We start from the raw sequence: 57,671 nt of genomic DNA, 5'->3' as shown, positions 1-57,671 counted from the left end.
GCGCTTGGCACTGTCCTCGTCTGGGGGATCAGCGGACCGTTATTCGGGTTTTCGGAGGTCTGGCAACTGGTCATCAATACCGGAACGACCATCGTCACCTTTCTCATGATTTTTCTCGTGCAGAACTCACAGAACCGGGATTCCGCGGCGATGGAAGCAAAGCTGGACGAATTGTTGCGGGCGGTGGAGGAGGCGCGGAGTGATTTCATCGGGATCGAGCATCTCACTGAACAGGAAATCGAGGACATCCGCGCACGTCTGGAAAGAGATAGCGGACCGGAAAGTAGCAAGCCTTCCCCGCATCACGCGATGGCTCGATTGCTTTCCCGGCGTTAAGTCGCGATTACTGCCCATCTGACTTCGAACCGGGGATGCTCATTGCCTGTCCGGAACGATGACGACGCGTCCGAGGATGGAATTGCCCTGGGCATAGGTGTGGGCCTCAGCCGCCGCCGTGAGCGGAAACGTCCTGTCCACGATTACCTTGAGAGCACCGGCCGCCGCCCAATCCAGCATCCGGGAAACCGTGCCATAGACGTCCGGCTTTTCCAATTGCGTTCCCATGAAGACGCCGAAAAGCGATTGGTTCGCCTGCAGTGCCGGCCAAAGATCGATACCGAGCTGTGAACCGCCGGCGTTGCCGACGAACACCAGACGACCCTCGGGGCGGAGCGCCGCCAGGGAAACCTGCAGGGTAGTTCCGACTGGGTCTACGACGAGATCCACACCGCGGCCTTCCGTCAGGCCCATGACCGCGTCAGTGACGTCGGTCGAGCGATGGTCGATCGCATGATCGAGACCGAGCCCGACGAGACGTTCGGCCCTCTCGACGCCGGAGACGGTTGCAAGCACCGTCGCACCTGCCCGATGCGCGAGCTGAATGGCGGCGAGCCCGACGCCGCCGGCGCCTGCCTGGATGAGGACGGTTTCGCCCCGCTTCAGGCCACCCCGTGCGAAGAGGCAGTGATGGGCGGTGCCGAATGCGATCGGCAGTGCTGCGGCTGCGGCCATGTCTAACCCTTCCGGCACCGGCCAGGTCCGGTTGGCGGCAACGGCGCGCAATTCCGCATGCGATCCGGCGAGATCGAAGCTCGTCACCTTCTGGCCGAGCTGACGATGTTTCACGTTCTCTCCGACCGCTATGATTTCTCCGGCGGCTGCATAACCGACGACGAAAGCTGGATGGGGTGGAGGCGTGGACGCGCGATTGATCAGGTCGCCTCCCTCGATGGCGGCGGCTTCCATGCGGATCAGGACACTGTCGCTTGGGCAGACCGGATCGGCCACGTCCGTGTAGTAAAGCACATCCGGCGGACCGGGTTGATCATAGACTGCTGCTTTCATGGTTCTCTTGCTCCATTATCACTCGCATGGGGGCAAGCGGCATGAAGGTGGCGAGGGCCGATAAATGGTCGTTTCGGCCCTCACCGAAATGCGCGCCACGCTGGCTGGGATCAGCCAGCGACTGGTGTGTTGAGAAGCTGCTGCTCCCAAAGATAGGCGATGCCACTGCCGCCGAAGTGCTGAATGAGAATCTCTGTCAGCGCCTCGACATGCTCGGTGCGCGCCCAATCCCGTTGCCATTCGCCGGCGAGTGCCATGACGGTCATCACATTCGCGCCAGCCGCGATCATTCGCTGGATGGCCACTTCATGGGACTCCTTCGAAATCCCGCCCGACGCGTCGGTGATTACGGTCACGTCCCAGCCTTCGCCGGCGGCCTGGATCACAGGCATCGCGACGCAAACCTCGGTCCACAGGCCGGCGATGATCAGCTGCTTGCGACCAGTCGCCTTGACGGCGTTCACCACATTCTCGTCCTGCCAGGTGTTCACCCAGGTGCGATCGATGACGTCCTGATCCGGAAATACGTCGGTGATATGCTTGAAGAGAAGTCCACCGCGCGCCGAGATCACGCTGGTGAGAATGGTCGGAACATCGAAGGCTTTTGCCAGCTTCGCCAGCGCGGTCGTGTTGTTGACCACCGTGTGCGGATCGTGGCTGTTGAGATTTGCGAGCTGGTAGGGCTGATGGTCGATCAGAACGAGGACCGAATCTTCGGGACGAAGAAGAGAATCGAGGCCGTTACGAAGGGTCATCAAGACTTCCTTTCTCTGCCGCCATGGACGGCGATGGGTTCGAGAGAGACACGCGCCAGCGGGCAACGTTGCCTGGAAGCATTTTGCTGTTCCTTTCAACGGTGAGATAGTGCCATAACCTGGCAAGCTGTGTCGCGAAACGAGGAACGCGGAATGGACATCGAAGATCTACGGACATTTGTCGCAGTCGCCGATGCCGGCGGCGTCTCGGCCGCAGCGCGCCGGCTTGGCGTCTCCAAGTCAATCGTCAGCCGTCGGCTCTTTCGGATCGAGGCGGAGCTTGGCGTCCAGCTTCTTGCGCGGACAACGCGCGGTGCCGCGCTCACGGAGGCGGGTATCACTTTCAGGTACCATGCCGCTCGGGCCAGCGCCGAGATCGATACGGCCCGGGAAACGATCCTCCCCGCCGGCGAGCTGCACGGCCGTTTGAGGGTCGCAATGCCACTTACTTTCGGCCCCACCCACTTCGCTCCCGTGCTTGCGGAAATGGCGCGTCAGAACCCGCAGCTTCACATCCATACCTCCTACAGCGACCGTTTCGTCGATCTCATCGCAGAGGGTTTCGATTGCGCGATTCGGGGTGCCTACCTTCAGGACTCGAACCTGATCGCGAAGCGCGTCGGGCCGATTCATGGAAAGCTTGTCGCCAGCCCGACTTACATCAAAGCGCACGGTTCCCCTGAGGCGGTTGAACAGCTCGTCAACCATCAGGCTCTCATGCAGGGAACGGAAGCCTGGCAGTTCATGGACGGTGACAGGATCGTCACGGTTCAGCCGCAGGGCAAGTTCAAGGCCGACAGCGCCACGGCGCTTGCCGCAGCGGCGGCTGCAGGTCTCGGCATCGCCTGGCTCCCAGATTGCATAACACATGCATATCTGGCCTCCGGCGCGTTGGTTCCGATCATGACGCGCTATCCGGTCCCTGCGGGCGCCGTCTATGTGGTACGCCCACCGAGCCAGCATCCCGCGCGCAAAGTGCGGGTGCTCACCGAAATGCTGACTGAGTATTTTAAACGGACGCCGGAACTTGGGGTGTAGACGGCTAAAACGCGACCGGAGTCGGCTTGAGGGCCAACTCCGGTCGCAGTGTCAGATGCTCTTTTCCCGAAACTGTGGAGATTTCATCCGCCGATCGCCGCAAGAGCGGTCATGGCACTGTCCGGAAGATCAAGAGATGCGGCTGCAAGGTTCTGGCGCAGATGTGCGCGCGAAGACGTTCCGGGAATAACCAGAATATTGTTTGATCGCTTCAAGAGCCAGGCGAGAGCCACCTGCAGCGGCGAGGCGTCCAGTTGCGTAGCGACGTCTGAGAGCACTGTCGATTGCAGCGGAGAAAAGCCACCGAGGGGAAAGAATGGAACGTAAGCGATGCCCTGTGCTGCGAGCGTGTCTATCAGGGCATCGTCTTGTCGATGCGCCAGATTATATTGGTTCTGCACGCAGACGATCTCCACCATTTTACCGGCTTCCGTGATCTGCCGCGGCGTTACGTTCGATACGCCGATATGCCGGATCAATCCCTGCCGTTGCAAATCTGCCAGAACTTCAAGCGGTGCCGCGAGCGATCCCTCGGCGGGGCCGTGAACATCGAACATGGCCCGGAGATTGACGACATCAAGTACCTCCTTACCCAGATTGCGAAGATTGTCGTGAACTGCCCGGGTCAGCTCTTCCTTCGAGAAAGCCGCATTCCAGGAGGCGTCATCACCGCGAGTCGCACCGACCTTTGTGACGATAACGAGGTCGTCCTGATAGGGATGCAGGGCCTCACGAATAATCTGATTGGTAATGTGGGGTCCGTAGAAATCGCTGGTATCGATATGATTGACGCCGCTCTCCACGGCTTCTCGCAGTACCGCGATCGCTTCCTCGCGATCTTTCGGAGGGCCGAAGACGCCTTTACCGGCTAACTGCATCGCTCCATAGCCAAGCCGCCTGATATTGCGGCCTGCAAGACGAAAAGTTCCAGACTGGTCGAGTGTCGACATTTGAGGTTTCTCCGCTGTGTCTTTCCCCACTATAGAGGTGATGGCATTGGAGTCACAATTCGCTATAGTCAGGACAGCCTGTCCGCCATGACGGACAATATAGATACCTCGGAGGGGTATAGTCATGCTGGACTTCAACGATATCGGCGCATTCCTGCTGGTCGCCCGTGCCCGTGGTTTCCGCCAGGCTGCCCGTGCGAGTGGTATGAGTTCGTCGGCGCTGAGCGATGCAATTAAGCGTCTTGAAAACGAACTCGGGGTACGCCTCCTCAACCGCACGACCCGCAGCGTTCTGCCAACTGAAGCCGGCGCGGAACTGCTTCGCCGGGTCGATCCCGCCTTTGCCGAAATCCGCTCGGCGCTTGACCAGATAAGTAGCGACCGGGACCAGGTGTCAGGCTCGCTGAAGCTCAATGTTCCCGTCAGTGCGGCCCGGCTGGTTTTGCCTGACATCGTCCCGCCTTTTCTGGCAGCCTATCCGGATATTCGCCTGGAAATCGTCACCGACGAAAATTTTGTCGACATCATTTCCGCCGGCTGCGACGCAGGTATCCGCTATGATGAGCGGCTTGAGCAGGACATGATTGCCGTGCCGATCGGTCCGCGCACGCAGCGCTTCGCGCTTGCCGCAGCACCGGGCTATATCGCGGCGCGAGGGTGCCCCACTCATCCGCGGGAACTCCTTGAACATGCGTGCATCCGGGGGCGCTTCGCCGGCCGGGCCATTCCTCCCTGGGAATTCGAGTGCAACGGCGAGACGATGATTATCGATCCGCCGGGCCAGCTTCTCGTGCAATCGGGCGGAGGCACGGATCTCGGCGTCAGCGCCGCCATTGCCGGCCTGGGTGTCATCTATCTCTTCGAGGATTGGCTGGAACCGCATCTCGCGAGCGGCGCACTTGAGCCATTGCTGGAGCCGTGGTGGCTGAACTTTCCGGGTCCCTATCTCTATTACCCCGGTCGCCGCCTGGTGCCCGCACCTCTTCGCGCCTTCATTGATTTCGTCAAGAGCGCAAGAAAGGTAGAGTAAGGTTCGGTTCGACAGTTCCGATTTCCACGTTTCCCGTTGGCCGAGCCGGAATGCCGGGGCCAAAGTCAGATGCGACGCGCCTTGATGGTGTTCATCACGAAGCTGGTCTCAATGGTATCGACGCATTTCAGCTTTGCGATCTTTTCCTTGATGAAACGCTCGTAATCATCCAGCCCGCCGCACATGATCTTGAGCATGTAGTCCCTCGAACCTGTGACCAGATGACATTCGAGAACCTCCGCCCAGTCAAGAACGGCCGCCTCAAACATCCGGATTTCGTCATCGTGCTGGCGGCTGAGGCGGACGGACGCAAGGGCCGTCATGGTCCATCCCTCGAACGCCGGATCGATGATGGCGGAATAACCCTTGATAATCCCCAGTTCCTCCAGTCGCCGAAGCCGCCGCAAACATGCCGATGCTGACAGCCCGACCCGCTCGGCGAGTTCGTTGTTCGTGATTCTCGCGTCAGCTGACAATTCCGTGAGTATCCTCCTGTCGATCGGATCTGCAATTTTCTGCGACATAAACGTTTATTCTCCGCAATATCTTGCTTCAAGAGACATTTCCACGCTCCAGAATGCAAGATATTTTGGTTCTATCGCGTGTAACCTGCAAACAGTTCAACGCCAGCTGAGGGATCATCGGAAATGACCGCGCCGCATCCGTCCAAAACCCATATCGGCAACCACGCCCTCCATCCTGAAACCCAGATGCTCAATTACGGTTATGATCCGGAACTATCGGAGGGTGCCGTGAAGCCCCCGGTATTCCTGACATCGACCTTCGTCTTCAAATCGGCGGAGGACGGCCGTGACTTCTTCGACTACGTTTCCGGCCGCAAGGAGCCGCCGGCGGGCAAGGGTGCAGGTCTCGTCTACTCGCGTTTCAACCATCCCAATAGCGAGATCGTTGAGGATCGCCTTGCCGTTTACGAACGCACGGAGAGTTGTGCGCTTTTTTCATCCGGCATGTCCGCCATTTCCACGACGCTTTTCGCCTTCGTCCGGCCCGGCGACACCGTGCTCCATTCCCAGCCGCTGTATGGTGGCACTGAGACGCTGCTGGCAAAGACCTTCCATAATTTTGGTGTCTCGGCGGTGGGTTTTGCTGACGGTGTCAGCGAGACATCGGTGATGGCTGCCGCAGAGACCGCGATGGCGAAAGGCAGGGTATCGGTCATCCTGATCGAGACTCCGGCCAACCCGACAAACAGCATTGTCGATGTTGCGATGATGAGCCGTGTCGCTGACGTGATCGGCGAAAAGCAAGGGCACAGGCCAATCATCGCCTGCGACAACACCCTTCTCGGCCCGGTTTTCCAGCAGCCCATCGAGCACGGCGCCGATATTTCGCTCTATTCGCTCACGAAATACGTCGGCGGTCATTCCGACCTTATCGCCGGGGCGGCGCTTGGGCGGAAGGAAATCATGAAGCAGGTGAAGGCGCTGCGCGGAGCGATCGGCACGCAGCTCGATCCGCACTCCTGCTGGATGCTCGGGCGTTCCCTCGAGACGCTGCAAATCCGGATGGAACGGGCAAACAGCAACGCGAAAGTCGTGGCGGAATTCCTGAACGCGCATCCAAAGGTCGAGAAAATTCATTATCTGCCGTTCAGTGATCCGGCATCCGCGGTCGGCAAGGTGTTTGCCGCTCAATGCTCGGGTGCGGGATCGACCTTCTCGTTCGACATCGTCGGCGGGCAGCCGGCGTCTTTCAAATTCCTCAACGCGCTGAACATATTCAAACTTGCCGTAAGCTTGGGCGGTACGGAATCTCTTGCCTCTCACCCCGCAACGATGACGCATTCGGGCGTTCCCGCCGATGTTCGCCAGCGCATTGGTGTGCTCGATTCCACGATCCGGCTGTCAATCGGCATCGAACATCCCGACGATCTTATCGCCGACCTGACCCTCGCTTTGGACATGTCCTGACTGCGGCCTTGAGCGCGCCGGCCATTACGGTCTGGAAAGGGTTGCCATCCGCCTGAAAAAATCGGACGGCAACCGTTTAGCTTGTGCAATTTGTTATTGCTTTGCCGCTGTCGTCTGCTGGGAGGCGATAGCCTCTTTCAGCGCCAGTTCCGCCATGGCTAAAATCGCCTCACGGGTTTTGGCGGCGGCGATAAAGCGACCGTTGTGGCAGAAGCTCGCGCCTTCGACGCCACAAACCGCTTCCAGCTCTTTGCCCGTGAGGCCAGCCCAGGCCGCTGGCAGGTCGGCGCGCAGTTCAAAACCTTCATCCGCGCGGCGGATGCCGGTAAGGCACCAGTCGTTGTCCCGTGGATGGACGACAAAGAGCAGGTGGTCGGCGCCGGCTTTTACGATGGCGGACCGAAATGGCATGCCCATCGGCAGTTCAAGGATATGCCCTTCGCCAGTATCGGCGATGGCCTTTTGCACCAGCGCTTCGGCGCGCAGTTTGGCAGCCCCTGTGGCCAGTTTTGCTTCGACAAAGCTGCGGGCAACGGCCAGCGCTGCCATAAAACTGCGATCATCCGCTTCGGGATCGGTGTCGTCAAAGACAGGCTTCAAAGTCTCCAGCAGGACAGGCAGCGTGAGCCCGGCAAGGGGTCCGGCAATGGCGGGACTAAGAGCGCCGTTGTCGACCAGATCCACCGGCAATACAAACCCGGCATCAAAAGACGCGTGCAGAGTTTCGACATGGTCTTCAGGAACGCCTGATGCGGCAAGGTAGTCCCGTCCGAAATGCTTCCAGATCAGACCGAACGAACTATAGGGCTGACCGTCTTCGCGCAGTGGCGCACCACGCTGATGGTGATCGAAAATGCCCTTTGACGCGTCATAAGCGCCGCCCACGTCATAGATGATGCGGTCTGCACCGGGTGTTACCCATTCAGCTGCTCTGCTGCGGACGAGCCGGGCCTGCGGAAAAAGCCGTGTCAACACGACGCTGGACAGCAGTTCGTCGGCGTGGAAGCCGCCAGAATGGGTGACGAGGAAGTCGGGGGTCATGTCAGGATGTACCTTGTTGTTTGCCGAAGGTCCGGCGAGGACCCGGAGCACCTGATACCCTCTGCTGTACACCATCTCAAGCCGGCAGTGCCGCCCCGGCATGCTTGCGGGAGAAAAAAGCATCGGCTGGGCGATGGAATGTCGAACGCCTGCCGTGATGCCGCGAGAATATATTGAACTCTCACGGCATCACGGGCAGGCGTTCGACGCCGTTCATTGCATTGGCGATCATCGCCGGGAGATCAGCGACGCGGCTGCACCAATGCCAGAGCAAGCGTTGCTGCAGCCAGAACCGCGGTCAGGGACAACGGGGCGGTGGCGCCGTAATAATCAACAATGTAACCACCAAAAACTGCACCGATACTGATAGCTACCTGAAAAGACACCACCATCAGGCTGCCTGCCGCTTCAAGAGCATCGGGCGCACCGCGGGACAGGTTCGTCGGCAGGACCACCGGCGCCATGCCGAAGGCAAAACCCCAGAGTGCGACGAGCGCAAAAGCAGCACTGGTATGCGCGCCCCAGAAAACTAGGAAGAGCGCCGCAAATCCCATCAGAGCGGCAGTGACCGCGAGTGCCAGGCGAATGCTGTTATCGGCCATCCGGCCGCCGGCGACATTGCCGAGCACGGAGGCCACGCCGAAGCCGAGCAGGGCGAGTGCGATCGGCTTGGTATCGAGATGTGTGACCTGTTCAAGGAAAGGACGAACATAGACAGAGCAGGCGAAATGGCCCGTCATCAACAGCAGGATGGCAAGCATCCCAAGCTGAACGCTCGGCCGCCGCGTCAGCCGGAAAACATCGGCAAGACTGTTGCTGGTGCTTGCCGGCAGCGTCGGCAGGCTCAGGATCTGCAAGAGCATGGCAATGGCGGCAAGTCCCGCCGTCATCGACATGGCGACACGCCATCCCACCCAGTCGCTGATCAACGCTCCCATGGAAGGCGCCGCTATCGTGGCGAGCGAGACGCCGAGGGTGACGATGGCCATGCCGCGCCCGGTCGCATTCGCGCCGACGAGCCTTGCCACAACGGCAACCGAGAGCGCCCAGAAACCGCTCAGCGCGATTCCAAGCCCTGCCCGGCCGACCAGCAATAGCCAGAAATCGGTGGCGAATGATGCAAGGACATTGGAGGCAATTGCCAGCGCGCTAAGACCGACAAGCACGGTTTTGCGGTTCAGTTTGCCGATGAGAACGTTGCTGAACAGGGCCGTAACGGCGCCCACCGAGGCCGTGGCCGTGACGACCTGCCCCGCTGTACCCTCGGTAATTCCGAGATCGCGTGCCATGGGCGTCAGAAGGCCCGCCGGCAGGAATTCCGCCGATACGAGTGCAAAGCTGGTGGCCGCCATCGAGAGGACCGCGAACCATGTCGCTGCGGTCCATGCCGGCTGCTCGGCGGCCTCCAGCGCGATCTCTGTCCCGTCGAACTGTGATGTTGTGTCCGTCATGGTGTCTCTCCTTGAGTTGGGAGAGTTTTAGACGAATTTATCTGGATGATATGTATCTAAAAGTCCGAATTTCATGCCTATTCCTCCGAAATTTGTGCGGTGCACATTTTTCGCTAGGCGCATAAGGTGCCTTTCGCGGCGTGAAGACTGTTTTGGAAAGCGACCGTTACACTGCCATGGCACGCCCGTTGTCGGGAAGCCTCGAGAGGAATTCGGGGTGTGCCGGTGCTGTATTCAGCGAAAGATTGAGGATGCGGTGGTCGCCTTCAGGGAAAGCTTTCAATAGCATCCGCTCTTTGAAGCATTTCCTGCACTGCTGCCACCATATCGTTGAGTGGGCGATCGTCGCGGTAAAACGGTGCCGTCGTCCGTACATGCTGGTAGAGCGTATCGGTGCCGGGCGCACGGCCGCTCTGGTCAGGCTGCATGTCGTAAGCCTGTGCCGCACACATGATCTCGATTGCCAGAATGGTTTCGAGATTGCCGATAATCGAAAGTGCCTTGTCGGCAGCCGCGGTGGCATGTGTCAGTATGTCCTCCTGCAATGCGGAGGTGATGCCGCCATCGAGGCTGGCGGGGGCGGCGAGGCGGCGGTTTTCGGCCGCAAGCGCTGCGGCCGTGTATTGAATGATCATGAAACCGGAGCAGACGCCGTCACCATCCGCGAGAAAAGCGGGCAGTTTGCTGACAAGCGGATTGACGAGGCGGTCGATGCGACGCTCGGAAATCGCGGCTAGTTCGGCGGCCGCCGTTGCCAACCCATCCATGGCGAGCCCAAGTGCTGCGCCGACGGCATGGGCCTGGGAATGGACCTCGGGTGAATGCGGTGTCCCGGCGACGACCGGGTTGTCGGTGACGCTTGCGAGCTCGCGGTTCACGACATCAGCACTCTGCGCCACGCTATCGCGCACGGCGCCATGCACTTGCGGCACGGCGCGCAGGCTGAGCGGGTCCTGTGTGCGGGACCCGGCCGACCGGGCGAGAAGCGGGCTTGCCGCCAAAAGGCGACGCAGGTTTTCGCCGACGGTCTGGATACCGGGCGAGACGCGCAGCGCCAGCGGTCCTGCGGCGAAGGGGTCTGCCTGTGCGCCAAGATTTTCATAGCTCATGGCCGCTGCCGCATCGGCCCAGTCAAGCAGGCGGGTCGTTCGGGCAAGCGCGAGGCTGGCAAGGCCGGTGGCGCAGGGTGTGCCGTTAACGAGGCTCAGCCCTTCTTTCGCCTGCAGAACCATGGGTTCAAGGCCGAGTGCTTGGAGCCCCTGCCGCCCGCTGATCAATTCGCCGCGGTGGCGAACCCGGCCTTCGCCGATCAGCACAAGGCCTATAGCCGCGGCATGGGTGAGATAACCCACCGAACCCTTCGAGGGAATGACGGGAAGAATATCGCCATTCAGCAGGGCCAGCAGCGTTTTCACCGTCTCCACCTGCACGCCGGAATAACCATGTGCGAAGTTGTTGATCTGGGCGGCCATGATGGCGCGTGTTTCTTCGCGTCCCAGCGGTTCGCCGACGCCGCAGGAATGGCTGAGCAGAATGTTGCGGGAGAGGGCCTGCTGCTGGGGAATATCCACGATCACATCGCAGAGCGCACCCACACCGGTATTGATGCCATAACCGCGCACGCGCTTTTCGACGAGCGCATCGACGATGGCGCGCGCGCGGGCAATGCGTTGCCAGGCATCATCCGACAGGCAAAGCGTCGCACCCTTTGCGACAGCGGCGATCTGCTGCCAGCTGAAGGGGCGATCAATGGTGACCGTATCAGCCATGCTGGCTTTCTCCCGCCGCACCCGCACGGCGTTCCACGAAACGGGCGACATAATCGTTTGCGGGGCTGTTAAGGATCTGGTCCGGGGTCCCGACCTGAACCAGCTTGCCATCCTTCAGGATCGCGATCTGCGCACCGATGCGAAGCGCCTCGTCGAGATCGTGGGTAATGAAGACGATGGTCTTGTGCAGGTTCTTTTCAAGCTGCAGCAACTGGTCCTGCATGTCGGCGCGGATCAACGGGTCGAGTGCCGAAAAGGCCTCGTCCATCAGAATGACGTCGGTATCGGCCGCGAGCGCCCGGGCGAGACCGACACGCTGTTTCATGCCGCCTGAAAGCTGGTGTGGAAACTTGTCCTCATAGCCGGAAAGTCCAACGGTCTCTATCCATTTCATGCCGATCGGTCGCGCGTCCGCCTTGGTCAGTCCGCGCACGCGCTGGCCATAAACCACGTTCTGCAACACGGTGCGGTGCGGCATCAGGCCGAAATTCTGGAACACCATGCTGACGCGACGGTTGCGGAAATCCCGCAGCTCCTTCGCTTTGAGGGCGAGAACATTGTCTCCGCCGACGAGAATCTCGCCGCTTGTCGGTTCGATCAGGCGATTGATGTGACGAACCAGCGTCGACTTGCCGGAGCCGGAAAGACCCATGATAACGAAAATGCGGCCGGCTTCGATGTCGAGGCTGACATTGTCGAGGCCGACACTGCATCCCGTCTTTGCCAGGATCGCGCTTTTCTCAGCGCCCTGCTGGGCCATGCTCAGCGCAGCCTTCCAGTTGCCGCCGAATATCTTGGACACGTTGCGGATATGGATATCAGTCATTGCCCATTTCCTTCCGGCTGGATCGGCCAAAACCCTGGGTGATGCGATCGAGCACGATTGCGAGAATAACGATGCCGAGGCCGGCTTCGAGGCCCTTGCCGACATCAAGCGTCTGGATGCCGTTCAGCACCTGCTCGCCAAGGCCGCGCGCACCGATCATCGAGGCGACGACGACCATGGAAAGCGCCATCATGATCGTCTGGTTGAGACCGGCCATGATGGTTGGTGTGGCAAGCGGCAATTCGACGCCGAAGAGGATTTGTCTCGGGCTGCCGCCAAAGGCGGTCGCCGCCTCCACCACTTCCCGGTCCACCTGCCGGATGCCGAGATCGGTCAGGCGGATCAGCGGCGGCACGGCATAAATGATGGTGGCAAGCACGGCCGGAACCTTGCCGAGGCCGAACAGCATGATGGCGGGGATGAGATAAACGAAGCTCGGCATGGTCTGCATGACATCGAGGATCGGCAGCGTGATGCGCCGCGCCCATTCGCTTTTCGCAAGCAGGATGCCCATGGGCACGCCGATGACGATGGAGATGAGGCTGGCAATCAGCATCAGCGCCAGTGTCTGCATCGTCAGGTCCCAGAGACCGAGCGCGCCGACGATGAACAGCATGACGGCGACCATGATGACCAGCGAAATCTTTTTCGCCGCGAACCAGGCGAGCACCAGAAAGACCAGAAAAATGGCCCACCACGGCAGTCCGCGCAGGGCCCATTCCACGAAGAGGATCGCCTGCAGGATCGTCTGCGAGATCGCCTTGAAAACGTAGCCGTAGTTCACCACCAGCGAGCGCACGATTTCATTGATCGGGCCGCGGATGGAAATATGGAAAACTTCAGGAAACATCGGTGTAGTCCTCGCGCATGCCGGTCCCTGCTCCGGGAGCTGGCCCCTGTCCTGACGGGAAAATGCGCGCCGGAAGCCCGGCGCGCCTGCCATCCTTACTTGACGGCGGCTTCGATACGCGCCTTGGCGTCGGCCGAAACCCAGTTGCCCCAGATATCGGCCTTGGTCTGGAGGAAGGTCTTGGCGGCGGCTGTCGCATCGACCTGCTTGTCCGTCATATAGGCGAGGCTGGCGTTGATTTCCGCCAGCGGGAAGGTCGCCTTTTCAAGGATTGCCATGATTTCCGGGGCGTCCTTCGCAAAGGTGCTGTTCACGCCATAGGCCACCTCGACGGAAGGGAAGGCGCAGCCGGCATCACGCTTTCCATCCGCGCTTGTCAGCTCCTTCCAGCAGGCCTCGCTATAGGCGGGCTCCTGCAGCTGAATGAGCTTGTATTTGCCCATGATCGCCGTCGGGCTCCAGTAATAGAACAGCATCGGCTCGCCCTGGAGGTAACCGGCGGCGATTGCGGCATCGAGCGCGGTGCCGGTGCCGGGGCGGAAGTTCACATAATTGCCATCGAGCTTGTAGGCCTGAAGCTTGGCGGTGTTGACGCCTTCGCAGGTCCAGCCCGACGGGCAATTGAGGAAGCGGCCCTTGGTCGGCTCTTCCGGGTCCTTGAATAATTCGACGATCTTCGGATCGGAAAGCTGGTCGACGCTCTTCAGATCAGGGGCCTTCGCTTCGATACCTTTGGTGGGGTCGCCCTTGACCAGATATTCCGGCACGAACCAGCCTTCGGCGGCGCCGACGAAGGTCTTGCCGACCGATTTCACCTGACCGGCTTCGGCGGCCTTGTTCCAGACATCGGAGCGGCCGATCCACTCTTCGGCGAAGATCTGCACGTCGTTATTGGCGGTCGCCTGTTCAAGCGTCACGGAATTGCCGGGAATGGAATCGACCTTGCAATCATAGCCCTTGGACAGGATTTCCTTCATGACCTCGGTTATGAAGGCGCCGCTTTCCCAGTCGATGCCGGCGAAGGTGACGGTCTTTCCGGCGCTGCAATAGCCTTCCGCCCTGGCGGCGCCGGCATATGCTCCCATGACAAGCGAGGTCGTGGCCAGCGCGATTCTCAGTTTTGAATTCAGCATTGCATTCCCCTTTTGGTTTGATGATTGGCAAATTGCTGGCATGCGTCTTTGAGGTTTAACCGGGCGCTCCGATTAGACGATTGTCGCGGAGGCCGGTCGTCATCGAATCAATGTGGAATTCGATGCTTGCGTTGATGCGGTTTGTTGAAAGTTCACTATACAACTTTGCGGTATTCGCTTGGCGCCGGCGTTTTGGAAAAGTTGTATCTGCGGCGCATGCGGTGGGACGGCTTGGGAGAGAACGATCTTTTGGCGAGCGTGGACCCTGCTCCCCTTCCTGCATTGCGCCGGCCTTGCCAGGAAAGCGCCTGCCACCGCGCTGGACGGGAGCGCGGCTATCGCCCCGACCGTCGGCGACTGACTTGCGGCTGCTAGAGATCGAGGCCTCGCTCGCCATTATTTTCCCCTCAAGTTGTATATGTAACTTCACACATTTGCGAAAGACAAGCAAGATAGGATGTGATAATTTTGTGCTTGTGCGGATTCTGACTGCGTTTTGTGCAGTCGCCCGATTTTTAGGAGTTTCAATGCTGCCCGTCATCGAAAGCGAGTTTCCTGTCTCGGGCGATCGCTCCTCCCTGCCGCTGTACGAGCGCGTGAAAGAACAGATCAAGGAAAAGATCGCCAGCGGAGAGTGGTTGACGAACCACAGGATACCCTCGGAAAACGAGATGGTCGACATGCTGGGTGTCAGCCGCATGACGGCAAACCGCGCTTTGCGGGAGCTGGCGACCGAGGGGGTGATCGTCCGCGTGCAGGGGCGCGGGTCCTTCGTCGCCCCCAAAAAGCGAAGCGCCGGGATGATGGGCGTGCGCAACATTGCCGACGAGATCAAGGAGCGCGGTTCGGCGCACCGGCCGAGCCTTATACTCGCGCAGACGGAGGTCTGCGGTCCGGATCTCGCAACGGCGCTGGAGATCGCAGTAGGGGCGAAGGTCTTTCACTCCATCATCGTCCACCACGAGGACGACGTGCCGATCCAGTTGGAGGACCGCTTCGTTAATGCCGAGATTGCCCCGGATTATCTGCTGCAGGATTTCACGACGCTCACGCCTAATGCTTATCTGACGGCGGCGGCACCCATTTCCCGGGCGGAGCAATTCATCGAGGCGGCATCACCCCAGCCCTGGGAGTGCAAATTGATGGCCATCAGCCGAAACGAACCTTGCCTTCTCGTGCGCCGCCGAACCTGGTCGTCGAGCCGCGCGGTGACGTCGGTCAGGTTACTGTATCCCGGCTCGCGATACCGGCTCGAAAGCCAGGAATAGCCCTCGGTTACTAAATGCCGCGGCGACTTTGATGATCAGGCCAGCAGCCCGCGCATGATCAGATCGAGGTGAATCGACAGGACGGCCTGCCTGTCCAGACTGCGCCGGTCATCGAAGATCAGCCGGAACACCAATGTTCCCACCATGGGTGACATAACCACCTTGGCGAGTTCGGGCGGATTGGCCCTGAATCTCTTTTTCGCCACGCCTTCCTCAAGGATCGTATTGATGCGCGCAAAGACCGGCGTCATCATCGTATCATGGTGCTGATCGATGAGATCGGGGAATTTTGCGCCCTCCGCGACGATCAAGCGGAAGAGTTCGCGCATTTTTCGGTTGTCGACCAAGGCGTCGAACAGGAATTCGAGCAGCAAGCGAAGCTCCTCGACGGGGTCGTCGGATTTATACGTATAGGCCTTGAAGGCCTCCTGAAACGGCTGGGAGGCATGTCTGACCATCGCCTCGAACAGTGCCTCCTTGGTCTCGAAATAGACGTAGACCGTGCCCTTCGTAACACCCACCCGTTCCGCAATGTCCTCCACCCGCGTCGCGGTGAAACCTCTTTTGGTAAATTCCTCGAATGCGGCGTCGAGAATTTGCAGCGGACGTTGTATCTTCTGTTCAGCGCGTGTCAGTTTTGTTTTCGCCATGGCCCCAGATCCTTCTTTATTTTTGGCGCGTGCCCTTCTGTCCGTCGCAATTGGCGGAAATGAGTTTTGGTTGCCTATAGCACCGGCGCAAAAACCGGAATGGATTTTTGTGAAGGCGCACGCATGCTTCAATATGCCGGAACATCGCCGATGCGCCCGCAAAGATGTGCCGGACGAAGAGGGGAATGATCATTCGGGGAGCTGGCCCGATACCCTGGACAGATCCCCGATCAGCGGCATGAAAATTTCATTGACTATTCGGTTAGTCAAATATTATAGGATGAGGCGAAGATCAAGAGGTCACCATGAAAACCATGCTTATAGCGGCGGCGCTTGGCGGCATTTTCGCCCTGTCGTCCTGCAGTAATGAAGAACCACCTGCCGAAAAGCCGTTGCGCACCGTCGATGTGGTGGCGGCTGAGAAAAAGCCCGTCGATCGCGGCAGCGTCATAACCGGCGAAGTGCGCGCAAGGGTCCAGACGGATCTGTCGTTCCGGGTCAGCGGCAAGATCATCGAACGGCTGGTGGATGTGGGTGCGCGGGTAAAGACAGGACAATTGCTCGCCCGTATCGACCCCGAAGAGCAGAAGGCCGACATTGATGTCGCCTTGGCCAACCTGCAATCCGCTGAAGCACAGCAGACGCAGGCGCAGCTGACGTTCGACCGTCAGCAGAGCCTGTTCAAGACGCAGGTGACTTCGCGTTCGGCGGTCGACAAGGCGCAGGAAACCCTGCTTACCACGCAAGGGGCAGTGAGATCGGCGCAGGCCCAACTCGATACGGCGCGCGATGCGTTGTCCTATACCGAGCTCAGGGCCGATGCGGATGGCGTTATCACGGCGCGCAATGTCGAGGTCGGCCAGGTGGCGCAGGCCGCCCAGCTTGTCTTCACGCTGGCGCATGACGGGCCGCGCGATGCGGTCTTCGATGTCTACGAATCCCTCTTCCTCGAGCGCGATATCGACAATCTCGTCAATGTCAGCCTCCTGTCGGATACTGCCCAAACCGTCGCGGCGCCCGTGCGTGAGATTTCGCCGACGATCGATCCTGACAATGGAACGATCCGGGTCAAAGTCGGTCTGAACGGCAATATGACCATGCCGCTCGGCGCGCCCGTATCCGGCCATTTCCGCTTCAGGCAGGTGGATGCGATCGAGCTTCCGTGGTCGGCGATGACTTCGCAGGACGGCGTCCCCGCTGTCTGGCTGGTCGATCCGCGATCGTCGGAAGTCGCCATGCGCCCGGTTCAGGTTGCAGATTACGAGACTGGTCAATTTGTCGTCACGGAAGGGCTCAATCCGGGTGATCTCGTTGTCACCGTTGGAACCAAATTTCTCCGCACCGGTGAAAAGGTCGCCTATGAAAAGGGGCAGGCACAATAATGTTCAGGATAAACAGAAGCTTGTTTTTGTTCCTCCCCGCAATTGCGCTCTCGTCCTGCCAGGAAAAGCAGGAGGCGACCGCTGAAGCGCCACGTCCGGTGCTCTCCGTTGTCGTGGAAGAAAAGTCGGCCGATGCATTGCGGCTGACGGGCACGGTCGAATCGCGCATTCAGACCGATCTTGGTTTTCGCGTCCTCGGCCGCATCATCGCCCGCAATGTCGATGTGGCCGATTTGGTCAAGAAAGGCGACGTGGTGGCCTCGATCGATCCGCTGGCGCTGGAACTGTCGGTGAAAAGTGCACAGTCCGATCTTTCCAATGCCGAGGCGCAACTCGCCAACGCGGTGACGACCGAACAGCGCCAGCGTGTGCTGGCCGAAGCCCGCAGCGGCACGGAAGCGGCACTGGAAGAGGCGGAACAAGCCACGCGCACGGCCAATGCTTCCGTCGCCAAGGCCCGCGCCAATCTTGACAAGGCCGAGGAGCAGCTGGGTTATGCGCAGCTGCGTGCGGAATTTGACGGTGTGGTGACTGCCACGTCAGGCGAAATCGGCCAGGTCGTTTCCGCCGGTCAGACGGTGGTGACCATCGCCCGCCCGGAAGTGCGCGACGTGGTGGTGGATGTTCCGCAATTTGCGGCGCAGCGGCTGGAAATCGGCTCGACCTTCGAGATTGCCCTGCAACTCGATCCGAAAATCCATACGACCGGCGTGGTGCGCGAAATTGCCCCGGAAGCCGAAACGGCGACGCGAACACGCCGCACGAAGATCAGCCTGCAGGATGCGCCGCAGGCATTCCGGCTCGGCTCCGTCGTCACGGCTCTGGCGCTTGCCGCCTCCGAACCGCGGATCACGCTTCCCGCATCGGCGCTGTTGAAAACCGATACTGGCTGGGGCGTCTGGATCGTTAATGTCGATACGGCAACGGTGACCTACCGCCCGGTCACGATAGAAGGCGAGCCCGCCGACGGCGGCAGCGTGCGCATTATCGGCGGCGTCAAGCCCGGCGAGCGCGTTGCCAGCGCCGGTGTGCACAAGCTCAAGGATGGACAAGCCATCAGGATCGATCAGGAGGTCCGTCAGTGAAGAAATTCAATCTTTCCGATTGGGCGCTCGAACACCGTTCGCTCGTCTGGTACTTCATGCTGGTCTTCGTTCTCGCCGGCGTTTTCTCCTATCTCAATCTCGGCCGCGAGGAAGATCCGAATTTCACCATCAAGACCATGGTGATCAATGCGCAATGGCCGGGTGCTTCCGCCGAGGAAGTGGCCCGCCAGGTGACCGACAGGATCGAGAAGAAACTCGAGGAACTCGATAATCTCGATCATCTGCGCAGCCAGACGGTGGCCGGCCGCACGACGATCTTCGTGGAACTGGTGCCGGAAACCAAGGCGCGCAACGTCGAACCCACCTGGGTGCGGGTGCGCAACATGATCGGCGATATCAAGGGAGAGTTTCCCTCTGGTGTCGTCGGTCCGTTCTTCAACGACCGCTTTGGCGATGTCTATGGCAATATCTATGCCTTCACCAGCGACGGTCTCAGCCAGCGGCAATTGCGCGATCTGGTGGAAGACGCACGCGCGAAGGTGCTGACCGTCGACAATATCGGCAAGGTCGATATCATCGGCGCGCAGGATGAGACAATCTATCTGGAATTTTCCACGCGCCAGATCGCGGCGCTCGGCATCGACCAGCAGTCGATCATCAAGACGCTGCAGTCCCAGAACGCCGTCACCCAGTCCGGTTTCGTCAATGCAGGGCCGGAGCGCGTGGCCCTGCGTGTCAGCGGCCAGTTCACCTCGGAAGAGAGCCTGCGGTCCATCAATCTGCGCGTCAACAATCGGTTCTTCCCGCTGACGGAAGTGGCGACGATCCGGCGCGGTTATGTCGATCCGCCATCCTCGCTGTTCCGTTTCAACGGCCAGCCGGCCATCGGCCTTGCGATCGGCATGAAAACCGGTGCGAACCTCCTGCATTTCGGTGAGGCGCTGGATGCGCAGATGAAGCGCGTCGTTGCGGATCTACCTGTTGGCGTCGATGTGCATCGGGTGTCCGACCAGCCGGCCGTGGTCGATGAGGCGGTCTCGGGCTTTACCTCGGCGCTTTTCGAGGCCATCGCCATCGTTCTCGTCATCAGCTTCATCAGCCTTGGCCTCAGGGCCGGCATGGTGGTTGCCGTCTCCATTCCGCTCGTGCTGGCAATCACTTTCGTCTACATGGAATACACAGGCATCTCGCTGCAACGCATCTCGCTGGGTGCGCTCATCATCGCGCTCGGGCTTCTCGTCGACGATGCGATGATCGCAGTCGAGATGATGGTGGCGCGCCTCGAGATCGGAGACGATCTCAGAAAAGCGGCGACCTATGTTTATACGTCCACCGCCTTTCCGATGTTGACCGGCACACTGGTCACGGTTGCTGGCTTCATTCCCGTTGGCCTCAACAACAGTGCGGCGGGCGAATTCACCTTCACGCTGTTTGTGGTGATCGCCGTTTCGTTGATCGTGTCATGGATCGTTGCTGTGCTGTTCACGCCATTGCTCGGGGTGACGATCCTGCCGAAGACGATGAAGTCTCATCATGAAAAGAAGGGGCGATTTGCCTCCGCCTTTTCCTGGCTTCTCGGCCGGGCGCTACGTTGGCGCTGGGTGACGATCATCGCCACGGTCGCGTTGTTTGCCCTGTCCATCGGCGGCATGAGCCTGGTGCAGCAGCAGTTCTTCCCGTCATCCGACCGCGTGGAGCTTATCGTCGACTGGAACCTGCAGCAAAACAGCTCGATTGCCGAAACCAACCGGCAGATGGCCAAGTTCGAGCAGGATATGCTGGCCGAGAATCCGGATATCGATCACTGGACAACCTATGTCGGTGAAGGCGCGCCGCGGTTCGTCCTGTCCTTCGACGTGCAGACGCCTGATGTCACCTTCGGCCAGACGATCATCGTCACCAAGGGGCTGGATGTGCGTGACAAGGTGCGTGCCGAGTTGCAGGATTACCTGGACCGCACATTCATCGGCACCGACGCCTTCGTGAAATTGCTCGATATCGGCCCGCCGGTCGGAAAACCGGTGCAATATCGCCTGAGCGGCCCCGATGTCCAGAAAGTCCGTGAACTCGGGCAGCAATTGTCGGGCATTGTCGGCGAACACCGGCTTCTGTCCAACCTGGTCATGGACTGGAACGAGCCGACGCGTGTGGTCAAGGTCGACGTTCTCCAGGACAAGGCCCGACAGCTCGGCGTTTCCTCGGAAGATATCGCCAATGCCATGAACAGCATTGTCGAGGGCTCCACCGTTACCCAGGTTCGGGATGACATCTATCTCGTCAATGTGGTGGCGCGGGCGCAGTTGGCGGAGCGCGGTTCCATCGAGACCTTGCAGAACCTGCAATTGCCGGCGACGAACGGCAAGGCCGTGCCGCTCTCGGCGATTGCCAATTTCCGCTATGAGCTGGAACAACCGACCATCTGGCGTCGCGATCGAATCCCGACGGTCACCGTCAAGGCTGCCATTATCGGCCCGACGCAGCCTGCGACGATTGTGGAGCAGTTGAAGCCGAAACTCGAGGCTTTTGAGAAGATGCTTCCAGTGGGTTACAAGCTGGAGACGGGTGGCTCGGTTGAATCCAGCGCGGATTCGCAAGCGCCGATCGTTGCGGTGGTGCCTTTGATGCTGTTTGCGATGGCGACGATCCTTATGGTTCAGCTGCAAAGCTTCAGCCGGCTGTTCCTGGTCTTCGCCGTGGCGCCGACAGCCCTGATCGGCGTGGTGGTGGCGCTGCTCTTCTCCAATGCACCGATGGGGTTCGTCGCCATTCTCGGCGTGTTGGCGTTGATCGGCATCCTGATCCGCAACTCGGTCATCCTCGTGGTGCAGATCGAGCATCTGAGAAGTGAAGGCGTCTCGGCCTGGCGCGCCGTCATCGAAGCGACCGAGCACCGCATGCGGCCGATCATGCTGACGGCGGCGGCAGCCACACTTGCTCTCATCCCCATCTCCCGGGAGATTTTCTGGGGGCCGATGGCCTATGCGATGATGGGCGGTATTGTGGTGGGCACGGCGCTGACGCTGCTTTTCCTGCCGGCGCTTTATGTTGCGTGGTTCCGCATCCCCCGTGAGGATAACGAGCCGAAAGAACACGACGCCACGGCCTGATATTGGAAGGAAGTGATCGCCGCTTCCTTCCTCCGATAAAAATATCCGCCGTCGTTGTTCCCATGGCCAGGATAATGTTAGGAAGGTCGGCTTAGCTGCGAGAGCGGCGGCCGTCCTTTCGTTTCTGGACGGTCGCATGATCTCGCGTAACGAATCCGCATATCGCCGATATTGCGGATCATATTGGGGTGCCGGAGGGTTTGAAGATGGGCGGGTTGTCGGATTGGCTTGCGGAGGCACAGCCGATCAATCGCAAGAATGCCGCGGAAGCGGTGTTCGATGATATCCGTTCCGCCATCACCTCGGGTCAGCTTGCGGTCGGTACCCGGCTGCCTGCCGAGTCCAACCTGGCGGTGCGATATGGCGTCAGCCGGCCGATCATCCGCGAGGCGCTACGGTCGCTTCAGACTCTTGGCCTGACGCAGACCCGTACCGGCAGCGGCACCTATGTGATGACGCCGACACCGCCTTCCGAATTGAGTTATGGCGCCTACTCCGCCCGCGATCTGATCGAGGCCCGGCCCTTCATCGAGGTGCCGGCCGCCGGCTGGGCGGCAGTGAGGCGCACGGATGCACAACTGGCCGCCCTGCTAGACCTCTGCGACCGGATGGACGCCGAAGAGAGGCCGCATCCCTGGGTGTTGCTCGACGGGCAATTTCACTGCGCCATCGCGGAAGCTTCGGCCAACGGACTATTCGCCAAGGTGGTGGCCGATGCCCGCGAAGCGCTTTCCCAGCAGTCCGAGATGGTCAATCTGATGGCGGGCCGCCGTGTCGCCTCGAATTTTGAGCACCGCCGGATCGTCGAAGCGATCCGGCGGAATTCAGCACCCGAGGCGCGTGAGGCGATGGAGCTTCACCTCGGCCAGGTGAAGCAGGTAGTGACGACGATCATCGGCGAAGATCGGCTTCGCCAGCCGTAACTGTAAGGGCGGGCAGGTTGGCAAGATGACGCGGGCTAAGCGCCTGCTGCAATTGCGCTTCCGTCAGATAACCCCGTTCCAGAACCACCTGCGGCACGGTGCGGCCGCTGGCAAGCGCCTCTTTCGCCACTTCCGTCGCCGCGTAATAGCCGATCAGCGGATTGAGCGCGGTGGCGAGACCGATCGATTCTTCCACGCGCTGCGCCATGATGGCGGGATTTGCGACGATGCCCTCGACGCAACGTTCCGCCAGTGTGCGGCAGGCGGCGCTGAGCTGGCTGATGCTCTGCGACAATGCCCGCACGATGATCGGTTCAAAAGCGTTCAACTGCAGCTGTCCGGCTTCGGCCGCCATGGTGATGGTGATGTCGTTGCCGATGACAGCATAGGCGACTTGATTGACCACTTCGGGAATGACCGGGTTGATCTTGCCCGGCATGATGCTGGAACCTGCCTGAACCGACGGCAGGGTGATTTCGCCGATGCCGGCGCGCGGGCCGGAGGAGAGCAGGCGAAGATCGTTGCAGGTCTTCGACAGCTTGACGGCCACACGTTTCAGCACGCCGGAAAGGTGCACGAAGGCGCCGGGGTCCTGTGTGGCTTCGATCAGGTCTGCTGCCGTGACGAGCGGCCGGCCGGTCAGCTCAGCCAGATGCTGGCAGGCAAGCTCGGCATAACCGCGCGGCGCATTGAGCCCGGTCCCGATGGCGGTGGCGCCGAGATTGATTTCGTGCAGCAGGGCGGCGGATTCGATCAGGCGGGCCTGGTCTTCGCCGAGCATCACCACGAAAGTACGGAATTCCTGGCCGAGCGTCATCGGCACGGCGTCCTGCAATTGCGTGCGGCCGATCTTGATAAAGCCGGCAAATTCCTGCGCCTTGCGGTCGAAGGCGTCTTTCAGCACGCCCATGGAGGCCGCCAGATCGTCGATTGCCTCGATCAGCCCGACATTGATCGCCGTCGGATAGGCGTCGTTGGTCGACTGGCTGAGATTGACATGATCATTCGGGTGAAGACGGGCATAATCGCCTTTTTCGTGACCGAGCAGTTCAAGCGCACGGTTGGCGATGACCTCATTGGCATTCATGTTGGTGGAGGTGCCGGCTCCGCCCTGGATTTCATCCACCACGAATTGCTCGTGCAGCGCGCCGGCGCGGATTTCGCGGCAGGCTTCCGCGATCGCTTCCATGCGCTCCTTGTCGATGAGGCCGAGTTCGTGATTTGCGCGTGCGGCCGCCTCCTTCACGTAGGCCAGTCCCCTGACGAGATAAGGGTTGTGGCCGATGGTCACCCCCGTGATCTTGAAGTTTTCCACCGCGCGCGCGGTGTGCACGCCCCAATAGACATCAGCCGGAATTTCCTTGGTCCCGAGCAAATCATGCTCCCTGCGCGTCACACTCACTTTTTCCTCCACTGGCTTTTAAGTGTTGTAATATCTGTAAAGCTGTCTTACAGATTTTTCGACCTTAATCGCGGTGGAGGAGAAGGTCAATCATATCGAATACCCTTGACGAACGGCATTATCTGCCATTATGAGGGCGAAAATCTGTCATGCAGCTTTACAGCGCGCATGCATTCGCTGGCCATATTTCGAGCCTTGGGGACGACGCCAGTTCCACTTTGATTTCCGGCTTATTGCCGATTACAAGCGTTTTATCGGGAGGATAAATCCATGCATTCTGGAAAAACGGCACCCGCCGAACGTGAGGTCTTCGTTGAAGAGGATCTCGGTTACCATAAAGCCCTGAAGCCGCGCCAAATTCAGATGATTGCCATCGGTGGCGCCATCGGAACGGGTCTCTTTCTGGGTGCCGGCGGGCGTCTCGCGCAGGCTGGTCCGGCGCTGGTTTTCGTTTATGCGCTCTGCGGTTTCTTCGCGTTTCTGGTACTGCGCGCGCTCGGTGAGCTGATCATGCATCGCCCGAGCTCCGGCTCCTTCGTCTCCTATGCCCGCGAATTCTACGGCGAGAAGATGGCCTTTGCGGCCGGCTGGATGTATTGGCTAAACTGGGCCATGACCTCGGTGGCGGATGTAACCGCCGTCGCGCTCTACATGAATTTCTTCAAGCAATATGTTCCGTGGCTCGCCGGCATCGACCAGTGGGTATTCGCGATGACGGCGCTTCTGGTCGTGCTGGCGATGAACATGCTGTCGGTCAAGGTGTTCGGCGAACTTGAATTCTGGTTCAGCCTGATCAAGGTTCTGGCGCTCGCCATTTTCCTCGTCGTTGGCGTCTACTTCGTTATTTTCGGCACGCCCATCGAGGGTCACGTCACCGGCTTCAGCCTGATTACGGACAATGGCGGCTTTTTCCCGAATGGCATTCTTCCCGCCTTCGTCATTATTCAGGGCGTGGTATTTGCCTATGCCTCAATCGAGCTGATCGGCACGGCGGCGGGCGAAACCGAAGACCCGCGCAAGGTCATGCCGCGCGCCATCCGCGCCGTCGTCCTGCGCCTCGTGGTGTTTTACGTCGGCTCCGTGCTGCTGTTTACGCTGCTTTTGCCCTACACCGCCTACAAGGCCGGCGAGAGCCCGTTCGTGACCTTCTTCGGCTCCATCGGTGTAGAGGGCGCTGACGTGATCATGAACCTCGTCGTTCTGACCGCCGTGTTGTCCTCGCTTAATGCCGGCCTTTATTCCACCGGCCGCATTCTCCACTCCATGGCGGTTTCCGGTTCGGCTCCGGCGGCGCTCGCGAAGATGAACAAGAACGGCGTGCCCTATGGCGGCATCGCGGTCACCGCCGTCGTCACGGTTCTCGGTGTGGCTTTGAACGCAGTCGTTCCCTCTTCCGCCTTCGAGATCGCGCTCAACCTTTCGGCGCTCGGCATCATCTGCGCATGGGCCGTCATCGTGCTCTGCCAGTTGAGGCTCTGGCAGCTTTCGCAGCGCGGTGAGATTGTGCGTCCGGATTTCCGCATGTTCGGCGCGCCCTATACCGGCATCCTCACGCTCATCTTCCTGTTCGGTGTGCTGGTGCTGATGGCCTTTGACTATCCCGTTGGTTCGTGGACGATCGCCTCGCTGATCGTCATCATCCCGGCGCTGGTCATCGGCTGGTATCTGCTGCGCGACCGCATCTATCGACTGGCCGCTGAACGGGCAGGATCGGGAGTGTCGCATTGAGCGGGCAGGGCGCATCTCCACTGGTGGCGGTCATCGCCACCGGTGGCACCATCGCCAGCCGGCGTGGTGCCGATGGCGCCAGCACCCCCTGCCTTTCCGGCGAGGACCTGCTGGCGCTGGTTCCGCAGGTCAATGCGCGGCTGAAGCCCGTCGATCTGATGGCGAAGGATTCTTCCAGCCTGACCTTGGCCGACATGCAACGCATCAGCGATGCTGTTGGCATCGAACTCAGCGATCCCGCCGTGACGGGTATCGTCGTTTTGCATGGAACTGACGCGATGGAAGAGTCGTCGCTGCTCGTCCATGTGCAGCACGCCCTTGCCAAACCGGTGGTCTTCACCGGCGCGCAGTTTACGGCAGACCACAGGCAAGCGGACGGACCGGCCAATCTGGCGCGGGCCATAGAAACGGCACTCGATCAGCGGAATGCTGAAAAGGGTGTGCTCCTTTCTTTTGGTGGTCGTTGTCTGCCGGCCTGGGGGCTTTACAAGCTGAGTGCGGATGCGGCGGATGCCTTCCGTTCGGCGCGCCCGTTGATCCAGGCCGTAGCGCCGAAGCTTGCTGCTTCCGTCACGGATACCAGGGTCGATATCGTCGCCATCCATCCCGGCTGTGACGCGACCCATATCGATGCGAGCCTTGAAGCTGGTGCGAAAGGCATCGTGCTTGCAGCACTCGGTTCCGGCAATGCCAATCCGCTAATCGCTGAAGCGGTGAAGCGCTGCGCCGAACGTGGCGTACCCGTCGTGGTTTCCAGCCGTGTGCCGGAAGGACAGCTGGTTGCAAGTTATGGCGGCGGCGGCGGCGGGCATGATCTCGTAGCTGTGGGTGCCGTGCATTCATCCACGCTCCGGCCGGGGCAGGCCCGCATTCTGCTGGCGGCGCTGCTTGCCGGCAACAGTTCGGCGGAAACCATCGTATCCGCCTTTAGTGAGCCGCTCTCTCATTAAGAGGCAGATTAACACATGGATAGGGTGCCTGTCTCCGCGGGCATCGAAATTCCTATAGGATTCCTATTTTATTCCATCTGTGGCCGTCTCGAACCTTTATGCGGTTCGGGTGCATTCTTCTCTGCGGAAAGGGATGGTGTTCCCTGTCCAGCCAGAAAGATTGAAAAGCGACGTCCCACATGACGGCGCTTTTCTTCCTGTCCGGCTCCTCGAATGAAAAGGAGTCCCATCAATGATGGATCTTGTTCTTATCGGCGCAGCGACGGTGTTTTTTGCCCTCTGCTTTGCCTATACGCGCGCCTGCGACCGGCTTTAGGCGGAGGCTGCGATGACCTTCGATTACATCCTGAGCGGTGCCGTCACGATCTTTATCGCCGCCTATCTCACCTATGCTCTCATTCGCCCCGAACGCTTTTGACCGAAGCGACGGCTATTGAAAGTTAAAGTACCATGACCCTCAATGGATGGTTTCAGGTCCTGCTTTTCTGCGGGATCGTTTTTGCGCTGGTGAAGCCGCTTGGCTTTTACATGGCGCGTGTCTTCAATGGCGAACGCACCCTGCTGTCGCCGGTTCTAGCACCCGTCGAGCGCGGTCTCTACGCCCTTGCCGGCACCAGCGAGCGCGAGGAGCAGCACTGGACGACCTATGCGTTTTCCATGCTTCTCTTCAACCTTCTCGGTTTCGTCCTGCTTTATGCGCTGATGCGCTTTCAGGCCGTGCTGCCCTATAATCCGCAGGCGATGCCGGCCGTCGGGCCTGAATTGTCCTTCAACACGGCGGTCAGCTTCGTCACCAATACCAACTGGCAGAATTACGGCGGGGAAAGCACCCTGTCCTATCTGACCCAGATGGCGGGTCTCACCGTGCAGAATTTCGTTTCGGCCGCCACGGGCATGGCGATCGCCATCGGCCTCATCCGCGCTTTTTCGCGCGCTTCCGGCAAGGCGATCGGTAATTTCTGGGTGGATATGGTCCGCTCCACGCTCTACGTGCTCCTGCCGCTCTGCATCGTGCTGACGCTCGTTTATGTGTGGCTCGGCGTGCCGCAGACGTTCGGCGCCTATGTCACGGCGCGGACACTGGAAGGCGCGCAGCAGACGATTGCGGTCGGCCCGGTGGCATCGCAACTCGCCATCAAGATGCTCGGAACCAATGGCGGCGGTTTCTTCAATGCCAATTCCGCGCATCCGTTTGAAAACCCTGATGCCTTTTCCAACATGATCCAGATGGTGTCGATCTTTGCGATCGGTGCTGCCTTCACCAATGTCTTCGGCCGCATGGTCGGCAACCAGCGCCAGGGCTGGGCGATCCTCGCCGCCATGGGTGTGCTGTTCATCGCGGGCGTCGCCGTCACCTATTGGGCGGAAGCGGCCGGAAACCCGCTGATGCACAGCTTTGGTCTCGCTGGTGGTAACATGGAGGGTAAGGAAGTCCGCTTCGGCGTGGTGCTCTCGTCGCTCTTTGCGGTGATCACCACGGCTGCATCCTGCGGCGCGGTCAATGCCATGCATGGCAGCTTCACGGCGCTCGGTGGTCTCGTTCCGCTCATCAACATGCAGCTGGGTGAGGTTATCGTTGGCGGTGTCGGCGCGGGTTTCTACGGCATTCTTCTGTTCATCGTCATCGCCATCTTCGTGGCGGGGCTGATGGTCGGCCGCACGCCGGAATATCTCGGAAAGAAGATCGAGGCCAAGGAAATGAAGATGGCGGTTCTGGCCATCCTCTGCCTGCCGCTCGCCATGCTGGCGTTTACGGCAACGGCCACGGTTCTACCCTCGGCGGTGGCGTCGATCGGAACGGCCGGGCCGCATGGCTTCTCCGAAATCCTCTATGCCTATACCTCGGCAGCCGCCAATAACGGCTCGGCTTTCGGCGGTCTGACCGGCAATACCACCTGGTACAACATCACGCTTGGTCTCGGCATGCTGATGGGGCGTTTTCTGGTCATCATTCCGGCACTCGCCATTGCCGGCTCGCTGGTCACCAAAAAGACTGTTCCAGCATCGGCAGGCACCTTCCCGACCGATGGCCCGCTCTTCGTCGGCCTGCTTGTCGGCACGATCCTGATTGTCGGCGGCCTTACCTTCCTGCCAGCGCTCGCGCTCGGCCCCGTTGCCGAACATCTTGTCATGGCGGCAGGCCAGCTCTTCTGAGGTGATGCCATGAATGACGACATGTCCCGACCTAACCGCATTGTTCCCGTCCGCAAAGGCGCTCCCGTCAAAGGGAGCGCCACGCCCGGCGGCTGGTGCGCCTCCAATCTCATTCTTGCGATGATGGCGGCTCTGTTCGCCGCCGTTGTCGCTCTCGAAGTTATCACGGGCTGATCGATCCTCATCGGTCGCCCTGTTTCAAACGCTGGAGCCTCTTCATGAGCCAGTCCAAACAAGCGAGCATCCTCGATTCTCGCATTCTCGTGCCGGCCATCGCCGACGCATTCAAAAAGCTCAACCCACGCACACTTGCGCGTAACCCGGTCATGTTCGTCGTGGCGACGGTGTCGGTGCTGACAACGGTGCTATTCATCCGCGACCTCATAACCGGCGGCGCCAATCTCGCCTTTTCCTTCCAGATCAATCTCTGGCTCTGGTTCACCGTGCTGTTTGCCAATTTCGCCGAAGCCGTCGCCGAAGGGCGCGGCAAGGCGCAGGCGGATTCCCTGCGCAAGACCCGCACGGAAACCCAGGCGAAACTTCTGACCGGCGATGATCGCAGCCAGTATAAAATGGTTGCGGGCGACAGTCTGAAGGTGAACGATGTCGTTCTCGTCGAGGCGGGCGACATCATCCCTTCCGACGGTGAAGTCATCGAAGGTGTCGCCTCCGTCAACGAGGCGGCGATCACAGGCGAATCCGCCCCCGTCATCCGCGAATCCGGCGGCGACCGCTCGGCGGTTACCGGCGGCACGCAGGTTCTATCGGACTGGATAAGGGTGCGCATCACCGCTGCTGCCGGCTCCACCTTCCTCGACCGGATGATTTCGCTGGTCGAAGGTGCCGAGCGCCAGAAGACGCCGAACGAGATCGCGCTCAACATCCTGCTGGCCGGCATGACGTTGATCTTCGTTCTCGCCACCGCGACCATTCCAAGTTTCGCGGCCTATGCGGGCGGTTCCATTCCGATCATCGTGCTGGTGGCGCTGTTCGTCACGCTTATCCCCACCACCATCGGCGCGCTTCTGTCCGCTATCGGCATTGCCGGCATGGACAGGCTGGTGCGTTTCAACGTGCTCGCTATGTCCGGCCGCGCCGTCGAGGCGGCGGGGGATGTCGACACGCTGCTGCTCGACAAGACCGGCACCATCACGCTTGGCAACCGGCAGGCGACGGAATTCCGCCCCATCCCCGGCGTCTCCGAGCAGGAACTTGCCGATGCCGCGCAGCTCGCCTCGCTTGCCGACGAAACGCCGGAAGGCCGCTCGATCGTGGTGCTGGCCAAGGAAAAATACGGCATCCGTGCCCGCGACATGCAGAAGCTGCACGCCAGCTTCGTGCCCTTCACCGCCCAGACCCGCATGAGCGGCGTCGATTTCGAAGGTGCCTCCATCCGCAAGGGCGCGGTTGATGCGGTTCTTGCCTATGTCGATGGCGGCGCTCTGCAACATGGCAATGCGGCGCTTGCCCTCAAAACCGAAACGGATGCCACGCGGGCTATCCGCGCAATAGCGGAAGACATCGCAAAGGCCGGCGGCACGCCGCTTGCGGTGGTGCGTGATGGCAAGCTGCTCGGCGTCGTGCAACTGAAGGATATCGTCAAGGGCGGTATTCGCGAACGTTTCGCCGAGCTTCGCCGCATGGGCATCCGCACCGTCATGATCACCGGCGATAATCCGATGACGGCCGCGGCAATAGCGGCGGAAGCGGGCGTCGATGATTTCCTCGCCCAGGCAACGCCGGAAAACAAGCTGGAGCTTATCCGCGAGGAACAGGCCAAGGGCAAGCTCGTCGCCATGTGCGGCGATGGCACCAATGACGCGCCGGCGCTGGCGCAGGCGGATGTCGGCGTGGCCATGAACACCGGCACGGTGGCGGCGCGCGAGGCCGGCAACATGGTCGATCTCGACAGCGATCCCACCAAGCTCATCGAGATCGTCGAAATCGGCAAGCAATTGCTGATGACGCGCGGTGCGCTGACGACGTTCTCCATCGCCAACGATATCGCCAAATATTTCGCCATCATCCCGGCGATGTTCCTGGCGCTCTATCCACAGCTTGGCGTTCTGAACGTGATGGGGCTTTCGACGCCGCAGAGCGCGATTTTGTCGGCCATCATCTTCAACGCGCTCATCATCATCGCGCTCATCCCCTTGTCGCTGAAGGGCGTGAAATATCGCCCGATCGGCGCGGGCGCGCTGCTGTCGCGCAATCTGGTCATCTATGGCCTCGGTGGCATCATCGTTCCCTTCATCGGCATCAAGGCCATCGACCTCGCCATTACCGCGCTCGGTCTCGCCTGAGGAGTAAAGACAATGTTTAGACAGCTTCGTCCCGCACTGGTGCTGATCCTCGCCACCACGGCCATTACCGGCCTTGCCTATCCGCTGGGCATGACGGGTCTTGCGCAGGCGCTCTTTCCCGTTCAGGCCAATGGCAGCCTGATCGAGAAGGATGGCAAGGTGGTCGGCTCGCAATTGATCGGTCAGGCCTTCACCGGCGAGACCTATTTTCACGGTCGCCCCTCGGCCGCCGGCGACGGATATAATGCGGCCTCATCGTCCGGTTCCAATCTCGGCCCGACGAGCGCCAAGCTCATCGACCGGGTGAAGAAGGATTATGAAACCGCAAAGGCCGAAAACCCCATGGCCGAAGTTCCCGCTGATCTGGTGACGGCATCGGGCAGCGGCCTTGATCCGCATGTCTCGCCTGAGGCCGCCTATTTCCAGGTTCCGCGCGTTGCGAAGGCAAGGGGCATGGATGAAGCCGCGCTGCGCGCCCTTGTCGAGCGTCATGTCGAAGCGCCGGAACTCGGCTTCATGGGTGAGCCCGTTGTAAATGTGTTGGCACTCAATATGGCACTTGACGCAGCCGGCTCATAAACTGAAATGGCTATGGCTTCTCCGGAAGCCATAGCCTCGACCACTGGTGGTTAAATGCCTGACGATATCAGCAATATGCCGAGCCGACCGTCGCCCGATGCGCTGCTGGAAAATGCCCAGCGTGAGGCAAGAGGCCGGCTGAAGATTTTTCTGGGGGCCGCACCCGGCGTCGGCAAGACCTATGAGATGCTGATGTCCGGCCGGGCCAAGCTTGCGGATGGTGTCGATACCATTATCGGTGTCGTGGAAACCCATGGCCGCAAGGAAACCGAGGCGCTGGTCGAGGGGCTGGATGTGATCCTCCGCAAGCGCATCGATTATCGCGGTCAGGTGCTGGAGGAGATGGATATCGACGCCATTCTCGCCCGTCGCCCCGGTCTGGTTCTGGTCGATGAACTTGCCCACACCAATGCCGCCGGCAGCCGCCACCCCAAGCGATACATGGATGTTCAGGAAATCCTCGCGCAGGGCATCGATGTCTATACGACGCTCAATATCCAGCATGTGGAAAGCCTGAATGATGTGGTGGCGCAGATCACCCGCATCCGCGTGCGCGAAACGGTGCCTGACAGCATCATTGACAGGGCTGACGATGTCGAAATCATCGATATTACCCCCGATGATCTGATCAAGCGGTTGCAGGACGGCAAGGTCTACCTGCCGCGCACCGCACGGCGCGCCATCGAGAATTATTTTTCGCGCGGTAACCTGACGGCGTTGCGCGAGCTTGCCCTTCGCCGCACGGCGCAGCGGGTGGACGAGCAATTGCTCAACCACATGCAGTCCCATGCTATTTCCGGTCCCTGGGCGGCGGGGGACCGGGTTCTGGTCTGCCTCGACCACGGTAGCAACGGTCCGGGTCTCGTGCGTTATGCCCGAAGGCAGGCAGACCGGCTGCGCGCGCCTTGGACCGCGCTGCATCTCGACACACCGCGTTCGCAGCAATTGTCGGAGACGGAGAAGGACCGGCTGGCGGGCACCATGCGCCTTGCGCAGCAGCTTGGCGGCGAAACGGTGACCCTGCCGGCGCTTGACCTCACGCGCGAGATCATCGCCTACGCCAATGCCAATAATTTCACCCACATCATCATCGGTCGCCCGCGAAAATCCTGGTGGCAGCGGATTTTTCAGCGCTCGCTGACGCATGATCTGATCGACCACGCCGGCGATATCAGCGTGCACGTCATTTCCGGCGACAAGAACGAGGAAAAGCCAGGCCAGGCCGTGAAGCTCGCACCGGCGCGATCGCGCCAGTCCTTCCGGGCCTATCTCAACAGCACCCTGTTCGTCGGGTTGGCGATCGTCGTCGGCATCGTGCTCGATCAGACGCTCGATGTTCAAAATCTCGCGCTTGTCTTCCTGATGGCCGTTCTGGCGGCCGCCGTGCGCGGTGGCCTGGGGCCGGCGCTTTATGCCTCGCTGCTCGGTGCGGTCGCGTTCAATTTTTTCTTTCTGGAGCCGCGTTATACGCTGACGGTCAGTTCCCCGGACAGCCTCGTCGCCCTGTTGTTTTATTTCGGCGTGGCGCTGGTCGCTTCCAATCTCACCGTCGCGGTGCAGCGGCAGGCGGCCTCCGCACGCTCAAGAGCACGCACGACCGAAGATCTCTATCTGTTTTCGAAAAAGCTGGCCGGCACGGGAACGCTCGATGATGTGTTGTGGGCAGCTGCATACCAGATGGCATCGATGCTGAAGGTGAGGGTCGTGCTGCTCATGCCGGAAAACGGCGCTATTGCCGTCAAGGCGGGGTATCCGCCTGACGATACGTTGGTGGATGCCGATATCGCCGCCGCGCAATGGGCCTGGGAACACAATAAGGCGGCAGGTCGTGGAGCGGATACTTTGCCGGGTGCCAAAAGGCTTTACCTCCCGCTTCGCACCGGCAGCGGTGCCGTGGGCGTCGTGGGCCTGGATGACGACCGAAGCGGACCGCTGCTGACGCCGGAACAGCAGCGGCTTTTTGATGCGCTGGCGGACCAGGCCGCGCTCGCGGTCGAACGTATCCAGCTCGCCTCGGACGTCGATCGGGCAAGGCTGGCGGCTGAGACCGACCGGCTGCGCACAGCACTTCTGACCTCCATTTCCCACGATCTCAAAACTCCACTTGCCGCCATTCTGGGTTCTGCCGGAACGCTCAAGGATTTTGCCGATGACATTCCGCCCGATGCGCGCGCCGAACTGCTATCGACGATCGTGGAGGAATCCGAACGGCTGAACCGTTTCATCTCCAATCTTCTCGATATGACGAGGATCGGGTCGGGTGCGATGGAGCCGAATTACGGGCTGCATTTCCTCGGCGATATGGTCGGAACCGCGCTGTCGCGCGCCGCGAAGATCGTCGTCCGGCATGAGGTCGTTCTCGATATCCCCTCCGACTTGCCGATGCTGAAGGTCGATCCCGTGCTTTTCGAACAGGTGCTGTTCAACCTCATCGACAATGCGGCCAAATATGCCCCCGAACAGACGACCATTGCGATACGCGGCTGGCGGCAGGGAAAAAATATCTTCCTCTCGGTCGCCGATGAGGGGCCGGGCATTCCGCCCGATGATCTCGAGCGGGTTTTCGACAGTTTTTACCGGGTGCGCAAGGTTGACCATGTGCAGGCGGGAACGGGGCTGGGTCTCTCCATCTGCAAGGGGTTCATCGAGGCGATGGGCGGCTCGATCCGGGCGGAAAACAGATCGGATCGCGGCGGAGCGCAATTTACCATAGGCCTGCCCGTCGCGGTCGATACGCCGGTGCTGGATCATGATTAAGGCGCTATTGCCAGCGAGAGAGGGTTACGCATCGCGCCATGCCGCTGAGGGAGATCGGGAATGACCAATTCCGCCGTTCGTATTCTGATCGTCGATGACGAGCCGCCGATCCGCAAGCTGCTGCGTGTGGGTCTGTCGACCCAGGGATATGCGGTGAGCGAGGCGATGAATGCGAAGGTGGCGATGGAATTGGTTCGGGAAGACAAGCCGGATCTCGTCGTCCTCGATCTCGGGCTGCCGGATTTGTCGGGCCATGATCTTCTGGAGAGGTGGCGCAGCGAAGGTCTGGCGCTCCCGGTCATCATCCTCTCCAGCCGCACGGATGAGGCAGGCATTGTCAGGGCGCTGGAACTGGGGGCGGATGATTACATCAGCAAGCCCTTCGGCATGAACGAGCTTGTCGCCCGCATCCGTGTGGCGCTCCGCCATCGCCTGCAGAGCCAGGGCGAAAGGCCGGTCTTCCAGACCGGTGACCTCTCGGTCGATCTTGTCCGGCGCATCGTCAGGGTAGAGGATCGCGAGGTGAAGCTCTCGCCCAAGGAATATGATATTCTGCGGGTTCTGGTGCAGCATGCCGGCAAGGTGCTGACGCACCGTTTCCTGCTGGAACATGTCTGGGACGAACTGACCGATGTGCAATATCTGCGGGTCTATGTGCGCCAGCTGCGCCAGAAGATCGAAAAAATCCCGGATCAGCCGCGTTATATCCTGACGGAAACCGGGGTCGGTTACCGGTTGCAGGAGTTTTGAGGGCGTCGCAAGGCGACGCCCTCCGATCATTGTCAGACGGCAGCGCAGATCGACAGGAATTCGTCCACATCGGCCTCGGTCGTCGCAAAGCTGGTGACCATGCGGATCAGCACTTCGTCCTTGCCGACATTTTCCGGCATGTCGCGCGGTTCCAGCCAGTCATAGAACTTCGCGCCTTTTTCCGTCGCCGCTTCGGCGGCCGCCTTCGGCAGAATGGCGAAAACCTCGTTGGCTTGTGTCGGCCATGCCAGGCGGGCGCTGTTCAGTGAGCCGAAACCGGCGCGCAGCCGGTTGGCCATGGCATTGGCGTGGCCTGCGAGACCGAGCCACAGATCGTCCTGCAGATAGGCTTCGAATTGTGCGGCGATGAAACGCGATTTCGAAAAAAGCTGGGCGGTGCGCTTGCGCAGGAAAGAGAAGTCCCGGGCGAGCGAAGGATCGAAAAACACGATCGCTTCCGCGCACCAGCAGCCGTTTTTCGTGCCGCCGAAAGACAGAACGTCAACGCCGCGTTTCCATGTCATTTCAGCCGGCGTGGTGCCGAGTGCGGCAAGCGCATTGGCAAATCGCGCGCCATCCATATGCAGCGGCAGGCCGTTTTCCTTGGCGATCTTCGATATCGCGTCGATTTCGTCGAGCGTGTAGACGGTGCCGGCTTCAGTCGCCTGCGTCATGGTGATGGCCGCGGCGCGCCCATGGTGCACGGCATCCTGGGGATAACGCGCAATGCGTTCGATCAGGTTTTCCGGTAGCATCTTACCATCAGGCCCCTCGACGGCGACCATGCGCATGCCGGAAAAGAAATCCGGTGCGCCGCATTCGTCTTCAATCACATGCGCCTCGGAATGACAGAAGGTCAGGCCGCCGGGGCGGGCGATGCTGGCCAGCGAAAGCGAATTGGCCGCCGTGCCGGTGGCGACGAAAAATACCGCGACCTCGCGTTCGAAGATTTCGTTGAAGCGTTTTTCGATGGAGAGATCGAGTTCGCTGGTGCCGTAGGCGGCGGCAAAGCGCGTGGATTCCCGCGACAGCCGTTCATTGACGGCCGGATGGGCGCCAGCCCAATTGTCTGAAGCAAAAAACATCTCTGAAGGCTTTCCGATAGCTGAGGGTCTGTGTTGGGCTGCATGAAGCTATGATGGACAAAGTTCTAGGACCTAAGATTGCGATTGGCAAATCGGGCAATGAAAGCAATGGCTCAGCGTCTCTTTCGACAAGAAAGTTTCGCACAATAGGTCAGTATCGAAACTTCGCTGCAAACTGGGGTATTCACTAATTGGATTCGGACCCTTGCTAAATTCAGCCGTTTCTGCCAAAATTGGCAAGAATTGAGACAGTCTTGCTGTCCTAAATTTGATCCAGCCGGCCTGAATGCGGATTTTGCGGGAAGCAGAAATCGGTATCGAGCCAGATCTTCGCATGAAACCGTGCAAGTAGTTTTGCAGGAGGGACAAAAATGACGAACAAGCCGCAGGCGGATATCGCCGCCGCAACCCTGACCACAGACTGTCCCACCGCGGCTGCGGCCGCACCCGTTTCTGCGAAAGCGCGTTTCGCGGGCGGCTTGCCGGAAAAGCAGGGTCTTTACGATCCCGCCAATGAACATGACGCCTGCGGTGTTGGCTTCGTCGCCCATATGAAGGGCGTCAAGTCGCACCAGATCGTCAGTGACGGCCTGTTCATCCTCGAAAACCTCACGCATCGCGGTGCTGTAGGTGCTGATCCGCTGATGGGTGATGGCGCGGGCATTCTCGTGCAGATTCCCGATCGTTTCTTCCGCGAGGAAATGGCGACGCAGGGCGTGACGTTGCCAAAGGCCGGTGAATACGCGGTCGGCCACATCTTCATGCCGCGCGATCCTTCCCGCATCGAGCATTACAAGAAGGTCATCGTCGACGTCATCGGCGAAGAGGGGCAGCAGTTCCTCGGCTTCCGCGACGTGCCCGTCGATAATTCCTCGCTGTCGAAGGCACCGGATATCGCCGCCACCGAACCGCACCATGTCCAGGTCTTCATCGGCGCCGGCCGCGATGCGGCGACCAATCATGATTTCGAGCGCAAGCTGTTCCTGATCCGCAAGGTTCTCTCCAACCGCATCTATGATGAGGGCGGCGGCAAGGAAACGCAGGATTTTTACCCGGTTTCGCTGTCATCTTCGACCATCGTCTACAAGGGCATGTTCCTCGCCTATCAGGTTGGCGCTTATTACAAGGATCTGGCGGACCCGCGTTTCGAGAGCGCCGTTGCCCTCGTGCATCAGCGTTTCTCGACCAACACCTTCCCGTCCTGGAAGTTGGCGCATCCCTATCGCATGGTTGCCCATAACGGTGAAATCAACACGCTGCGCGGCAACGTCAACTGGATGGCGGCGCGTCAGGCTTCGGTTTCGTCGGCGCTGTTCGGCGACGATATCTCCAAGCTCTGGCCGATTTCCTATGAAGGCCAGTCGGATACCGCCTGCTTCGACAACGCGCTCGAATTCCTCGTGCGCGGCGGTTATTCCATGGCGCATGCCGTGATGATGCTGATCCCGGAAGCGTGGTCGGGTAACCTGTCCATGTCGGCGGAACGCAAGGCGTTCTACGAATATCATGCCGCGCTGATGGAGCCGTGGGACGGCCCGGCCGCCGTTGCCTTCACCGATGGCAAGCAGATCGGCGCAACCCTCGACCGTAACGGCCTGCGCCCGGCGCGCTATCTCGTCACCGATGACGACCGCGTCATCATGGCGTCCGAAGCCGGCACGTTGCCGGTGCCGGAAGAGCGCATCATCAAGAAGTGGCGCTTGCAGCCGGGCAAGATGCTGCTGATCGACATGGAAAAGGGCGCGATCATTTCCGATGAGGACGTGAAGCACGAGCTTGCCGCCAAGCACCCTTACCGCACCTGGCTCGACCGCACCCAGCTCATTCTCGAGGATCTGAAGCCGGTGGAGCCCCGCGCGCTGCGCCGCGACGTGTCCCTGCTCGACCGTCAGCAGGCCTTCGGTTACACCAGCGAAGACACCAAGCTCCTGATGTCGCCGATGGCGACGACGGGCCAGGAAGCCATCGGCTCGATGGGCACCGATACGCCGATTTCGGCCATGTCGGATAAGTCGAAGCTGCTTTATACCTATTTCAAGCAGAACTTCGCGCAGGTCACCAACCCGCCGATCGACCCGATCCGCGAAGAACTTGTCATGAGCCTCGTCTCGTTCATCGGCCCGCGCCCGAACCTTCTCGATCACGAAGGTGCAGCCCGCGCCAAGCGTCTGGAAGTGCGCCAGCCGATCCTGACCAATGGCGATCTGGAAAAGATCCGCTCCATTGGCCACACGGAAGATCGTTTCGACACCAAGACGCTCGACTTCACCTATGATGTTGAGCGCGGTGCGGAAGGCATGCCCGAGATGCTCGATCGCCTGTGCGAGCGGGCTGAATCGGCCGTTCGCGGCGGTTACAACATTATCGTTCTTTCCGACCGCCAGCTTGGCCCTGATCGTATCGCGATCCCGGCGCTTCTGGCGACGGCCGCCGTGCACCATCACCTGATCCGCAAAGGTCTGCGCACCTCGGTCGGTCTCGTCGTGGAAACCGGTGAGCCGCGCGAAGTCCACCATTTCTGCCTGCTCGCCGGTTATGGTGCGGAGGCGATCAACCCCTATCTCGCCTTCGATACGCTGCTCGACATGCACAAGCACGGCGCCTTCCCGAAGGAAGTCTCCGACGATGAAGTCGTCTATCGCTATATCAAGGCGGTCGGTAAGGGCATCCTCAAGGTCATGTCCAAGATGGGCATTTCCACCTACCAGTCCTATTGCGGCGCGCAGATTTTCGACGCTATCGGCCTGTCTTCACAGTTCGTCGAGCAATATTTCTTCGGCACCGCCACCTCCATCGAAGGTGTGGGCCTGACCGAGATCGCCGAAGAAACCGTAACGCGCCATACCGCGGCTTTTGGCAAGGATCCGATCCTTGCCAACACGCTCGATATTGGCGGCGAATATGCCTATCGCATGCGCGGCGAAAGCCACGCCTGGACGCCGGATGCTGTTGCCTCGCTACAGCATGCGGTGCGCGGCAATAGCCAGGACCGCTACCGCGAATTCGCCGGCATGGTGAATGAGACGGCGCTGCGCATGAACACCATTCGCGGCCTGTTCAACATCAAGTCTGCGGAAGCACTCGGCCGCAAGCCTGTTTCCATCGACGAAGTCGAGCCTGCGGCTGAGATCGTCAAGCGCTTCTCGACGGGCGCCATGTCCTTCGGCTCGATCAGCCGCGAGGCGCATACGACACTCGCCATCGCCATGAACCAGATCGGCGGCAAGTCCAACACGGGCGAGGGCGGCGAAGAATCCGACCGTTATCTGCCGTTGCTCAATGGCAAGCCGAACCCGGAACGCTCGGCGATCAAGCAGATTGCCTCCGGCCGCTTCGGTGTGACGACGGAATATCTCGTCAATGCTGATATGCTGCAAATCAAGGTAGCGCAGGGCGCCAAGCCCGGCGAAGGCGGCCAGCTGCCCGGCCACAAGGTGGATGCGACGGTTGCCAAGACCCGTCACTCCACGCCGGGCGTCGGCCTCATTTCGCCACCGCCGCATCACGATATCTATTCCATCGAAGATCTGGCGCAGCTGATCTACGACCTGAAGAACGTCAACCCGGAAGCCGATGTTTCGGTGAAGCTGGTGTCGGAAGTCGGCGTCGGCACGGTCGCGGCTGGTGTCGCCAAGGCGCGTGCCGACCACATCACCGTTTCCGGTTTTGATGGCGGTACGGGTGCTTCGCCGCTCACCTCGCTCAAGCACGCCGGTTCTCCTTGGGAAATCGGCCTTGCCGAAACCCAGCAGACACTGGTGCTGAACGGTCTTCGTTCACGCGTGGCACTACAGGTGGATGGCGGTCTGAAGACCGGCCGCGATGTCATCATCGGCGCGCTTCTGGGTGCGGATGAATTCGGCTTTGCCACCGCGCCGCTGATTGCGGCCGGCTGCATCATGATGCGCAAGTGCCACCTCAACACCTGCCCGGTGGGCGTTGCCACGCAGGACCCGGTTCTGCGCAAGCGCTTCAAGGGTACGCCGGAACACGTCATCAACTACTTCTTCTTCGTTGCCGAAGAAGTGCGCGAAATCCTTGCCTCGCTGGGCGTTACCCGGCTGGACGAGATCATCGGGGCTTCCGAACTGCTCGAGAAGGATGAGATGCTGGCGCACTGGAAGGCCAAGGGGCTGGATTTCAGCCGCATCTTCCACAAGGTTGAGGCCCCGAAGGAAGCTACATTCTGGACTGAACGCCAGAAGCATCCGATCGATGACATTCTCGACCGCAAGCTGATCGAGAAGTCTCTGCCGTCGCTGGAAAGCCGCGAGCCTGTCGTGTTCGAAGTGCCGATCAAGAACGTCGACCGTTCCGCCGGCGCGATGCTGTCAGGCGCGCTTGCCAAGCGCTGGGGCCACAAGGGCCTGAAGGACGATACGATCCATGTGACGCTGCGCGGCACGGCGGGTCAGTCCTTCGGCGCGTTCCTCGCCCGCGGCATCACCTTCGATCTGGTGGGTGACGGCAACGACTATGTCGGCAAGGGTCTGTCGGGTGGCCGCATCATCGTGCGCCCGCCGGAAAACACCCGGATTATTGCGGAAAACTCCATCATCGTCGGCAATACCGTGCTTTACGGGGCGATCACCGGCGAGTGCTATTTCCGCGGTGTGGCTGGCGAGCGTTTTGCGGTGCGTAACTCCGGCGCGGTCGCGGTTGTCGAAGGCGTGGGTGACCACGGTTGCGAATATATGACCGGCGGTATCGTCGTGGTTCTCGGTGAAACGGGCCGTAACTTCGCGGCCGGCATGTCCGGCGGCGTCGCTTATGTTCTCGACGAGAAGGGCGACTTCGCCACCCGCTGCAACATGGCCATGGTTGAGCTGGAGCCGGTGCCGGAAGAAGACGACATGCTGGAAAAGCTCCACCATCACGGCGGCGACCTCATGCACAAGGGACGTGTGGACGTTTCCGAGGACATGACGCGTCACGACGAAGAGCGCCTTTACCAGCTGATCTCGAACCACTTCCACTACACGAATTCGTCGCGTGCCAAGGATATACTCGACCGTTGGAGCGAGTTCCGTCCGAAGTTCCGCAAGGTCATGCCGGTGGAATACCGTCGTGCGCTTGAGGAAATGGAGCGCATGCGCATGGGCGTGGCGGCGGAGTAATCCGCCGCGTGAGGACACTACACCAACTGGTCTCGCTGATGATCGGCCGCCGTTCCCACGGCGGTCTATTGGACAAGCGGCGAGACCGGATTTGAGTTCATCGTGCTGGGGGCGGCTTTTGGTTTCGCTTACTGGTACTGGGGCCCGACAGGCGCTCCGCTTTGATGTGAGGACATAAACGTGGGCAAGGTTACAGGTTTTCTGGAGATCGACCGGCAGGTGGGCAAGTATCAGCCCGCATCGGATCGTATCCGCCATTTCCGCGAATTCACCATTCCGATGTCGGATGCCGAAGTGCAGAAGCAGGCGGCGCGCTGCATGGATTGCGGCATTCCCTATTGTCATGGGGACACGGGCTGTCCCGTGCACAACCAGATCCCCGACTGGAACGATCTGGTTTATAACAACAACTGGGAAGAGGCGATCCGCAACCTCCATTCCACCAACAACTTCCCGGAATTTACCGGCCGCGTCTGTCCCGCGCCTTGTGAGGAGGCGTGCACGCTGAACCTCGAGGATGCGCCGGTCGCCATCAAGACCGTCGAGCAGGCGATAGCCGACAAGGCATACGAACTGGGCTTCATCGTGCCGAAGCCGGCGACGATCCATACCGGCAAGAAGGTTGCGATCATCGGTTCCGGTCCGTCCGGCATGGCGGCGGCGCAGCAGCTTGGCCGCGCCGGCCACGAGGTTCACGTCTATGAGCGCGAAACGAAGCCCGGCGGGCTGCTGCGTTACGGTATCCCCGACTTCAAGATGGAGAAGAACTTCATCGATCGCCGTGTCGAGCAGATCAAGGGCGAAGGCGTTACCTTCCATTGCGGCGTCAATGTCGGTGTGGATGTGACGGTCGAAGCGCTTCTGGCCGATCACGACGCCGTTCTTTATTGCGGCGGTTCGGAAACGCCGCGCCCGGCCGGTATCGGCGGTGCCGATTTTAATGGCGTTTACGATGCCATGCCCTACCTCGTGCAGCAGAACCGCCGCGTCGGTCGAGAGAACATCGACAGCGTCGGCTGGCCGGCCGATCCGATCCTCGCGGGCGGCAAGCATGTCGTCGTTGTTGGCGGCGGCGATACCGCCTCTGACTGCGTCGGCACGGCGTTCCGTCAGGGTGCGGTGAAGGTCACCCAGCTTGACATCCGTCCGATGCCGCCTGAAAAGGAAGACAAGCTTGCGGTCTGGCCCTTCTGGGCAACCAAGATGCGCACCTCGTCCTCACAGGCCGAAGGCGCCATTCGCGAGTTTCAGGTGGCGACGCTTGAATTCGTCGGCGAAGACGGCGTGTTGACGGGTGTGAAATGCTGTCAGGTGGATGATCGCCGCAAGCCGATCGCCGGCACGGAATTCATCATCAAGGCCGATCTCGCCTTCATCGCCATCGGCTTTTCCGGTCCCTTCACCGATAGCGTGCTGAAGGAAATGGAAGGCAAGCTGACGCTCAACACCGATCGCCGCGGCTCCACCAATGTTGTCGCCAACGAAACCGACTACAGGACCTCGGTCGACAAGCTGTGGACGGCGGGCGACGTTCGCCGTGGTCAGTCGCTGGTGGTCTGGGCGATCCGCGAAGGCCGCCAGGCGGCACGGGCGATCGATGAGGCGCTGATGGGGACGACCGTGCTTCCGCGCTAAACGGGCGGAATCGATACTAGGTGGAAAGGCCTGTTGCAGACGCGACAGGCCTTTTTGTTTGACTGTTGTTTCCTCAACAATAGGGAAGCGCGATGCGGAAGCAGGCACCGCCGGTGGAGGAATCGCTGATGCTGATCTCGCCGCCATGACAACGGACAATCTCCTGCACGAGATTGAGCCCAAGGCCGGTGCCGCGATCCTTTGGTCTCAGCCGGTGAAACGCATCGAAGACGAGTTCCCGTTCCGTCTCGGGAATGCCGTTGCCTTCATCGGCTATCTCGATCACCCGGTTTGAGGCCACCCTTATGGTGATGGTTCCGCGATTGCCGCCATGTTCGATGGCGTTTTGCACGATGTTCATCAGCGCGCGCTGCAGCGAGGCGTCATCGGCAAGGGCGAGGATCGGCTCTTCTTCCGGCTCGAACGACAGATTATACCCTTGTGAGATCGCAAGCGGCGCCATATCCGCGACGACGGACCTGCACAGGCCGACGATATCAAGCGGAACAAGCGGTGCTTTCTGCCCGTCAAGGCGTTGCAGATCGAGCAATTGTTCGGCCAGTACGGCAATGCGGCTGGCATCCGCCAATATCCTGTTGCGGGCCGGGCCTTCCAGTAAGGTTTCAACGCGGGTTTGGAGAATGGCAACAGGGGTTCGCAATTCATGGGCGGCATCGAGAATAAAACGCTTGTGCCTCTCATAGCCATCGTCCAGCCGTTGCAATGCGCCGTTGACCGCATGCACGAGCGGCTGCACCTCCCTTGGAATATTGCCATCCGGCAATCGATATCCTCGTTTGTCGATATCGATGGTCTCTGCCGTTCGGGCAATGGCGGACAGAGCGAAAAACTCTTTGCGGATGATCCATGGGATGGTCACGATCGTCACGGCAGACATGAGAATAAGGAACGGCATGATCAGGATGTTGGAGAACAGGAGGACCGGGAAGGTCATGCTGAACGGCCCGCCTTGGCCGATCATGGCGAATTCACCCTCCGGCCCCGAAACGCGGCGAACAATAGCGATGCGCATGACGGCGAGATAGGAGTAGGACAACGCCGCATCACGTATATCGGAGAGTTTGAAGTTGGTGTCACTGAGCTGCTGATCCATGTTGCTGAAGGCTTCGGGGACCTGACCGCCTTGCACGATTTCCCCCGTTTCGCCGACGGCGACGAACCAGAAATCTGGCATATTTCTGCGCAACTCCGCGAATTCATTCGTTTCCCTCAGGACCAGCCGGCCATTGTTGTCCCGCGCCAGCGCATTGGCGGTGATTTGGGCCGCCTGCGGGCTGAGGAGCGCGCTGCCTACGCCGCCGCTCGATAGATAGGCGACAAAGGCGGCGCTGAATATGAAAAGGCTGCCGATCTGGAATAGCAGCAGTTGAATGGTCAGGCGGCGCTTGAGCGATTTCCTTTTGGCCGGCTTCATGCGGTCGCCCTCATGAGGTAACCAACACCGCGAATGCCATGGACCTCCACGCCCGCATCCGCGGCCGCCAGTTTGCGGCGCAGACGGGAGATATGGGAATCGAGTGCATTGGACTGGATTTCATCATCGAAATTATAGACGGCTTCCTCGAGCATTGAACGAAGCACCGTTCTGCCCTGTCGCCGCAACAGGGCCTCGAGGATCAGCAATTCCCGTCTCGTCAGCGGAAGAAATTCACCCTTGATGCGTACTTCGCGGGTTTCGAAGCAGAATTCCAGCCCGCCCAGTTTCGCCGTCATTGTCACGGTGCCGGCCGGTCGGCGCATCAGGGCGCGGATGCGGGCAAGCAGCTCCTCAACGGCGAAGGGCTTGGCCAGATAATCATCCGCGCCGAGGTTCAGGCCATTGATCCGGTCCGCAAGAGCGCCCTGCGCCGTCAGCACGATGACGGGTGGGGTGACGGGCAGGAGACGCAGATATTCGATAAGCTGGATGCCGTCGCCATCGGGTAATTGCCGGTCAAGCACAACAAGGTCGTGAACACTGTCCATGATGGCATGACGGGCAAGATCGAGCGTGCCGACCGCATCCACGATGATATCGAACCGGTGGAGCGCGGCGGACAGGGCTGCTGCCATTTCGCGTTCGTCTTCAACAAGCAGCAGGCGCATGAAATTGTCTCGGCAAAATCCGGCGTCGTCTCCCGGGGAGGAAGACACGCGTGAAGTCAAAAAAAGACGGCGCCGTTGACGCTCAAGGCCAGCGACGCGTCGCCGTCAAATCAATGTCGCCTTGCGGACGAGGGATCGGAGATGGCTGATGGGGCCATCCTCGCATTCCTGCAAAGCGGTCCTCAACCTGTCATGACGGGATTGCATAAACATTACGCCCGCAGCGGGGCGCCTGAGATGCGGCGATAGCGCCTATTGTTTTGCCTGCGCGGTATCCGGCACCAGGCGATAGTCATCGATACGCCCTGCTGGCGCGTCAGACATTTCTCCCCGCTTGGTCAGCCTCTCGCGGGGCGATTCCACCACGGATACGCGTGTCGGCCCGGCCGCAAGGGGAGCATCGCCCAGCAGCTTGTCGCCGCCATCGAGATTGGGATCGGTCAGGCTGATCGGCTGGGTACGAACCTGACCCGCATCAATGCCGAGCGCCGGCAGCGAGGTGAGCGCCGGAAGATTGCTGCCGTCCAGCTTCACGAGATCCGGCCCCGCACTATCGAGGTGTCTGCGCACGAATTTCTCGACATAAAAGGCGAGCTTGCGTTTGCCGGCCTGCGTCATGCCGATGCCATCGGCCTCACGCAGACGGGCCTGCTGGCCGTTCATGTCGTAGCCGGTGATGACGAATTTTCCGGCCTCATCGACGAAGCCGTCCCACACATCCACGAATTCACCGCCATATTTTTCGACATGGTTGCGGTAAAGCCGGTTGAAGCCGACGAGATCGGCCGAAAGTGAGGGCGACTGGAAGGCGGGCACGCCAACCCAAAGCACCGGCACCTTCGGGCGGCCGGCAAGGGTCAAAAGCTCGTCGATCCGCCGTTCATATTCCTTGAACCAGACATCCGTGCCGAATTTTTCCCTGACATCACCGATCTGCATCTGCTGGCGATCGTTCGACCCCATCATGATGACGATGGTAGCCGGATTGGTCTCGCTTATGAATTGCGGCAGATTGGCGAACCAGTCGTAATAATCCTTGCGGACGAGGCCGGAAGAGCCGTTGGCGCGCACATCGACGGCGATTGCCGGCGAGCTGGCAAAGGCATTGACCAACTCTTCCCCCATGCCGCCGGCCAGGAAATCGCCGATGACCAGAACGCGTCTCGCGTTTTCAAGCTTGGCGGCAGGTTCCGGTTTTGCGGTTCGCATCTGAACCACCGAGGGGGCTTTTCGTGCTGGCTGTGGGCGGGTGACCGATCTTTCACGCGGAGCAGCCGGAAAATCCCGGCGGCTGCGGGGCTGATATTCGCGTCCGGAGCCACCATCGCGGCCCACCGGCTTGCCGAACAGCATTTCGAATAGGGTGCGCCGCTGCTCCTGTGCGAAGGTCTCGGAAGGAACGAGCGGCACGCAGAGGACAGCGGAAAGAATGATAGCGCAGAAACGCCAACCCGTCTTTTCGTTTCTCGCCGCAGGTTTCCTACTCATGACATCAACCTTTCCGGATGCATCGGCGGCGTCCATGACGTCACCGAATGCGCCGGCACATTATCAATTGCGCAGGGCTCTCAGCAGTCGCTGCGACGGCTCGCCGTCATTCTGCATGCCCATGCGGGACTGGATGGCGCTGATCGCGGCTTTCGAACCGGAGCCGAAATTACCGTCGATCTCGCCATCGTAATAACCGAGTTCCTTCATGCGGGTCTGGAGTTCGAATTTTTCCCTGATGTCCAGCGTGCCGTCCGGGCGCGGCCATTTCTGCTGCATGCCGCCATACCCGGCGATTTCATCCGCGAGCAGGCCCACGGCCAGCGCATAGCTGTCGGAGGCGTTGTATTTCTTGATAGTGAAGAAGTTCTTCATCATCAGGAAACCGGGGCCGTTTGCGCCGCCCTGCAATTTCAGCATGGCGCGATCGGAACCACGCGTGAAAGTCTTGCCGTTCGGGCGGGTGAAGCCGAGCTTCGACCATTCCGCAATGGACTTCGTCTGCCCTTCATAGCGCGCGCCGCCACGCGGCATGGCGGTTTCGTAACCCCAGGTCCGACCAGGTTCCCAGCCGTTCTTCGCCAGAAGATTGGCGGCTGTCGCCAGTGCGTCCGGAACGGAATGCCAGATGTCGCGCTTGCCGTTGCCATCAGCATCGACCGCATAGAGCAGGTAGCTCGTGGGAATGAACTGGGTGTGGCCCATCGCGCCGGCCCAGGAGCCCGTCAGCTGTTTGGGGGTGACATCGCCGGACTGCAGAATCTTAAGCGCGGCTATCAGCTGCGTACGCGCGAATTTGGCGCGTTTGGGATCGGAATAGGCGAGCGTCGCCAGCGCCTGCGGAATGTTGTGCAGCCGCTCCGGCTTTTCGAGAACCGCGCCGTAATTGGATTCCATCGACCAGATGGCAAGAATGATGTGTTTATCGACGTTGAAGTTACGCTCGATCCAGTTGAGCGTCGTCGCATGTTTCATCTTCATTTCGCGGCCGATCCGCACCGTATACGGATTGACGCGGGAATCGACATAATCCCAGATCTGGGTGGTGAATTCCGGCTGGAAGGTCGCCTTGCGCAGCGCGTCCGGATCCGGCTCGCTGACACCGGCAAAGGCCTTCTGGTAGGTCGCCTTGCTAATGCCTTCTTTGGCGGCTGTTGCGTAGAACTGGTTGATCCACTGCTTGAACCCCTGATCGGCCCGGGCCGAGACGGGAGCCAGCGAGATCGCCAGGCCTGCAACCATCATGCAACCGAATTTGCGGACATTTGAAAGGGTCTTTGTCATCGTCAGTCTTTCGTTCTTTCGAATATCATTTCGATTGCGAAAACGCATCGGGCGTCGTCATGGATAACAAAAGAATGTCAACAAATTCTTTACCATTAATAGATGGTAGCGTCACCCTTTACAAAACGTTGTTATTTTTGAAATAACAACAGTGTGCGGGGATTGTGATTAAGTTTTATCTCTCAGGAGGGATATGTGGTAGAACAGAAGAAAATTCGGAAGGCCGTATTTCCGGTCGCAGGTCTCGGTACACGTTTCCTGCCCGCCACCAAGGCAGTTCCGAAAGAAATGCTCACCGTCGTCGACAAGCCCGTCATTCAATACGTCGTCGATGAGGCGGCGGAAGCGGGCATCGAGCATTTTGTATTTGTAACTGGTCGCGGCAAGGCGGTGATCGAAGATTATTTTGATATTCAATTTGAACTTGAACAGATGCTGCGCGAGCGCAACAAGAATGCCGAGCTGACATTGCTGGCCGGCCTTCTGCCCAAGGCGGGCACCGCAAGCTTCACGCGCCAGCAGGTGCCGCTCGGTCTCGGCCATGCGGTCTGGTGCGCGCGTGATATCGTCGGCGACGAGCCTTTTGCCGTGCTTTTGCCCGACATGATCATGCATTCGCAGAAAAGCTGCCTGAAGGGCATGGTCGAACTTTACGACCAGACCCAGGGCAACGTCATCGCGGTGCAGGAATGCGCTCCCGACCAGACGCATAAATATGGCATTGTCGGCGTGGGTGAGACCGTGGGCGAAGGTTTCAAGATCACTGAAATGGTCGAGAAGCCGGCCAAGGGAACGGCACCGTCGAATTTCTATATTAACGGTCGCTATATTCTCCAGCCCGAGATTTTCGATATTCTCGAAAATCAGGAACGCGGCGCCGGCAATGAAATCCAGTTGACGGACGGCATGCTGACGCTTGCCAAGTCGCAGGAGTTTGCAGGTTATCATTTCCGCGGCCAGACCTTCGATTGCGGCGCCAAGGATGGTTTCATCCTGGCAAACGTCGCTTTCGCACTGGAACGCGGCGATATCCGTCCGGCGATCGAGGAGCCAATCAAGGCCCTGATCGAGGGTCTGAAATAATCGACCGGAATACACAAGGAAATCCCGGCCTTCGCGCCGGGATTTTTGTTTTGGGGCTCATTATCGTTTCAGGACAAGTCCCGCGCCGACACGAAATTCATTGCTGTCGTAAACCGGGGTCCACTGGTAGCTGACGTCTGCGGTCAGGTCGAGATAGCGGTTCAGCCCCCAGGTCAGGCCGGCACCCGCCGTATATTCCACGGCATTCTCGGTGTTGGAGGAGGGGAATGTGCGATGCACGATCTGCCCCGTCAGACGCGCGACCAGGTTGTTGCGCAATTCATGGGTCAGGCCGGCATCCAGCCGATAGGAAATCCAGCCGCCCTGCGGACCGCCGGCAAAGTCCTCTATCGTCGTGCGCAATCCGAGATTGACATTCGTGCCGCGCTGGGGAGACCAGTTGAGTTTGCCATCCAGCGTCAGAGCGCCGATTGCAGCCAGACGATCATCGTCATATTCCTTGCGCAGATAGCCGATGGCGGCCTCGCCGCGCGTCTTTTCGCCGAGATCGACTTCCGCGCCGACCTTCGCCCCATAGGCATTGGAGGAACGGGCATAACCCGAATTGTCGAGGCGGCTGTCATATTTGGTCGCCCCCACATTCAGTTCGAGGAAGGGGATTAAAGCCGGCGACAGTTCATAGCCAATGCGTCCGCGCAGGTTCGCGCCCTTCTGGTCGCGATCGCTGAGGCTGATCGGCCTGCCATCGAGCCCCTTTGCATCCGTATAGACGGTGCGTGAGAGATCGAGCGCTGCCAGCCCGCGCAGCTTGCCGAAATCCCGCTCTATCGATGCGCCGGCGGTGAAGCGATGCTCGCCACCCTGCACGGCAGCGCCGGTCAGAGCATTCGGGTCCGTGGTGTCTTCACGGCTGAATTCGTAACCCGCCTTGAGATTGGCGGTCGTTTCCGCACTGAGGTCAAGGCGCAGATTGGCCTCGATATTTGCCCGCGGTTCTTCGCCATCCTTGTCGCCGCCGAAGTTTCTTTCCCAGGCGCCATCGCCCGTCACCGTCAGCGCGTGCCGGGACCAGTCGCTGGTGAGCGTGCCGCGTATGCCCGTCGTCAAATAATTGCGTCTGGAGGGGCCGCCCGTATTCGTCTGTTTTTCCGTATTCACCGTCTGGCTGATCGAAGGCCTGAGCACGAATGTGCCGAGCCGGATGCCGGGCGTCTGGCCGGGTTCGGTTGCTACCCGCGGATTTTCCCCCCCGTCCATTGTCGGCTCGTAGGGGTTTTCGGCCTCGGCAGAGGGTTGGCTGGCTTCGTCGGGCTGTTCGTAGATCGGGTCGCCGGGATTGCTTGATGGACGCCAGAGTTGCGGAGCAGGCGCGGGTGTGGCCTGAGCTGTGCCTGTGCCTGTGCCTGTGGTGCCGTTCGTCGCCGGGGCGGTTGAAAGCGATCCGTCAGCAGCGGAAGCGGCGCCCGGCACCATTGGTGTGGCTGTCGCTGCAGTCTGTGCGAAGGCGTTTCCGGACGGATAAAAAATCGTGCAGGCAAGCAGCAGGGTTGCTGCTTTCCGCGACGTCGGCAGACGTGTGGCGGTGCCCTTCACGCTCATTCCTTTTCACCCGGCGAGTTTGGCCGATGCCGGATCGAAAGCCCACCAAGGCATCTCTTCAGGCCCGATGATTGGCAGGCCTATGAAATGACGTGAAGAAACCAGGGACCAGACAGGCGACGCAAGTTTTAACATCGCTTTAACAATAGGTTTTTTATGGTTAACAGTTGATAAAGATCGGTAGGGATTTCGGCGTCGGGCGTGGATGAATAATCAGCGGCGCCTGCCGAGCGAACCGGCACCCCGAATGCGCCGATCCGGCTTGCCGTGCGGAGCCGCCGCAATAGCGAAATATTTCTAATATACGAAGATTAAAACGTTTCAATTTGGCACGGAATTGTCCTATGCTTACACAGGGCGATCGTAAATCGTTCAACAAATCCTATTGAATTTTATTGTATGTGACAGCATCGTTTCATGAATCGCGTTTTGAACATCCGGCAAGTCGGTTTTTATTGTTGGGATATTACCAATGACCGCTTCTATCTCGATGAAATATGCGCCGAACTCTTCGGGATTTCGCTGAAGCAGGCGATGCAGGGCATCAGCATTTTTCAGATGCTTGAAAAAGTGGATCTGGATCACCGAAACCGGGTGATCGAGACGGCGCTGCTCACCCTGAAGGCCGCGAGCTTTTACGATCAGGAATATGCCGTGCGCCGTAGCGACGGTTCCGTCTTGTGGGTAAGGACGCTCGGGCGATATCTCGTCGACGAGGAAAACATACCTTTCAAGCGGCTTGGAACGATGGAAGAGATTTCCCCGCCCGATCTGCGTCACTAAAAAACAGAGCTGACCGGCGGGAGAGTGGACTTATTCCGGCTGAAAGAGTAACAGTCGGCCATGATTACGCGCGCCGTCAAACTGGTCGAAGACAATGCCATCGAATCCGCCGTGCGGACGATTTCGATGGAGCGGGCTGGCCTCGCCGCCCTTGAGGATGCCCTGAGAAACGGCCTTTCCGGGCCCTTCTGCAAGGCGATCGAGACCATCGGCCAGTCGAATGGCCGTCTCATTATTACCGGGGTTGGAAAAAGCGGCCACATAGGCGCAAAGCTTGCCGCTACCTTCGCCTCCACCGGAACGCCTGCCTTTTTTGTGCATGCGGCGGAGGCAAACCACGGCGATCTGGGCATGATCGGCGGCGATGACGTGGTGCTGGCGATTTCCAAGGGTGGTGAAAGTGCTGAATTGCGCAGCATCATCAATTATTCCCGCCGTTTCTCCATTCCGCTGATCGCGCTCACCTGTTCGGAAAAGTCATCGCTGGCGCAGGCCTCAGATATCGTGCTTCTGGTGCCCAATGAGCAGGAAGCCTGCCCGCTCGGCCTGGCCCCTACCACCTCCACATTGATGCAGCTGGCGCTGGGCGATGCCCTTGCGGTCGCGCTTCTGGAGGCGCGCAATTTCACTGCGGGTGACTTCAAGGTGTTCCATCCCGGCGGCAAGCTGGGGGCGAGCCTGACGCTGGTCGCCGATATCATGCATACGGGCGATCGTGTGCCACTGGTCAACAAGGCAACAGCCATGCCCGAAGCGGTGGGCGTTCTCTCGCGCAAGCATTTCGGCTGCGTCGGCATTCTGGACGAGGATGGCCGTCTGTGCGGCATCATCACCGAGGGTGACATGGCCCGCAACCTGTCGCGCAACCTTGCCGAACTGGTGGTCGATGACATCATGACCCGCAGCCCGAAAACCGTCAAAAAGTCGGTGCTGGCGACCAGTGCGCTGGCGACGCTGGAGAAATTCCACATTGGTGCGCTGATCGTCGTTGATGACGATAACCGGCCGATCGGGCTGGTGCATTTCCACGATCTCCTGAGGATCGGCGTCGCTTAGGCCATTCCACGGAAGATGGACGTCGATCTTCTGTCTGGCAATGCGGCTCCAATGCCGCCGACCAGCCCCCGAACTTATCGGTCTATCGGCTCGATTGTCAGCGTACGCCCGCGTGCCGAAGCAATCCTGACACGGGTGCCGGCCGGCAAATCTTCGCCATTCACGGGCCACCAGGTATCATCAAGCCTTATCCGTCCGCGTCCCTCGACGATTGGTTCCTGCAGGGTTGCGGTGCGGCCGACAAGGCTTGCTTCGCGCTGGTTCAGGAAGGGCTCATCGCTTGCCGCGCGGTTTCGGCCGAAATATCTCCGGCCGAGCAGGGCGAACACCACGGAAAGTGCTGCAAACAGCACCAACTGCAATTGCCACGCCCAGAATGCCGCTTCCCAGAAAAACAGCGAAAACGCACCGATGACCAGCGCGGCAAGGCCGATCCAGATCAGGAAGACGCCGGGCGCGAGGAGTTCGGCGGCGAGCAGTACGAAGCCGACGATCCACCAGCTCCAGGGTCCCAGCTCAGTGGCAAGCCGTTGCAGCATCGTCACTTCTCCGATGAAGAGCCGAAGGGATTACCCGGGATGGTAACATTGATGCTCTGGCCGGAAGACCGGGCCGGCGGCACGGAGCGGGATGAGGTAGAGGGGGCGGGCGCACTGGGGGCATCGCCCTTATCGCCGAACACTTCCCTCGCAATCGTGCCGATGCCGCCAAGGGAGCCGATCAGTGCCGAGGCTTCCATAGGCATCAGCACGATCTTGGAATTTTTGGCCGTGCCGATTTCGGCAAGCGCTTCGGTGTATTTCTGGGCGACGAAATAGTTGATGGCGTGGACGTTACCGGCAGCAATGGCTTCCGAGACCATGCGGGTGGCGTTGGCTTCGGCCTCGGCCAGACGTTCGCGTGCTTCGGCATCGCGGAACGCTGCTTCGCGCTGGCCTTCCGCTTCCAGAATGGCGGATTGTTTTGCACCTTCCGCGCGCAGAATCTGCGCGTTACGGGCACCCTCTGCCTCCAGCACCTGCGCGCGTTTTTCGCGCTCGGCCTTCATTTGCCGCGCCATGGAATCGACGAGATCCTTCGGCGGCGCGATATCCTTGATCTCGATGCGGGTGACCTTGATGCCCCATGGTCCCACGGCTTCATCGACCACGCGCAGAAGGCGATCGTTGATGGCATCGCGGTTCGACAGCAGCTCATCGAGGTCCATCGAGCCCATCACCGAACGAATGTTGGTCATGGTGAGGTTTTCGATCGCCATCTGCAGATTGGATATCTGGTAAGCGGCCTGTGCGGCGTTCAATACCTGATAGAAGGTGACGGCATCGGCCGAGACACTGGCATTGTCGCGGGTAATGACTTCCTGCGTCGGGATGTGGAGCACCTGCTCCATCACATTCATTTTCGAGCCGATGCTTTCGAAGAACGGTATGATGAGGTTCAGGCCGGGTTCCAGCGTGCGGGTGTAGCGCCCGAACCGTTCGACCGTGTAACGATGCCCCTGCGGCACGGTCTTGATGCCAGCAAACAGCACCAGAATAACCAGAACAACCGCCGCTATGACGACGATGTCGAAACCGCCCAATGCAATCATCACTTTCCTCCTAGGATCAGAACGTCCGGGATTTATCCCAACAACGTTATGGCAAGATTACACCCAGCCTTGCAACTCCCGTCTTACAACCTTTTCGAGAACGGTCATGCCCTCAGTGCTATCGTTCAGACAGGGAATATGGGTGAATTTCTCTCCGCCATTATGCAGGAAAATCTCCCCGGCTTCACCGGCGATTTCCTCCAGCGTCTCAAGACAATCCGATACGAAGCCGGGGTTCATGACGGCAATACGCTTGATGCCCTCCGAGGCCAGCTTCTCTACGGTCTTGTCGGTATAGGGCTGCAGCCATTCTTCCGGCCCGAAGCGCGACTGGAAGGTGATCATGAAATTCTTCTCTGTCCGCCCCAGCGCCTCCCGCAGCAGGCGGGCGGTTTTCTGGCAATGACAATAATAGGGATCACCCTTTTTAAAGTAGGATTGCGGAATGCCGTGGAATGAGGTGATCAGCATCTCCGGCTCCCAGTCCAGGGTTGCCAGATGGTTTCTGACGGAAGCTGCGAGCCCCTCGATATAGGCCGGATCGTCATGATAGGGCGGCACGGTGCGGATGGCGGGCTGCCAGCGCAGCTTCATCAGATGCTCGAAAGCCTTGTCGTTGACGGTTGCCGTGGTCGAGGCGGCATATTGCGGGTAAAGCGGGAAGAGCAGGATTTTTTCGCAACCCTGTTCCTTCAGCGCATCGATCTTGGATGCGATGGAAGGCTGCCCGTAACGCATCGCCCAGTCGACCACGACATTGGGCAAATCCTTCAGCGCCTGGGCCATCAACTCACCCTGGCTACGGGTATAGGTGCGCAGATAGCTTTCGTTGCGCTCATGGTTCCAGATTTCCTCATAGGCTTTGCCGACCTTCTGCGGGCGCTTGTTGAGGACGATGCCATAAAGGATAGGATACCAGTAGAGACGAGACCATTCGATCACGCGCTTGTCGCTCAGAAACTCCGCCAGATAACGGCGCATCGGCCAATAATCCGTGCCGTCAGGCGTGCCGAGATTGACGAGCAGGACGCCGACCTTGCCAAAACTTACACGGGGATGGTTTGCGGGGAGTGGGGATAGTTCTGTCGCCATGAATGACACCCTGAAACTCGGACTGGTTATGTGAGGAGCGGTTTCGCCTCGGAGAGGCCTGAACACTCCATCTTCTGTTTAGCGCCCGAACACAGACCGTGACGCGGTTTGGCCGGAAATGCCCGAGCTATACGCTCGGGCCGTCAATTTGTTCATGTGTTCTAGACGAAAATTTTCAGGATTAAACCACCGGCGAAAGCTATTTCCGGGGCCGGCGGAGCCGCAGGCTGTCTTTTGGCAAAATTGGCTCAGTAACGATTTGTTTTCAAAAGGAAAATAAGAAGCCGGCCCCGTTATCCGGAGCCGGCGTCGTGTGTGCGGCAAATTGCCCTGTCCGTCCCGTCCGGCTTATTGGGCCGGCAGTTCCAGCTCTTCGCCGATCTCGATGTGGTTCGGCTGCTTCAGCGTGTTTGCCTTGGCAATTTTGTGCCAGAGAGCGCCGTCGCCATATTTCTCGGCAGCGATCTTCCAGAGCGAGTCACCCTTTTCGACGACATATTTGCTGAGGGCTGCAGCGGCCGCAGCAGGTGCGGGCGATGCCGGTGTGGTCGTAGCGGGTGCAGTGGCAGCGGGTGCCGCAGGGGCCGGGGCGGCCGCTGGGGCAGGTGCAGCTGCGGCGGGTGCCGCAGGCTTTGCCGGAGCGACGTACCCGGCAGGCGTCACTTCGCTGATGCGGCCGTCGGTATAGGGCTTATAGGGGCTGTTGGCGGTGATATAGGCCGCGACTGCCTCTTCGAGGTTGGGACCGAAGTCATAGGCGTTGATTGCCTTGGTCGCAAAGACCTTGAAGCCATCACCTCCAGTGCGCACGTAATTATTGGCCGCAACGATATAGGTCTTGGCGGGATCAAGAGGCACGAAGGCGTCGCCTTCCTTGACGTCGACAGAAACGATACGGCTGCCGGCCGGCTTGGAACGGTCGAACGAATATTTCATGCCGGAAACCTGCATGAAGCGGCCCGCACCATCATCGATCTGGCTGACGCCGTTTTCGAGGGCGGCGCGAATATCCTCGCCCTTGAGCTGGAAGGTTGCAACGGTGTTCTGGAACGGCAGTACCGTCAGCACTTCACCCATCGAGACATCGCCGCCATCGATGGAGGAGCGCAGGCCGCCGCTGTTTGCAAAAGCGATGGTGATGCCCTGATCCTTGACGCGCGCCAGCGTCGCATCGGCCACCAGATTGCCCATAGAGCATTCCTTCACGCGGCAAACCTTGCGGTCGCCCTCGATCGGGCCTTCAGAGGTGCCGACGACCTTGGATTTCATCGCCTCGATCGGCGCCTTCAGCTCATCGATGCGCTTCAGCGTGGCTTCGTCGGGTTTGAAGGTGGAGTCGATCAGGATGGGATCACCCTTGCTTTCCTTGACCACGCCATTGTCATCGAAGACCACGTTGAGGTCGCCGAGATATTTGCTGTACTGACCGGCCTGAACCACTGGAACCTTGTAACCGCCGGGGTTGTCGACGAGGGTCGGGTAGGGACCTTCGGCCTTCTGGTCGGTGTTCGACAGCAGCGTATGGCTGTGGCCGCCGACAACGACGTCGACATCAGGGATTTTGGCGATGAATTCGAGGTCTCGCGGATAACCGACATGGGTCAGCGCGATGATCTTGTTGACGCCGTCCTGCTTCAGCTTCTGCACCTGTTCGCTGATCTTGGCGACATCTTCGGCGATGGTGATATTGGGACCCGGTGTTGCCAGTTCCGCCGTGTCGTTGGCGACAGCGCCGACGATGCCGATTTTCTGGCCGCCGACTTCAAGCACGATGGAGGGTTTGACGCGGTCGCCGATTTTCGAGGCGGCGGTGGCCACCACATTGGCGGTCACGACGGGAAACTGCACCTTGTCGAGGAAGCCGGCAAGGCCGTCTTCGCTATCGTCGAACTCATGGTTGCCGACAGTCATGGCGTCGAACTTCATGGCGTTCAGTACTTCCGCTTCCACCGTACCTTTGTAGGTAGTGTAGAACAGCGAGCCCTGGAAATTGTCGCCGGCATTGAGCAGGAGAACATTTTTCCCGCCAGCCTTCAGCGCGTCACGCGTCTGGTTGATGGCTGTCAGCAGGCGCGCGGCGCCGCCGAAGCACTCGTTTTTGCCTTCCTCTTCCGCCGAGCAGGTCGAGTCGAATTTGTTGATCGATTCGATACGGGAGTGAAAATCATTGATGTGAAGAATGTTGAGCTCGTAATCGGCCAGAGCCGCACCAGCCGAAAGCGTTATCGCCGAAACGCTCAGCATGCCCAGTCCCAATATTTTCTTCATGGTCCCTCTCTCCTGTTCAAAGCGGAAGCCCGGGCCGGTTGATCACCCGCCGACCGTGCTCATTCTCTAATCCAAAATCATGTCAGTCTTTCAAAATGGGATGTTTCCATTTAGCGGCAGTCGCCGCAAGCGAAATATGACAGTTGCGCAATAAAGCAAAACGCACGCCGAAGGCGTGCGTTTCAGAAGGATATCTCATTGAAAAGGCGAAGTTATCAGCCTTGACGCGTCAGCGAGAACTGGCTGTTCGTGTCCGTCGTGCAGTTCAATTGTGACGGGGAGACGAGCGCGCAGTTGACGCGCGACTGCGTGTTGCGCACCAGCGAGGTCATGTTGATTTCGTAAAGCGTCGGCGAAATCGTGACATAGGTGCCGGAGGCCAGAAGTGTATTGGTATCGGTCGAAC

The 57,671-nt window shown here is 59.9% G+C and carries 45 protein-coding genes and 1 pseudogene (2 of these 46 cut by a window edge); 23 read left to right on the top strand and 23 right to left on the bottom strand.

The features are described from left to right. On the top strand, window positions 1–336 hold the 3' portion of the coding sequence (locus CFBP5499_RS19885; RefSeq protein ID WP_080829070.1) for a low affinity iron permease family protein. Its footprint begins 72 nt before the window's first position; 336 of the gene's 408 nt are visible here — the last part of the coding sequence; its start codon lies off the left edge, out of view; its stop codon occupies window positions 334–336. Window positions 337–375: 39 nt separating this feature from the next. Here the strand turns inward: CFBP5499_RS19885 and CFBP5499_RS19880 are convergent, their stop codons facing one another. Together CFBP5499_RS19880 and CFBP5499_RS19875 are read right to left on the bottom strand one after the other, a co-directional pair. Beyond that, a complete protein-coding gene (locus CFBP5499_RS19880; RefSeq protein ID WP_080829072.1) occupies window positions 376–1,344 on the bottom strand; it encodes a quinone oxidoreductase family protein in 969 nt (322 codons plus the stop codon). A gap of 110 nt (window positions 1,345–1,454) precedes the next feature. Beyond that, entirely contained in the window at window positions 1,455–2,099 is a 645-nt protein-coding gene (locus tag CFBP5499_RS19875) for a hydrolase (RefSeq protein ID WP_080829074.1), read from the bottom strand. A 153-nt stretch (window positions 2,100–2,252) separates the two neighbouring features. Between CFBP5499_RS19875 and CFBP5499_RS19870 the strand changes: the two genes are divergently transcribed. Continuing rightward, the gene (locus CFBP5499_RS19870) at window positions 2,253–3,137 is read left to right on the top strand and encodes a LysR family transcriptional regulator (RefSeq protein ID WP_130932547.1); all 885 of its coding nucleotides are present in this window, start codon (window positions 2,253–2,255) and stop codon (window positions 3,135–3,137) included. 83 nt (window positions 3,138–3,220) lie between these two features. On the opposite strand, the gene CFBP5499_RS19865 is transcribed toward CFBP5499_RS19870, so the two are convergent. Beyond that, the gene (locus CFBP5499_RS19865; RefSeq protein WP_080829076.1) at window positions 3,221–4,087 is read right to left on the bottom strand and encodes an aldo/keto reductase family oxidoreductase; all 867 of its coding nucleotides are present in this window, start codon (window positions 4,085–4,087) and stop codon (window positions 3,221–3,223) included. 124 nt (window positions 4,088–4,211) lie between these two features. Between CFBP5499_RS19865 and CFBP5499_RS19860 the strand changes: the two genes are divergently transcribed. Beyond that, window positions 4,212–5,117 (top strand): LysR family transcriptional regulator, encoded by a 906-nt coding sequence (locus CFBP5499_RS19860; protein ID WP_080829078.1) that lies wholly within the window; start codon window positions 4,212–4,214, stop codon window positions 5,115–5,117. A gap of 65 nt (window positions 5,118–5,182) precedes the next feature. Here CFBP5499_RS19860 and CFBP5499_RS19855 read toward each other — a convergent pair whose 3' ends face one another. After that, window positions 5,183–5,641 (bottom strand): Lrp/AsnC family transcriptional regulator, encoded by a 459-nt coding sequence (locus tag CFBP5499_RS19855; RefSeq protein WP_080829080.1) that lies wholly within the window; start codon window positions 5,639–5,641, stop codon window positions 5,183–5,185. A 123-nt stretch (window positions 5,642–5,764) separates the two neighbouring features. Here CFBP5499_RS19855 and CFBP5499_RS19850 point away from each other — a divergent pair, with 123 nt between their 5' ends. Continuing rightward, window positions 5,765–7,048, top strand: coding sequence for a cystathionine gamma-synthase family protein (locus CFBP5499_RS19850; protein WP_080829081.1), 1,284 nt, complete (start codon window positions 5,765–5,767; stop codon window positions 7,046–7,048). 93 nt (window positions 7,049–7,141) lie between these two features. Here CFBP5499_RS19850 and CFBP5499_RS19845 read toward each other — a convergent pair whose 3' ends face one another. The 6 genes from CFBP5499_RS19845 to CFBP5499_RS19820 all read right to left on the bottom strand — a co-directional run bounded on the left by CFBP5499_RS19845 (window position 7,142) and on the right by CFBP5499_RS19820 (window position 14,118). Further along, window positions 7,142–8,089 (bottom strand): MYG1 family protein, encoded by a 948-nt coding sequence (locus CFBP5499_RS19845; protein ID WP_080829082.1) that lies wholly within the window; start codon window positions 8,087–8,089, stop codon window positions 7,142–7,144. Window positions 8,090–8,331: 242 nt separating this feature from the next. Continuing rightward, window positions 8,332–9,540, bottom strand: a complete 1,209-nt coding sequence (locus tag CFBP5499_RS19840) for an MFS transporter (RefSeq protein ID WP_080829084.1) — start codon at window positions 9,538–9,540, stop codon at window positions 8,332–8,334. A gap of 266 nt (window positions 9,541–9,806) precedes the next feature. Then, entirely contained in the window at window positions 9,807–11,309 is a 1,503-nt protein-coding gene (locus tag CFBP5499_RS19835; RefSeq protein WP_080829085.1) for an HAL/PAL/TAL family ammonia-lyase, read from the bottom strand. Continuing rightward, window positions 11,302–12,135, bottom strand: a complete 834-nt coding sequence (locus CFBP5499_RS19830; RefSeq protein ID WP_080829087.1) for a quaternary amine ABC transporter ATP-binding protein — start codon at window positions 12,133–12,135, stop codon at window positions 11,302–11,304. Before CFBP5499_RS19830 ends, CFBP5499_RS19835 begins: the two co-directional genes overlap by 8 nt. Then, entirely contained in the window at window positions 12,128–12,985 is an 858-nt protein-coding gene (locus CFBP5499_RS19825) for an ABC transporter permease (RefSeq protein WP_080829089.1), read from the bottom strand. The genes CFBP5499_RS19830 and CFBP5499_RS19825 overlap by 8 nt, the downstream gene beginning before the upstream one ends. A 95-nt stretch (window positions 12,986–13,080) precedes the next feature. Then, complete coding sequence (locus CFBP5499_RS19820; protein WP_080829092.1) at window positions 13,081–14,118, bottom strand: ABC transporter substrate-binding protein; 1,038 nt, start codon at window positions 14,116–14,118, stop codon at window positions 13,081–13,083. 527 nt (window positions 14,119–14,645) lie between these two features. Between CFBP5499_RS19820 and hutC the strand changes: the two genes are divergently transcribed. Then, window positions 14,646–15,386, top strand: coding sequence for a histidine utilization repressor (gene hutC, locus CFBP5499_RS19810; protein WP_173989102.1), 741 nt, complete (start codon window positions 14,646–14,648; stop codon window positions 15,384–15,386). Between the two features lie 35 nt (window positions 15,387–15,421). Here hutC and CFBP5499_RS19805 read toward each other — a convergent pair whose 3' ends face one another. After that, window positions 15,422–16,036: a TetR/AcrR family transcriptional regulator gene (locus CFBP5499_RS19805; RefSeq protein WP_080829094.1), complete on the bottom strand. Its 615-nt coding sequence runs from the start codon at window positions 16,034–16,036 to the stop codon at window positions 15,422–15,424. Between the two features lie 305 nt (window positions 16,037–16,341). Here CFBP5499_RS19805 and CFBP5499_RS19800 point away from each other — a divergent pair, with 305 nt between their 5' ends. The 4 genes from CFBP5499_RS19800 to CFBP5499_RS19785 all read left to right on the top strand — a co-directional run bounded on the left by CFBP5499_RS19800 (window position 16,342) and on the right by CFBP5499_RS19785 (window position 22,494). Then, window positions 16,342–17,418 (top strand): efflux RND transporter periplasmic adaptor subunit, encoded by a 1,077-nt coding sequence (locus tag CFBP5499_RS19800; protein WP_080829096.1) that lies wholly within the window; start codon window positions 16,342–16,344, stop codon window positions 17,416–17,418. Continuing rightward, on the top strand, window positions 17,418–18,503 hold the full coding sequence (locus CFBP5499_RS19795; RefSeq protein ID WP_080829098.1) for an efflux RND transporter periplasmic adaptor subunit: 1,086 nt from the start codon (window positions 17,418–17,420) through the stop codon (window positions 18,501–18,503). Before CFBP5499_RS19800 ends, CFBP5499_RS19795 begins: the two co-directional genes overlap by 1 nt. Continuing rightward, the gene (locus CFBP5499_RS19790; RefSeq protein WP_137066440.1) at window positions 18,500–21,571 is read left to right on the top strand and encodes an efflux RND transporter permease subunit; all 3,072 of its coding nucleotides are present in this window, start codon (window positions 18,500–18,502) and stop codon (window positions 21,569–21,571) included. The genes CFBP5499_RS19795 and CFBP5499_RS19790 overlap by 4 nt, the downstream gene beginning before the upstream one ends. A 206-nt stretch (window positions 21,572–21,777) precedes the next feature. Then, on the top strand, window positions 21,778–22,494 hold the full coding sequence (locus CFBP5499_RS19785) for a FadR/GntR family transcriptional regulator (RefSeq protein WP_080829100.1): 717 nt from the start codon (window positions 21,778–21,780) through the stop codon (window positions 22,492–22,494). Here the strand turns inward: CFBP5499_RS19785 and CFBP5499_RS19780 are convergent. Then, a complete protein-coding gene (locus tag CFBP5499_RS19780; RefSeq protein ID WP_233284220.1) occupies window positions 22,463–23,896 on the bottom strand; it encodes an aspartate ammonia-lyase in 1,434 nt (477 codons plus the stop codon). The genes CFBP5499_RS19785 and CFBP5499_RS19780 overlap by 32 nt on opposite strands. Before the next feature lie 270 nt (window positions 23,897–24,166). Between CFBP5499_RS19780 and CFBP5499_RS19775 the strand changes: the two genes are divergently transcribed. From CFBP5499_RS19775 to CFBP5499_RS19740, 9 genes are all read left to right on the top strand, one after another. Then, window positions 24,167–25,624, top strand: coding sequence for an amino acid permease (locus tag CFBP5499_RS19775; RefSeq protein ID WP_080829104.1), 1,458 nt, complete (start codon window positions 24,167–24,169; stop codon window positions 25,622–25,624). Further along, complete coding sequence (locus CFBP5499_RS19770) at window positions 25,621–26,574, top strand: asparaginase (RefSeq protein WP_080829107.1); 954 nt, start codon at window positions 25,621–25,623, stop codon at window positions 26,572–26,574. The genes CFBP5499_RS19775 and CFBP5499_RS19770 overlap by 4 nt, the downstream gene beginning before the upstream one ends. Before the next feature lie 328 nt (window positions 26,575–26,902). Continuing rightward, window positions 26,903–26,992, top strand: a complete 90-nt coding sequence (gene kdpF, locus CFBP5499_RS19765) for a K(+)-transporting ATPase subunit F (RefSeq protein ID WP_080829109.1) — start codon at window positions 26,903–26,905, stop codon at window positions 26,990–26,992. A gap of 32 nt (window positions 26,993–27,024) precedes the next feature. Further along, on the top strand, window positions 27,025–28,728 hold the full coding sequence (kdpA, locus tag CFBP5499_RS19760) for a potassium-transporting ATPase subunit KdpA (RefSeq protein ID WP_080829111.1): 1,704 nt from the start codon (window positions 27,025–27,027) through the stop codon (window positions 28,726–28,728). A gap of 9 nt (window positions 28,729–28,737) precedes the next feature. After that, window positions 28,738–28,902, top strand: a complete 165-nt coding sequence (locus CFBP5499_RS30115) for a hypothetical protein (protein WP_175416832.1) — start codon at window positions 28,738–28,740, stop codon at window positions 28,900–28,902. A gap of 44 nt (window positions 28,903–28,946) precedes the next feature. After that, complete coding sequence (gene kdpB / locus CFBP5499_RS19755) at window positions 28,947–31,031, top strand: potassium-transporting ATPase subunit KdpB (protein WP_080829113.1); 2,085 nt, start codon at window positions 28,947–28,949, stop codon at window positions 31,029–31,031. A gap of 12 nt (window positions 31,032–31,043) precedes the next feature. Further along, entirely contained in the window at window positions 31,044–31,610 is a 567-nt protein-coding gene (gene kdpC / locus CFBP5499_RS19750) for a potassium-transporting ATPase subunit KdpC (protein ID WP_080829115.1), read from the top strand. A 54-nt stretch (window positions 31,611–31,664) separates the two neighbouring features. Beyond that, complete coding sequence (locus tag CFBP5499_RS19745) at window positions 31,665–34,367, top strand: sensor histidine kinase (protein WP_137066438.1); 2,703 nt, start codon at window positions 31,665–31,667, stop codon at window positions 34,365–34,367. A gap of 60 nt (window positions 34,368–34,427) precedes the next feature. Next, window positions 34,428–35,117 (top strand): response regulator transcription factor, encoded by a 690-nt coding sequence (locus tag CFBP5499_RS19740; RefSeq protein WP_080829117.1) that lies wholly within the window; start codon window positions 34,428–34,430, stop codon window positions 35,115–35,117. A gap of 32 nt (window positions 35,118–35,149) precedes the next feature. Here the strand turns inward: CFBP5499_RS19740 and CFBP5499_RS19735 are convergent, their stop codons facing one another. Continuing rightward, a complete protein-coding gene (locus CFBP5499_RS19735) occupies window positions 35,150–36,202 on the bottom strand; it encodes a low specificity L-threonine aldolase (RefSeq protein WP_080829119.1) in 1,053 nt (350 codons plus the stop codon). A gap of 371 nt (window positions 36,203–36,573) precedes the next feature. Here CFBP5499_RS19735 and gltB point away from each other — a divergent pair, with 371 nt between their 5' ends. Both gltB and CFBP5499_RS19725 read left to right on the top strand, forming a co-directional pair. Further along, a complete protein-coding gene (gltB, locus tag CFBP5499_RS19730; protein ID WP_080829121.1) occupies window positions 36,574–41,319 on the top strand; it encodes a glutamate synthase large subunit in 4,746 nt (1,581 codons plus the stop codon). A 180-nt stretch (window positions 41,320–41,499) separates the two neighbouring features. Continuing rightward, window positions 41,500–42,954 carry a glutamate synthase subunit beta gene (locus CFBP5499_RS19725; RefSeq protein ID WP_080829123.1) on the top strand — a complete coding sequence of 485 codons (1,455 nt, stop codon included), beginning with the start codon at window positions 41,500–41,502 and terminating at the stop codon, window positions 42,952–42,954. A gap of 73 nt (window positions 42,955–43,027) precedes the next feature. Here the strand turns inward: CFBP5499_RS19725 and CFBP5499_RS19720 are convergent, their stop codons facing one another. The 4 genes from CFBP5499_RS19720 to CFBP5499_RS19705 all read right to left on the bottom strand — a co-directional run bounded on the left by CFBP5499_RS19720 (window position 43,028) and on the right by CFBP5499_RS19705 (window position 47,832). Further along, window positions 43,028–44,389: a sensor histidine kinase gene (locus CFBP5499_RS19720; protein ID WP_080829125.1), complete on the bottom strand. Its 1,362-nt coding sequence runs from the start codon at window positions 44,387–44,389 to the stop codon at window positions 43,028–43,030. After that, window positions 44,386–45,060, bottom strand: coding sequence for a response regulator transcription factor (locus tag CFBP5499_RS19715; RefSeq protein ID WP_080829127.1), 675 nt, complete (start codon window positions 45,058–45,060; stop codon window positions 44,386–44,388). The genes CFBP5499_RS19720 and CFBP5499_RS19715 overlap by 4 nt, the downstream gene beginning before the upstream one ends. A gap of 252 nt (window positions 45,061–45,312) precedes the next feature. Continuing rightward, window positions 45,313–46,548, bottom strand: a complete 1,236-nt coding sequence (locus tag CFBP5499_RS19710; protein WP_080830181.1) for an SGNH/GDSL hydrolase family protein — start codon at window positions 46,546–46,548, stop codon at window positions 45,313–45,315. Window positions 46,549–46,611: 63 nt separating this feature from the next. Beyond that, complete coding sequence (locus tag CFBP5499_RS19705; protein WP_080830182.1) at window positions 46,612–47,832, bottom strand: lytic murein transglycosylase; 1,221 nt, start codon at window positions 47,830–47,832, stop codon at window positions 46,612–46,614. A 195-nt stretch (window positions 47,833–48,027) separates the two neighbouring features. Between CFBP5499_RS19705 and galU the strand changes: the two genes are divergently transcribed. Next, on the top strand, window positions 48,028–48,915 hold the full coding sequence (galU, locus tag CFBP5499_RS19700; protein ID WP_080829128.1) for a UTP--glucose-1-phosphate uridylyltransferase GalU: 888 nt from the start codon (window positions 48,028–48,030) through the stop codon (window positions 48,913–48,915). Between the two features lie 60 nt (window positions 48,916–48,975). On the opposite strand, the gene uppP is transcribed toward galU, so the two are convergent. After that, the gene (gene uppP, locus CFBP5499_RS19695) at window positions 48,976–50,475 is read right to left on the bottom strand and encodes a polysaccharide biosynthesis protein UppP (protein WP_080829130.1); all 1,500 of its coding nucleotides are present in this window, start codon (window positions 50,473–50,475) and stop codon (window positions 48,976–48,978) included. A 417-nt stretch (window positions 50,476–50,892) separates the two neighbouring features. Between uppP and CFBP5499_RS19685 the strand changes: the two genes are divergently transcribed. Beyond that, the gene (locus CFBP5499_RS19685; protein WP_080829132.1) at window positions 50,893–51,258 is read left to right on the top strand and encodes a PAS domain-containing protein; all 366 of its coding nucleotides are present in this window, start codon (window positions 50,893–50,895) and stop codon (window positions 51,256–51,258) included. Window positions 51,259–51,318: 60 nt separating this feature from the next. Beyond that, entirely contained in the window at window positions 51,319–52,314 is a 996-nt protein-coding gene (locus CFBP5499_RS19680; protein ID WP_080829134.1) for a KpsF/GutQ family sugar-phosphate isomerase, read from the top strand. Window positions 52,315–52,388: 74 nt separating this feature from the next. On the opposite strand, the gene CFBP5499_RS19675 is transcribed toward CFBP5499_RS19680, so the two are convergent. The 5 genes and pseudogenes from CFBP5499_RS19675 to omp10 all read right to left on the bottom strand — a co-directional run. Next, window positions 52,389–52,853: an NfeD family protein gene (locus CFBP5499_RS19675; RefSeq protein WP_080829136.1), complete on the bottom strand. Its 465-nt coding sequence runs from the start codon at window positions 52,851–52,853 to the stop codon at window positions 52,389–52,391. A 431-nt stretch (window positions 52,854–53,284) separates the two neighbouring features. Beyond that, window positions 53,285–53,905: pseudogene (locus CFBP5499_RS30900) on the bottom strand (SPFH domain-containing protein); the annotation flags it as partial. A 57-nt stretch (window positions 53,906–53,962) separates the two neighbouring features. Further along, on the bottom strand, window positions 53,963–54,997 hold the full coding sequence (gene hemH / locus CFBP5499_RS19665) for a ferrochelatase (RefSeq protein ID WP_080829140.1): 1,035 nt from the start codon (window positions 54,995–54,997) through the stop codon (window positions 53,963–53,965). A 348-nt stretch (window positions 54,998–55,345) separates the two neighbouring features. Further along, window positions 55,346–57,265: a 5'-nucleotidase C-terminal domain-containing protein gene (locus tag CFBP5499_RS19660; protein WP_080829141.1), complete on the bottom strand. Its 1,920-nt coding sequence runs from the start codon at window positions 57,263–57,265 to the stop codon at window positions 55,346–55,348. A 215-nt stretch (window positions 57,266–57,480) separates the two neighbouring features. Continuing rightward, a protein-coding gene (omp10, locus tag CFBP5499_RS19655) for an outer membrane lipoprotein Omp10 (protein WP_003506132.1) crosses the window boundary here: on the bottom strand, window positions 57,481–57,671 show its 3' portion. It continues 184 nt past the right edge of the window; the window shows 191 of its 375 coding nt (coding positions 185–375); its start codon lies beyond the right edge, outside the window; its stop codon occupies window positions 57,481–57,483.

Source organism: Agrobacterium tumefaciens, from assembly GCF_005221325.1.
Classification (GTDB): Bacteria; Pseudomonadota; Alphaproteobacteria; order Rhizobiales; family Rhizobiaceae; genus Agrobacterium.
This window is presented reverse-complemented; position numbering and strand designations above follow the sequence as displayed.

What these genes read in the sequence shown, in the direction of transcription:
- CFBP5499_RS19880 (WP_080829072.1), bottom strand. Translation starts at nt 1,344, where the DNA reads ATGAAAGCAGCAGTCTATGATCAACCCGGTCCGCCGGATGTGCTTTAC.
- CFBP5499_RS19875 (WP_080829074.1), bottom strand. Translation starts at nt 2,099, where the DNA reads ATGACCCTTCGTAACGGCCTCGATTCTCTTCTTCGTCCCGAAGATTCG.
- CFBP5499_RS19870 (WP_130932547.1), top strand. Translation starts at nt 2,253, where the DNA reads ATGGACATCGAAGATCTACGGACATTTGTCGCAGTCGCCGATGCCGGC.
- CFBP5499_RS19865 (WP_080829076.1), bottom strand. Translation starts at nt 4,087, where the DNA reads ATGTCGACACTCGACCAGTCTGGAACTTTTCGTCTTGCAGGCCGCAAT.
- CFBP5499_RS19860 (WP_080829078.1), top strand. Translation starts at nt 4,212, where the DNA reads ATGCTGGACTTCAACGATATCGGCGCATTCCTGCTGGTCGCCCGTGCC.
- CFBP5499_RS19855 (WP_080829080.1), bottom strand. Translation starts at nt 5,641, where the DNA reads ATGTCGCAGAAAATTGCAGATCCGATCGACAGGAGGATACTCACGGAA.
- CFBP5499_RS19850 (WP_080829081.1), top strand. Translation starts at nt 5,765, where the DNA reads ATGACCGCGCCGCATCCGTCCAAAACCCATATCGGCAACCACGCCCTC.
- CFBP5499_RS19845 (WP_080829082.1), bottom strand. Translation starts at nt 8,089, where the DNA reads ATGACCCCCGACTTCCTCGTCACCCATTCTGGCGGCTTCCACGCCGAC.
- CFBP5499_RS19840 (WP_080829084.1), bottom strand. Translation starts at nt 9,540, where the DNA reads ATGACGGACACAACATCACAGTTCGACGGGACAGAGATCGCGCTGGAG.
- CFBP5499_RS19835 (WP_080829085.1), bottom strand. Translation starts at nt 11,309, where the DNA reads ATGGCTGATACGGTCACCATTGATCGCCCCTTCAGCTGGCAGCAGATC.
- CFBP5499_RS19830 (WP_080829087.1), bottom strand. Translation starts at nt 12,135, where the DNA reads ATGACTGATATCCATATCCGCAACGTGTCCAAGATATTCGGCGGCAAC.
- CFBP5499_RS19825 (WP_080829089.1), bottom strand. Translation starts at nt 12,985, where the DNA reads ATGTTTCCTGAAGTTTTCCATATTTCCATCCGCGGCCCGATCAATGAA.
- CFBP5499_RS19820 (WP_080829092.1), bottom strand. Translation starts at nt 14,118, where the DNA reads ATGCTGAATTCAAAACTGAGAATCGCGCTGGCCACGACCTCGCTTGTC.
- hutC (WP_173989102.1), top strand. Translation starts at nt 14,646, where the DNA reads ATGCTGCCCGTCATCGAAAGCGAGTTTCCTGTCTCGGGCGATCGCTCC.
- CFBP5499_RS19805 (WP_080829094.1), bottom strand. Translation starts at nt 16,036, where the DNA reads ATGGCGAAAACAAAACTGACACGCGCTGAACAGAAGATACAACGTCCG.
- CFBP5499_RS19800 (WP_080829096.1), top strand. Translation starts at nt 16,342, where the DNA reads ATGAAAACCATGCTTATAGCGGCGGCGCTTGGCGGCATTTTCGCCCTG.
- CFBP5499_RS19795 (WP_080829098.1), top strand. Translation starts at nt 17,418, where the DNA reads ATGTTCAGGATAAACAGAAGCTTGTTTTTGTTCCTCCCCGCAATTGCG.
- CFBP5499_RS19785 (WP_080829100.1), top strand. Translation starts at nt 21,778, where the DNA reads ATGGGCGGGTTGTCGGATTGGCTTGCGGAGGCACAGCCGATCAATCGC.
- CFBP5499_RS19775 (WP_080829104.1), top strand. Translation starts at nt 24,167, where the DNA reads ATGCATTCTGGAAAAACGGCACCCGCCGAACGTGAGGTCTTCGTTGAA.
- kdpF (WP_080829109.1), top strand. Translation starts at nt 26,903, where the DNA reads ATGACCTTCGATTACATCCTGAGCGGTGCCGTCACGATCTTTATCGCC.
- kdpA (WP_080829111.1), top strand. Translation starts at nt 27,025, where the DNA reads ATGACCCTCAATGGATGGTTTCAGGTCCTGCTTTTCTGCGGGATCGTT.
- CFBP5499_RS30115 (WP_175416832.1), top strand. Translation starts at nt 28,738, where the DNA reads ATGAATGACGACATGTCCCGACCTAACCGCATTGTTCCCGTCCGCAAA.
- kdpB (WP_080829113.1), top strand. Translation starts at nt 28,947, where the DNA reads ATGAGCCAGTCCAAACAAGCGAGCATCCTCGATTCTCGCATTCTCGTG.
- kdpC (WP_080829115.1), top strand. Translation starts at nt 31,044, where the DNA reads ATGTTTAGACAGCTTCGTCCCGCACTGGTGCTGATCCTCGCCACCACG.
- CFBP5499_RS19745 (WP_137066438.1), top strand. Translation starts at nt 31,665, where the DNA reads ATGCCTGACGATATCAGCAATATGCCGAGCCGACCGTCGCCCGATGCG.
- CFBP5499_RS19740 (WP_080829117.1), top strand. Translation starts at nt 34,428, where the DNA reads ATGACCAATTCCGCCGTTCGTATTCTGATCGTCGATGACGAGCCGCCG.
- CFBP5499_RS19735 (WP_080829119.1), bottom strand. Translation starts at nt 36,202, where the DNA reads ATGTTTTTTGCTTCAGACAATTGGGCTGGCGCCCATCCGGCCGTCAAT.
- gltB (WP_080829121.1), top strand. Translation starts at nt 36,574, where the DNA reads ATGACGAACAAGCCGCAGGCGGATATCGCCGCCGCAACCCTGACCACA.
- CFBP5499_RS19720 (WP_080829125.1), bottom strand. Translation starts at nt 44,389, where the DNA reads ATGAAGCCGGCCAAAAGGAAATCGCTCAAGCGCCGCCTGACCATTCAA.
- CFBP5499_RS19715 (WP_080829127.1), bottom strand. Translation starts at nt 45,060, where the DNA reads ATGCGCCTGCTGCTTGTTGAAGACGAACGCGAAATGGCAGCAGCCCTG.
- CFBP5499_RS19710 (WP_080830181.1), bottom strand. Translation starts at nt 46,548, where the DNA reads ATGAGTAGGAAACCTGCGGCGAGAAACGAAAAGACGGGTTGGCGTTTC.
- CFBP5499_RS19705 (WP_080830182.1), bottom strand. Translation starts at nt 47,832, where the DNA reads ATGACAAAGACCCTTTCAAATGTCCGCAAATTCGGTTGCATGATGGTT.
- uppP (WP_080829130.1), bottom strand. Translation starts at nt 50,475, where the DNA reads ATGAGCGTGAAGGGCACCGCCACACGTCTGCCGACGTCGCGGAAAGCA.
- CFBP5499_RS19685 (WP_080829132.1), top strand. Translation starts at nt 50,893, where the DNA reads ATGAATCGCGTTTTGAACATCCGGCAAGTCGGTTTTTATTGTTGGGAT.
- CFBP5499_RS19680 (WP_080829134.1), top strand. Translation starts at nt 51,319, where the DNA reads ATGATTACGCGCGCCGTCAAACTGGTCGAAGACAATGCCATCGAATCC.
- CFBP5499_RS19675 (WP_080829136.1), bottom strand. Translation starts at nt 52,853, where the DNA reads ATGCTGCAACGGCTTGCCACTGAGCTGGGACCCTGGAGCTGGTGGATC.
- hemH (WP_080829140.1), bottom strand. Translation starts at nt 54,997, where the DNA reads ATGGCGACAGAACTATCCCCACTCCCCGCAAACCATCCCCGTGTAAGT.
- CFBP5499_RS19660 (WP_080829141.1), bottom strand. Translation starts at nt 57,265, where the DNA reads ATGAAGAAAATATTGGGACTGGGCATGCTGAGCGTTTCGGCGATAACG.